The 57,671-nt window shown below is 49.3% G+C and carries 49 protein-coding genes (1 of these 49 running past the window's edge); 35 read left to right on the top strand and 14 right to left on the bottom strand.

Annotation, left to right across the window (positions count from 1 at the left end):
* The 14 genes from PCH02S_RS24225 to PCH02S_RS24160 all read left to right on the top strand — a co-directional run.
* Positions 1–512, top strand: partial view of an SDR family oxidoreductase gene (locus PCH02S_RS24225; RefSeq protein WP_127456676.1) — the 3' portion only. It extends 229 nt beyond the left edge of the window; 512 of the gene's 741 nt are visible here — the last part of the coding sequence; the start codon falls outside the window, past its left edge; the stop codon is at positions 510–512.
* Positions 513–621: 109 nt separating this feature from the next.
* The gene (locus PCH02S_RS24220; RefSeq protein WP_127456675.1) at positions 622–1,140 is read left to right on the top strand and encodes a TetR/AcrR family transcriptional regulator; all 519 of its coding nucleotides are present in this window, start codon (positions 622–624) and stop codon (positions 1,138–1,140) included.
* Between the two features lie 215 nt (positions 1,141–1,355).
* The gene (locus PCH02S_RS24215; protein ID WP_164819720.1) at positions 1,356–2,501 is read left to right on the top strand and encodes a mandelate racemase/muconate lactonizing enzyme family protein; all 1,146 of its coding nucleotides are present in this window, start codon (positions 1,356–1,358) and stop codon (positions 2,499–2,501) included.
* A gap of 40 nt (positions 2,502–2,541) precedes the next feature.
* Positions 2,542–3,564 (top strand): zinc-dependent alcohol dehydrogenase, encoded by a 1,023-nt coding sequence (locus tag PCH02S_RS24210; protein ID WP_127456673.1) that lies wholly within the window; start codon positions 2,542–2,544, stop codon positions 3,562–3,564.
* Positions 3,561–4,328 (top strand): SDR family NAD(P)-dependent oxidoreductase, encoded by a 768-nt coding sequence (locus PCH02S_RS24205; protein ID WP_127456672.1) that lies wholly within the window; start codon positions 3,561–3,563, stop codon positions 4,326–4,328. The genes PCH02S_RS24210 and PCH02S_RS24205 overlap by 4 nt, the downstream gene beginning before the upstream one ends.
* A 19-nt stretch (positions 4,329–4,347) precedes the next feature.
* Entirely contained in the window at positions 4,348–5,337 is a 990-nt protein-coding gene (locus tag PCH02S_RS24200) for a sugar phosphate isomerase/epimerase family protein (protein ID WP_127456671.1), read from the top strand.
* Positions 5,338–5,357: 20 nt separating this feature from the next.
* The gene (locus PCH02S_RS24195; protein WP_127456670.1) at positions 5,358–6,167 is read left to right on the top strand and encodes an SDR family NAD(P)-dependent oxidoreductase; all 810 of its coding nucleotides are present in this window, start codon (positions 5,358–5,360) and stop codon (positions 6,165–6,167) included.
* Positions 6,168–6,203: 36 nt separating this feature from the next.
* Positions 6,204–6,977: an SDR family NAD(P)-dependent oxidoreductase gene (locus tag PCH02S_RS24190; protein ID WP_127456669.1), complete on the top strand. Its 774-nt coding sequence runs from the start codon at positions 6,204–6,206 to the stop codon at positions 6,975–6,977.
* Between the two features lie 33 nt (positions 6,978–7,010).
* Positions 7,011–8,333 carry an alpha-galactosidase gene (gene melA, locus PCH02S_RS24185; RefSeq protein ID WP_127456668.1) on the top strand — a complete coding sequence of 441 codons (1,323 nt, stop codon included), beginning with the start codon at positions 7,011–7,013 and terminating at the stop codon, positions 8,331–8,333.
* A 167-nt stretch (positions 8,334–8,500) separates the two neighbouring features.
* Complete coding sequence (locus PCH02S_RS24180) at positions 8,501–9,838, top strand: ABC transporter substrate-binding protein (protein ID WP_127456667.1); 1,338 nt, start codon at positions 8,501–8,503, stop codon at positions 9,836–9,838.
* Positions 9,839–9,906: 68 nt separating this feature from the next.
* On the top strand, positions 9,907–10,845 hold the full coding sequence (locus PCH02S_RS24175; protein WP_127456666.1) for a carbohydrate ABC transporter permease: 939 nt from the start codon (positions 9,907–9,909) through the stop codon (positions 10,843–10,845).
* Entirely contained in the window at positions 10,842–11,660 is an 819-nt protein-coding gene (locus PCH02S_RS24170; protein WP_127456665.1) for a carbohydrate ABC transporter permease, read from the top strand. Before PCH02S_RS24175 ends, PCH02S_RS24170 begins: the two co-directional genes overlap by 4 nt.
* Entirely contained in the window at positions 11,623–13,416 is a 1,794-nt protein-coding gene (locus PCH02S_RS24165) for a cache domain-containing sensor histidine kinase (RefSeq protein ID WP_164819719.1), read from the top strand. Before PCH02S_RS24170 ends, PCH02S_RS24165 begins: the two co-directional genes overlap by 38 nt.
* Complete coding sequence (locus tag PCH02S_RS24160; protein ID WP_127456663.1) at positions 13,413–14,915, top strand: response regulator; 1,503 nt, start codon at positions 13,413–13,415, stop codon at positions 14,913–14,915. The genes PCH02S_RS24165 and PCH02S_RS24160 overlap by 4 nt, the downstream gene beginning before the upstream one ends.
* Here the strand turns inward: PCH02S_RS24160 and PCH02S_RS24155 are convergent, their stop codons facing one another.
* The gene (locus tag PCH02S_RS24155; protein ID WP_164819718.1) at positions 14,916–15,806 is read right to left on the bottom strand and encodes a helix-turn-helix transcriptional regulator; all 891 of its coding nucleotides are present in this window, start codon (positions 15,804–15,806) and stop codon (positions 14,916–14,918) included.
* 162 nt (positions 15,807–15,968) lie between these two features.
* On the opposite strand from PCH02S_RS24155, the gene PCH02S_RS24150 reads away from it, so the two are divergent.
* Positions 15,969–17,795 (top strand): APC family permease, encoded by a 1,827-nt coding sequence (locus PCH02S_RS24150; protein ID WP_127456661.1) that lies wholly within the window; start codon positions 15,969–15,971, stop codon positions 17,793–17,795.
* Positions 17,796–18,220: 425 nt separating this feature from the next.
* Here PCH02S_RS24150 and PCH02S_RS24145 read toward each other — a convergent pair whose 3' ends face one another.
* Entirely contained in the window at positions 18,221–18,742 is a 522-nt protein-coding gene (locus PCH02S_RS24145; protein ID WP_127456660.1) for a hypothetical protein, read from the bottom strand.
* Positions 18,743–19,038: 296 nt separating this feature from the next.
* Between PCH02S_RS24145 and PCH02S_RS24140 the strand changes: the two genes are divergently transcribed.
* From PCH02S_RS24140 to PCH02S_RS24095, 10 genes are all read left to right on the top strand, one after another.
* On the top strand, positions 19,039–19,455 hold the full coding sequence (locus PCH02S_RS24140; protein WP_127456659.1) for a hypothetical protein: 417 nt from the start codon (positions 19,039–19,041) through the stop codon (positions 19,453–19,455).
* A 96-nt stretch (positions 19,456–19,551) separates the two neighbouring features.
* The gene (locus tag PCH02S_RS24135) at positions 19,552–19,986 is read left to right on the top strand and encodes a hypothetical protein (RefSeq protein ID WP_127456658.1); all 435 of its coding nucleotides are present in this window, start codon (positions 19,552–19,554) and stop codon (positions 19,984–19,986) included.
* Positions 19,987–20,143: 157 nt separating this feature from the next.
* Complete coding sequence (locus PCH02S_RS37055; RefSeq protein WP_127456703.1) at positions 20,144–20,221, top strand: potassium-transporting ATPase subunit F; 78 nt, start codon at positions 20,144–20,146, stop codon at positions 20,219–20,221.
* 48 nt (positions 20,222–20,269) lie between these two features.
* Positions 20,270–21,940 carry a potassium-transporting ATPase subunit KdpA gene (gene kdpA, locus PCH02S_RS24125; protein WP_127456702.1) on the top strand — a complete coding sequence of 557 codons (1,671 nt, stop codon included), beginning with the start codon at positions 20,270–20,272 and terminating at the stop codon, positions 21,938–21,940.
* Between the two features lie 30 nt (positions 21,941–21,970).
* Entirely contained in the window at positions 21,971–24,013 is a 2,043-nt protein-coding gene (kdpB, locus tag PCH02S_RS24120) for a potassium-transporting ATPase subunit KdpB (RefSeq protein WP_127456657.1), read from the top strand.
* Between the two features lie 28 nt (positions 24,014–24,041).
* A complete protein-coding gene (gene kdpC / locus PCH02S_RS24115) occupies positions 24,042–24,605 on the top strand; it encodes a potassium-transporting ATPase subunit KdpC (protein WP_127456656.1) in 564 nt (187 codons plus the stop codon).
* Between the two features lie 74 nt (positions 24,606–24,679).
* On the top strand, positions 24,680–26,980 hold the full coding sequence (locus PCH02S_RS24110; protein ID WP_127456655.1) for a histidine kinase: 2,301 nt from the start codon (positions 24,680–24,682) through the stop codon (positions 26,978–26,980).
* 4 nt (positions 26,981–26,984) lie between these two features.
* Complete coding sequence (locus PCH02S_RS24105) at positions 26,985–28,547, top strand: ATP-binding protein (RefSeq protein ID WP_127456654.1); 1,563 nt, start codon at positions 26,985–26,987, stop codon at positions 28,545–28,547.
* Positions 28,513–29,208, top strand: a complete 696-nt coding sequence (locus tag PCH02S_RS24100) for a response regulator (RefSeq protein ID WP_127456653.1) — start codon at positions 28,513–28,515, stop codon at positions 29,206–29,208. The genes PCH02S_RS24105 and PCH02S_RS24100 overlap by 35 nt, the downstream gene beginning before the upstream one ends.
* Before the next feature lie 72 nt (positions 29,209–29,280).
* Positions 29,281–30,954 carry a ribonuclease J gene (locus tag PCH02S_RS24095; RefSeq protein WP_268597466.1) on the top strand — a complete coding sequence of 558 codons (1,674 nt, stop codon included), beginning with the start codon at positions 29,281–29,283 and terminating at the stop codon, positions 30,952–30,954.
* 347 nt (positions 30,955–31,301) lie between these two features.
* Here the strand turns inward: PCH02S_RS24095 and PCH02S_RS24090 are convergent, their stop codons facing one another.
* The 3 genes from PCH02S_RS24090 to PCH02S_RS24080 all read right to left on the bottom strand — a co-directional run bounded on the left by PCH02S_RS24090 (position 31,302) and on the right by PCH02S_RS24080 (position 34,255).
* Positions 31,302–32,294 (bottom strand): zinc-binding dehydrogenase, encoded by a 993-nt coding sequence (locus PCH02S_RS24090; protein ID WP_127456651.1) that lies wholly within the window; start codon positions 32,292–32,294, stop codon positions 31,302–31,304.
* 139 nt (positions 32,295–32,433) lie between these two features.
* Positions 32,434–33,264: a Ppx/GppA phosphatase family protein gene (locus PCH02S_RS24085; RefSeq protein WP_127456650.1), complete on the bottom strand. Its 831-nt coding sequence runs from the start codon at positions 33,262–33,264 to the stop codon at positions 32,434–32,436.
* A 301-nt stretch (positions 33,265–33,565) separates the two neighbouring features.
* Positions 33,566–34,255, bottom strand: coding sequence for a response regulator transcription factor (locus PCH02S_RS24080; RefSeq protein WP_307719948.1), 690 nt, complete (start codon positions 34,253–34,255; stop codon positions 33,566–33,568).
* 287 nt (positions 34,256–34,542) lie between these two features.
* Here PCH02S_RS24080 and PCH02S_RS24075 point away from each other — a divergent pair, with 287 nt between their 5' ends.
* Both PCH02S_RS24075 and PCH02S_RS24070 read left to right on the top strand, forming a co-directional pair.
* Complete coding sequence (locus PCH02S_RS24075; RefSeq protein ID WP_164819717.1) at positions 34,543–35,841, top strand: GGDEF/EAL domain-containing response regulator; 1,299 nt, start codon at positions 34,543–34,545, stop codon at positions 35,839–35,841.
* Positions 35,842–35,851: 10 nt separating this feature from the next.
* Positions 35,852–39,091 (top strand): response regulator, encoded by a 3,240-nt coding sequence (locus PCH02S_RS24070; protein WP_127456647.1) that lies wholly within the window; start codon positions 35,852–35,854, stop codon positions 39,089–39,091.
* 51 nt (positions 39,092–39,142) lie between these two features.
* Here the strand turns inward: PCH02S_RS24070 and PCH02S_RS37050 are convergent, their stop codons facing one another.
* A complete protein-coding gene (locus tag PCH02S_RS37050) occupies positions 39,143–39,475 on the bottom strand; it encodes a DUF5658 family protein (protein WP_407670122.1) in 333 nt (110 codons plus the stop codon).
* Positions 39,476–39,692: 217 nt separating this feature from the next.
* On the opposite strand from PCH02S_RS37050, the gene PCH02S_RS24065 reads away from it, so the two are divergent.
* Positions 39,693–39,914: a hypothetical protein gene (locus PCH02S_RS24065; RefSeq protein WP_127456646.1), complete on the top strand. Its 222-nt coding sequence runs from the start codon at positions 39,693–39,695 to the stop codon at positions 39,912–39,914.
* A gap of 32 nt (positions 39,915–39,946) precedes the next feature.
* On the opposite strand, the gene PCH02S_RS24060 is transcribed toward PCH02S_RS24065, so the two are convergent.
* A complete protein-coding gene (locus PCH02S_RS24060; RefSeq protein ID WP_127456645.1) occupies positions 39,947–41,503 on the bottom strand; it encodes an ABC-F family ATP-binding cassette domain-containing protein in 1,557 nt (518 codons plus the stop codon).
* Positions 41,504–41,665: 162 nt separating this feature from the next.
* Between PCH02S_RS24060 and PCH02S_RS24055 the strand changes: the two genes are divergently transcribed.
* Genes PCH02S_RS24055 through PCH02S_RS24045 form a run of 3 tightly spaced genes read left to right on the top strand, consistent with a single transcriptional unit; the run spans position 41,666 to position 44,667 of the window.
* Positions 41,666–43,186 carry a spore germination protein gene (locus tag PCH02S_RS24055; RefSeq protein ID WP_127456644.1) on the top strand — a complete coding sequence of 507 codons (1,521 nt, stop codon included), beginning with the start codon at positions 41,666–41,668 and terminating at the stop codon, positions 43,184–43,186.
* 31 nt (positions 43,187–43,217) lie between these two features.
* Positions 43,218–44,426, top strand: coding sequence for a Ger(x)C family spore germination protein (locus tag PCH02S_RS24050; RefSeq protein ID WP_127456643.1), 1,209 nt, complete (start codon positions 43,218–43,220; stop codon positions 44,424–44,426).
* Between the two features lie 7 nt (positions 44,427–44,433).
* Positions 44,434–44,667, top strand: coding sequence for a hypothetical protein (locus PCH02S_RS24045; protein WP_127456642.1), 234 nt, complete (start codon positions 44,434–44,436; stop codon positions 44,665–44,667).
* A gap of 17 nt (positions 44,668–44,684) precedes the next feature.
* On the opposite strand, the gene PCH02S_RS24040 is transcribed toward PCH02S_RS24045, so the two are convergent.
* The 6 genes from PCH02S_RS24040 to PCH02S_RS24015 form a co-directional block, all read right to left on the bottom strand.
* A complete protein-coding gene (locus tag PCH02S_RS24040) occupies positions 44,685–45,788 on the bottom strand; it encodes a GerAB/ArcD/ProY family transporter (protein ID WP_164819716.1) in 1,104 nt (367 codons plus the stop codon).
* Positions 45,789–45,917: 129 nt separating this feature from the next.
* Positions 45,918–47,372, bottom strand: a complete 1,455-nt coding sequence (locus PCH02S_RS24035) for a stalk domain-containing protein (protein ID WP_127456640.1) — start codon at positions 47,370–47,372, stop codon at positions 45,918–45,920.
* Between the two features lie 213 nt (positions 47,373–47,585).
* Positions 47,586–48,092, bottom strand: coding sequence for an SRPBCC family protein (locus PCH02S_RS24030; protein ID WP_127456639.1), 507 nt, complete (start codon positions 48,090–48,092; stop codon positions 47,586–47,588).
* A gap of 75 nt (positions 48,093–48,167) precedes the next feature.
* Entirely contained in the window at positions 48,168–48,503 is a 336-nt protein-coding gene (locus tag PCH02S_RS24025) for an ArsR/SmtB family transcription factor (RefSeq protein ID WP_127456638.1), read from the bottom strand.
* Positions 48,504–48,889: 386 nt separating this feature from the next.
* On the bottom strand, positions 48,890–49,693 hold the full coding sequence (locus tag PCH02S_RS24020) for a DUF2935 domain-containing protein (protein WP_174806819.1): 804 nt from the start codon (positions 49,691–49,693) through the stop codon (positions 48,890–48,892).
* Positions 49,694–49,767: 74 nt separating this feature from the next.
* Positions 49,768–50,655: an AraC family transcriptional regulator gene (locus PCH02S_RS24015; RefSeq protein ID WP_127456637.1), complete on the bottom strand. Its 888-nt coding sequence runs from the start codon at positions 50,653–50,655 to the stop codon at positions 49,768–49,770.
* A 121-nt stretch (positions 50,656–50,776) separates the two neighbouring features.
* On the opposite strand from PCH02S_RS24015, the gene PCH02S_RS24010 reads away from it, so the two are divergent.
* The 3 genes from PCH02S_RS24010 to PCH02S_RS24000 all read left to right on the top strand — a co-directional run bounded on the left by PCH02S_RS24010 (position 50,777) and on the right by PCH02S_RS24000 (position 53,480).
* Entirely contained in the window at positions 50,777–51,850 is a 1,074-nt protein-coding gene (locus tag PCH02S_RS24010; protein ID WP_127456636.1) for a Gfo/Idh/MocA family protein, read from the top strand.
* Between the two features lie 17 nt (positions 51,851–51,867).
* A complete protein-coding gene (locus tag PCH02S_RS24005) occupies positions 51,868–52,704 on the top strand; it encodes a sugar phosphate isomerase/epimerase family protein (RefSeq protein WP_127456635.1) in 837 nt (278 codons plus the stop codon).
* Positions 52,705–53,195: 491 nt separating this feature from the next.
* Complete coding sequence (locus tag PCH02S_RS24000; protein WP_127456634.1) at positions 53,196–53,480, top strand: hypothetical protein; 285 nt, start codon at positions 53,196–53,198, stop codon at positions 53,478–53,480.
* Between the two features lie 113 nt (positions 53,481–53,593).
* Here the strand turns inward: PCH02S_RS24000 and PCH02S_RS23995 are convergent, their stop codons facing one another.
* Entirely contained in the window at positions 53,594–55,909 is a 2,316-nt protein-coding gene (locus tag PCH02S_RS23995; protein WP_127456633.1) for a helix-turn-helix domain-containing protein, read from the bottom strand.
* A 162-nt stretch (positions 55,910–56,071) separates the two neighbouring features.
* On the opposite strand from PCH02S_RS23995, the gene PCH02S_RS23990 reads away from it, so the two are divergent.
* Positions 56,072–57,589, top strand: a complete 1,518-nt coding sequence (locus tag PCH02S_RS23990; RefSeq protein WP_127456632.1) for an extracellular solute-binding protein — start codon at positions 56,072–56,074, stop codon at positions 57,587–57,589.
* The last annotated feature ends 82 nt before the right edge of the window (positions 57,590–57,671 follow it).

Raw genomic sequence — 57,671 nt, 5'->3', positions numbered from 1 at the left:
CAACATTAGCCGCGTATGGACAAATCGATATTCTTGTCAATAACGCAGGCATTATGATCACAAAGCCTTTAGCTGTTATGACGGAGGAAGACTTCGACAAGCAGTATGCCATCAATGTAAAAGGCACTTATTTTGCGATCCAGCAGGCGCTTAAGCATATGAATAAAGGCGGCCGCATTATTAATTTCTCAACATCCGTTGCCGGGATGATGTTTCCTACCTATAGTGCCTATGCAGGCACGAAGGGAGCCGTTGAGCAGATTACACGCCAGCTCACCAAAGAATTGGGACCGGCGGGCATCACGATTAACGCGGTGGCACCAGGGCCGGTAAATACCGAGCTCTTCACCGTCGGTAAGTCAGAAGAGCAGATTCAGGGGATCGCGAATTTAAACGCCTTTGGACGATTGGGAGAACCGGAAGATATCGCAGGCGCCGTGCTTTTCTTGGCCAGCGAAGAGTCGCGTTGGATCACCGGTCAAACCATTCGGATTAACGGCGGCATGGTGTAAAAGCGGCAAGTTAGAGTTGCAATCTCCAACTATGTGGGTTATACTAGGTCCGATTAGTGATTGACCAATCACTAATCGGACTTTTTAACAGATGAGGAGGTCGCGGCAAATGGTGAAGGGTGTAACGTCTACCGATCGACGCAATGATATTATTCATTCCGCTGTCGAAGTATTTGCCGAATTCGGTTATTATCGTGCGACAACTGCGCAAGTGGCAGAACGTGCTTCCATTTCACAGCCTTATGTGTATCGGTTTTTCACTAAGGAGTCCCTCCTGGAAGCTGCCCTGGAGCTCTCATGGCAGCGCATCCTTCAAGCTTTCCAGCGCGTGAAGGAAACGACATCCCCAGAGCTGCTGGAACTTGGCTTCATCCGCGCCTACGAAGAGATTACGCAATCGCACAGAAATGAGATTTTGCTGCAGATGCAGGCGCAGACGATCCAGGAAGCCCCTATCCGTGCTGTTATGAAGCGGGGGATGAATGAGGTAAGGCAGTTCGTGATGCAGGCTTTTGAGGAGGCAGGACTTCAAGAGGCTGAAGAGATGACGACGATGTTTTTGGCGCGGGGGATGCTGTGCAACGTTTCCTTGGCACTGGATATGCCCGATTTGATGATAAAGAAATAATTAAGATTTTTTTCAACACTATAAATTGATTGAACAATCATAACGCAAGAGGGCTAGCGCATCCAGCTGCCCTCTTCTTTGTCGTTTATCGGAAAAGTCCAACATGTTTTCTCCTTTAGGCAAATATCAGGGCAAATGGATTTGTTACAATGCATATGAAAGCTTGTAATGGCGCTTATTTCTCTAATATGGAAAGTGAAAGGACAGGTTGCGGAATGATCATTACCAATGTGGAGACATTCATCGTCGGGAACTCATGGAAAAATTGGCTTTTCGTCAAACTGCATACGAAGGAAGGCATTTATGGCATTGGTGAAGGCACGCTGAACGGGTTCGCAAAAACGGTGGAAGCGGCGATTCATGAGCTGAAGCATCTGTATATCGGGATGGACGTTCATGATGTGGAAACCATCGCACTCAAGATGACGCGCGACGTGTATTCGGATGGCGGTCAAATCCAGGGCTCGGCGCTGGCAGCTATTGAAACCGCTTGCTGGGATATTATTGGCAAAGAGGCTGAACTCCCGCTGTATAAGCTATTGGGTGGCAAATGTCACGAAAAGCTGCGCTGCTATGCGAACGGGTGGTACCGGGGACCGCGTGATCCGCAAAGCTTTCACGAAAAGGCCAAGGACGTTGTCGCTAGAGGTTACACGGCGCTAAAATTTGATCCTTTTGGTAACGCGTGGCGCACCGTGGAAAGGAAGGATTTTCGCACGGGAATTGAAATTATCGCGGCGGTTCGTGAAGCGGTAGGTCCAGATGTTGACCTTCTCATTGAAGGACATAACCGCTTCAGTGTACATACGGCTCTTCAATTCGCAGAAGCAATGCTGCCATATGAGCCTACGTGGTTCGAGGCGCCGGTGCCTCCGCAGCGAATCTCCACCATGGTCGAGGTAGCGAAGCGCAGTCCCGTGCCAATTGCCTGCGGCGAGGACTATTACAATCGCGAACAATTCGCCGAGCTGCTGCAGCATGACGCGGTGCATATCGTTCAACTGGAGCCGCAATACCTCGGCATCTCCGCTTCCAAGCAAATATGCGGGATGGTTCATGCGCATGGCGGGGTTACGGCTCCACATAGTGCGCAGGGGCCAATCTGCTCGGTGGCCTGTGCGCATTTGAATATGGCGACGCCGAATTTCTTCATTCATGAAATTTTTGACGAATTTAATGAGCCGTGGGAAGAGCAGCTGCTCACGCCTCCGCTGAAAGTGGATCGCGGTTATCTGCTCCCGCCTGAGGGGCCGGGTTTGGGCATTGACCTTAATCTGGAGGAGATTGCGAAACATCCGTATGATCCCGGTCACTGGCTCCCCCTATTCAAGCAGGGCTGGGAAAAGCGCGAGAAGCATTGACTAAGCGTGGCGAAGCTTGTAGCCATAAGGAGGATAGCGCATGAAAGCGTTGGTATATGAAGGGCCCAGCACCATGAACATAAGGGAAGTGGCGAAGCCGGTCCCTGGACCGAATGAGGTGCTGATTCGTGTGGAGCGGGTGGGCATTTGCGGCTCCGAATTGAGCGGTTTTTTGGGGCATAATTCGCTTCGCAAGCCGCCGCTCATCATGGGTCACGAGTTCTCCGGCGTCGTGGAGCAAGTTGGAAGTGGCGGGGACGGGGAAGCTAGATTCCGCCGAGGGGATCGGGTGACGGCCAACCCGCTCGTGTCCTGCGGTCGCTGCCGCGCCTGTACGACAGGGGCAGCGCAGCTGTGCCCGGAGCGCCAATTAATCGGCGCGCACCGCCCTGGAGCATTCGCGGAGTATGTCGCGATTGCAGAGAAGAACGTGTACCGGCTGGACGATCACGTTTCTTTTGATGAAGGCGCTTTCGCAGAGCCGTTCGCCTGCGCTGTGCATATCTGCAAGCTGCTCAGACCGCTGCCAACCGATCGCCTCCTGATTATGGGAGCTGGGCCAATCGGTCTTCTGGCTCTACAGGCAGCGAAGGTGTACGGCTTGCAGCAGGTCGTAGTCGTTGATATCAATGAACAGCGACTCGAAATTGCCAAGGATCTTGGAGCTGTAACCGTAACTCGCGTAAGCAGCCTTGTGGAGGGGCAAACCTTCGATGCGGCCATTGATGCCGTCGGCATGGAGCTGACCCGCCAAACTTGCGTGGAGTCGGTGCGTCCGGGGGGCCGGGTCATTTTCACGGGTCTGCATGAGGAAACAAGCCGCCTGCCGATTAATAAAATGATCCGCAGCGAGATTCAGATGACGGGAGCTTTCGCGTACCATTCGGATGATTTCGAGACGGCGCTGCAGTGGATTAGCGAGGGACGTGTCAGCTTATCGCCGTGGACAAAACTTGCTCCGCTTGAAAGCGGAAGCGCTTGTTTTGACATGCTCATCAAAAATCCGGGGAAGATCGCGAAAATACTTATGACGCTGGATGAGAAAGGGGAATTTGTCCAATGAGTTTGGAGCTCTTCAAACTAGATGGCCGTGTTGCTTTAATTACAGGGGGGACACGGGGGCTGGGCTATGTGATGGCTCAGGCGTTGGCAGAGGCTGGGGCTGATGTGATCGTGACGAGCCGCGAGAAGGAGAAGGCGGAAGCGGCAGCACGCGCCATTGCCGAGTCAACCGGCAGACGGGCGCTCGGCTTAGCGGTGGATGTTACGGTAGCCGAGCAGGTTGAGGCGATGGTTGCGGATTCCGTCCAGGCGTTCGGACGGATTGATATTTTGATCAACAATGCAGGGATTAATGTGCGGAAGCCGATCGAAGATTTTGATGAAGCAAGCTGGGATCTCGTTCAGAATACGAACTTAAAAGCGCCGTATCTATGCGCCCGCGCAGTCGCCAAAACGATGAAAAGCCAGCGCTACGGCAGGGTTATCAACCTGTCCTCTATGCTGGGGAGCATCGCGCTGCCGGAAAGAGGCGCTTATTGTTCCAGCAAAGGCGGCCTGATTCAGCTAACGAAGGTGCTTGCTTTGGAATGGGCGCCATATAACATTACGGTGAACGCGCTTTGCCCGGGACCGATTGCGACGGAGCTGAACACGGTAGTGATGAATAATCCGGAAGCGAATCGCTTTTTTATCGAAAATATTGCTTTGGGGCGTTGGGGCAGGCCTGAAGAAATCATCGGGGCTATTATTTACATGGCATCGGAAGCGTCCAGCTTCATGACAGGGGCTTCCATGGTTGTGGATGGCGGTTGGACGGCGAGATAGAAGGGAAAGGTGAATTCGGATGAAACTCGGACTTGCTGTGTACGGCACTACGTTTATGATGGGCATCCATCCCCGCTCGACGCGTCCGCGTATCACGGCATCTCAATTGCTTGAGCAGGCGACCGGGTATGGGCTTCAAGGCATTGAGCTTCCTTTGTCGCTGCTTGAGGGCGAAGATGCAGCTGCGTTAACTCGCCAAGCTAAGACTAGAGGGCAATATCTCGTAGTAGCCTCAGGTGGCTACGATCCGAAACCGCTTAAGGAAGCTATTGAAGCGGCTGCGAGGCTAGGCGCGCCAACCGTTCGCACGGTCGTAGGCGGTGCGGATTTTGGCGGTGATCGGCGCAGAATGGCCGGGCGGTGGCCGTCATTTTTGCAGGAAGTGTTATCCGGGTTGGGAGAGGCGGCGAGGGCTGCGGAGCAGGCAGGCGTCGTACTGGCGGTGGAGAATCATCAAGATCTGGCTTCCGAGGAACTGTTATGGCTCTGTCAGGAGATCGGTTCGCCCTATTTCGGTATTACGCTGGATACCGGCAACCCGCTGGCGACGGCGGAAGAGCCGGTAGATTTTGCCCGGAGGATAGGACCACATCTTAAGCATGTGCACATGAAGGATTATTGGATCTACATGAGCGATGACGGCTATCGCCTCGTACGTTCTCCTTTAGGCCAAGGCGTCGTGGATTTCGCTGCGCTGTTTCAGGTGTTTGAAGAGTATTGTCCGAAGGTCAATATGTCGATGGAGCTCGGAGCGCTTGAAGCGCGCCATACGAGAGTACTCTGTGAGGATTACTGGCAGGATTACCCGCAGCGGTCAGCAGCGCAGCTTGCCAACCTGTTGCGTTTTGCACAGGCCAATGCCAGACCCACTGGAGATTGGCGAACCCCTTTTGAAAAGGGGGCATCGGAAGAAAACATTATCGCCTATGAACAGAGGCAGTTTCTGACGAGCTTGTCCTATTTGCAAAATTTGCTGCAAACGCATAACACCGCTTCGCAGACGATGTAACGGGAAGGAGAGAGACCTGGATGCATATTGACCTATCTGGAAAAGTGGCAATTGTTACCGGTGCCGGCCGGGGGATCGGGAAAGTGATTGCTCTGGCGCTTGCCAAGGAAGGCGTGACGACCGTTGTCACTGATATCAATGAGTCGAATTTGGGGGACGTGCAGAAGGAGTTTGATCGCAGCGGTTGCAAAGGGGGTACGTACCAATGCGATGTGCGCAACTATGCGCAGATTCAAGAAGTCGTGCAGCATGTCGTGGATCAGTATGGCCGTATTGATATTTTAGTGAATAATGCCGGGGTCGCCGGAGGAGCACCTGTGGATATCCTTTCCGAAGAGGTTTGGGACTTAAACCTTGATATTAATTTGAAAGGGACTTTTCTGATGTGCAAGGCGGTTGCGCCGGTCATGAAAAAGCAAGGAGCGGGCCGGATCATGAACGCGGCCTCGTTCGCCGCCATCGTGCCGAGCTATGGCAGTGCAGCCTATGCCTCCTCCAAAGCCGGTGTGGAGCAATTCACCCGTGTGTTGGCCGGCGAGCTGGGCCCCTGGAACATTACGGTGAACTGCTACGCTCCCGGGATGATTCCGACGGACATGAACCATTTCGCTGAGCTTCAGGAGCCCCAGCAGCAGCGCTTGCTCGACACCTTGACGCTGCGCCGCTGGGGAGAGAAGGCGGATGTTGCTAACCTGATTTGCTTCCTCGCTTCTGACTATGCCGGTTATATCACTGGCACGATGATTGATATCAGCGGAGGGAAGCTGGCCACACAAATCCCGCGGATGGCTTATGAGAAAGCGGCCGCCGAGGGTGCTTACGAGTTCTAGAGGGCGTTCAGGTTCTAGCGACGAAGGAGGAGTACGATGAAAGGTACAGCTAGCTTTCAATATGATGGCAAAACCGTGCTCGTCACTGGAGCAGCCAAAGGGATCGGTGCTGCCATTGCCGAGCAGTTCCTGCTGTCAGGAGCGAACGTTGTGATCGCTGACGTAGATGAGCATGGGGAAGACGTTGCTGCTGCATGGCGGAAGGAAGGCCGCCCAGCGCAATTTTTCCGGTGCGATGTTTCCAAGGGCGCAGAGGTGGAGCAGATGGTGGCCTTTGCAGAGACATCGTTCGGGGGCTTGGACATCGTGGTGAACAATGCCGGCATCTTTCCCAGAGCCGACTTATTCCAGACGGATGAAGCGTTCTGGGATCTTGTGATGGGGGTTAACCTCAAGGGAGCTTACTTGACCTGCCAAGCGGCGGTGCCTGGCATGATTCGCAGAGGGGGAGGCAATATCATCACTATTGGCTCCCTCCACGCAAGAAAGGGATCACCGGATACATTGGCTTATTCGATTTCAAAAGGTGGTATCGTCACGTTGACGCTGAATTTGGCAGGAGCTTTAGCCAAACACCGAATTCGTGTGAACTGCATACATCCTGGCTGGGTCGCTTCCGAAGGGGAGATGGCTCGCCTTGCTTCGACAGGGGAAGACGAAAAGTCTTTGGAGAAAGCAACGCAACGCATGCCTATGGGGCGAATGCAAAATGGTCAAGATATTGCATCTGCTGTTCTTTTTATCACATCTGATCAGGCAGGACAAATTACGGGCCAGCAGCTTACGGTGGATGGTGGACTCGGTTTGTAATCCGGATAAAATGAGCGAGGAGTGATCGTGACGATGACGAAGATTGCTTTTATCGGCGCAGGCAGTTTGGTGTTTACGAAAAATCTGGTTCGAGATTTATTGACCTTTCCCGCCTTTGAGGCGTGTACTATCGCGTTGATGGATATCTCGGAGGAGCGGCTGGCTTATGCCAAGACAGCGGTTGATAACATCATCGCCGCAGGCGGATACAAGGCGAAGGTAGAGGCAACGACGGACCGGGCGCAAGCGCTAACCGGGGCGGATGGTGTGGTCTGCACGATCCTGGTCGGCGACTTGGAGATCTGGCGTACGGATATCGAGATTCCCAAAGCTTACGGCGTCGATATCAATATAGGCGATACCCGAGGTCCATCGGGTATTTTCCGCTTTTTGCGCACGATTCCCGTGATGCTGGAGATCTGCAGGGATATTGAGCGTTATTGTCCCGACGCGATTTTCCTGAACTATTCGAATCCGATGGCGATGCTGATCAGAGCGATGCAAGGCCAAAGCAGCGTGCAAGTCACGGGCTTGTGCCATAGCGTGCAAGGGACGGCTTCGATGCTGGCCGGTTGGATCGGCGCGCCGATGGAGGAGATTACTTACCGGTGTGCGGGGATCAATCATCAAGCCTTCTATTTGGATTACAAATGGAATGGCAAGGACGCTTACCCGCTCATTCGCGAAGCCGTGATGAAGCGGCCTGAAATCTACAATGAGGAGCAGGTCCGCAACGAAATGTTTCTCCATCTGGATTACTATGTAACGGAATCGAGTGGCCATAATTCGGAATATAATGCCTGGTTCCGCAAGCGACCGGATTTGATCGAGAAATACTGCACCCATGGCACAGGTTGGAATCCCGGGCATTATGGAGAGATCATCAACTATGCGGAGAAGCTGCGCGGGGGCTGGCATAAGCAGATGGAAGAGTGGCGGGACAGCCCTATCGATTTGAAGCGCGGCGAGGAGTATGCATCTTATATCTTCAACGCGACAATCGGTGACGGAACTCTCTTTGAATTTAACGGCAATGTACGGAACCTGGGATACATCGATAATTTGCCGCAGGGCTGCTGCGTTGAGGTCCCTGTTCTGGCCTCCAAAGGACGGCTAAGCCCAATCCACGTCGGGGCTCTGCCGGATCACTTGGCTATTCTGGTCAATACAAGCGCGCGCTGTGAGGAATTAGCGGTGCAAGGGGCGCTCACAGGGGACCCGCGAATGATTTATCACGCCATTTGCTTTGATCCGTTAACGTCGGCCGTTCTCAGTCTGGCTGAGATTCAGGAGATGGTTGATCGCATGTTCGCAGCGAATAAAGAGTGGCTGCCTCAATTTAAGCATCTCACTTAAGGCAAGCGAACACCATTTGAATTTCTCCCATGGAAAATAGCGCTTCCACTGTAGATTTAGCACACTTGTAAGCGCAACCAAAATTGATATGATTAAGGTGTGAAACATTTTCGTATTCACAGAGGGCAAGTCATCACTTCAATCATGCAAAGGGAGGATTCGTAAAAATGAAAAAAACATTTTTAAGCGTTGCTGCCATGATGCTAACGGTTTCCGTAGTTTTCATGGGGTGTTCCAGCCGACCAAGCTCGGGAACATCTACGACGGAAAGTCCGGCGGCGGCGACTACGAAACCGACAACGACGACGGCGGCAAGTACCCCGGATGCCAAACCTAGTGGGGATAAGATCAAACTTACGGTGTACAGTACGATCTCCGAACTGCCGAATCAAGAAATGATGAAGGGCATTGCGGCTGATTTTACCAAGGAAAATCCGAACGTGGCCGTTGAATTCCAATTCCCCGGCGCAGAATACGAGAACATTCTGAAGGTTAAAATGGCGGCAAACGATTTGCCGGACGTCTTCGATACGCATGGTTGGGCGATAATCCGTTATGGCAAGTATCTAGCCGATCTACGCAATGAGCCATGGGCAAAAGATATGACGGACACAATCAAACCTGTCGTTACGGATAAAGACGGCAAAGTAGAAGCGCTTGTTATGAGCGAAGCCAAAGACGGGATCTCCTATAACGCTGAAATTCTTGAAAAATACAGCATCACCCCGCCAAAAACGTTTGATGAGCTGATGGCGGCAGCCGAGAAAATCAAATCATCCAGCAACGGAGCGGTGACACCGTTCTTCATGTCCGGTGTGGATAACGGGATGATCGGCGGGTTCTCCGATCTGTACGCCACATCGATGTTCATCTCCCCGGCGACGAACGATGCCAAGACGCTGCTCGATGGGACATTTGACTGGAACAAATGGACACCGCTTGCGCAAAAGCTGCAGGACATGAGCAAGAAGGGGTACATCAACAAAGATGTGCTGACGGCCAAATACAGTGACATGCCGCAACTGTTTGCACAGGGCAAAGTAGCTTTCGTATTCGGTGCACCTTCCTTCGCGGACGAAGTGTACAAATACAATAAAGCTGCCAAAATCGGTATTGCCCCGCTGACCTCGATGGTCGCTGGAGACAGCCAATCCTTCTCGGGCGGCGAGCGGTACACGATGGGCGCCTGGAAAGACGGCAAGCACTTGGCAGAGTCCAAGAAGCTGATCGCTTTCTTTGCCAAAGCAGATAATATGTCCAAAATCGCCAATGCGACTAAGCTGCCTGCAGGTCTGAAAAACATCGAATCCAAACATGAATTCTCCGAATACTACAAGCAATTTGAAAATATCCGTGTGTTCCCTTATTTCGACCGTGTGTATCTGCCAAACGGCATGTGGGACGTGATGTGTAAAACAGGCGTTGCCTTGCTTGCGGGAACGGTTTCTCCTCAACAATTCTCTGACAAAATGAAATCCGAATATTTACGTCTGCGCAATCAGTAGTCGTGGAAAGGGAGGGTGACAGCCACCCTCCCTTTTTGTCTATGATCATGAAGGAGGAAGGTGAATTTATGGCTGAATCAAGGACAGTGCTTGCGCAGACCCGTTCCGGTAAAAAAACGGAAACAACCTTTGGCCGCCTCGTGCGCAGCGGGGCTTTGCTGAATTTGCTCTATATTCCGGCGCTTCTTTTGTTTTTCATTTTTATTTTTTATCCGTTTTTTAAAGGGATCAAAATTTCATTTACGAATTGGGACGGCTACAATCAGGACTACAAATGGATCGGTTTCACCAACTATAGCCGGATGTTCACGGATCCTGAGATCCTCAAGGTTATCCGCAATACGGCGATCTATGGTATCGGCAGCGCTGTTTTTCAAAATGTGATCGGCTTGTTATACGCCTTATTCTTAAATCTGAATATCCGAACCCGAGGACTTGTCCGTACGGTCATTTATTTGCCGGTCATTATCTCCTCCTTGATTATGGGGTATATCTGGTATTTCTTCTTCCAGTATCAAGGCGGCGCCATCAATGACATTATTTTGTTGTTCCATGATCAGCCTTCCAATTTGCTGGGAGATCCGAATTTGAATGTGTGGATTATTACCTTCGTAAACACGTATCAATACTTGGGGATCGCAATGGTGCTCTATTTGGCCGGATTGCAATCCATTCCAAGGGATTATTACGAGGCGGCGACGATTGACGGAGCGGGTCCCTTGCAGCGTTTCGCTCATGTGACATGGCCGCTGATTGCACCGGCCTTTACGGTCAGCATGGTGCTCAATCTGATTGGTGGTCTGAAATTGTTCGACGTCATCGTCGCATTGACCAACAGCGGTCCAGGTTATGCCTCCGCGTCGTTGTCCTCGATTATGTACTTGCTCTATTTTGGACGGGAAGATGCCGGATATGCCGCTACGATCGGTATTCTGATGTTCATCATGATCTCCATCGTGAGTATTACAGCCTTGCTGTTTCTTAGAAAGAGGGAGGTTAATGCATGAAGAACAAACGAAAAAGCCTGTTAACGCTGCTCTCCCTCGTCATTTGCTTGGCTCATATTTTGCCCTTCTATATTTTGATAACGACTTCACTCAAAGCTTTCGACGATCTAAGCTCCAAATGGATGTTCCCAGGTTATCTGTACTTCGATAACTTCCGAGACGCTTGGAAGGAAGCGCATCTGACGGATGCGTTCCGGAGCAACTTCATCGTGACCGTCATTTCGGTCGTCCTGATTGTCGTGATCGGTTCCCTTGCCGCTTATCCGCTTGCCCGGCGCCAAACGAGCTGGAATAAGTTCATTTATGCGCTTTTCGTATCCGCTTTGATCGTTCCCCCATTGACTATTCTGGTTCCGTTGTATAAATTTATGGTAGATATTGGCGGGATGAATCAGTACTGGGGTATTATTTTATTGTTCATTACCTTCAATCTGCCAATGACGATTTTCTTGTACACCGGGTTTATCTCCACGATTCCGCGGGATTTGGATGAAGCGGCGATGATTGATGGCGCGGGCCGGTTCCAGCTGTTTTTCACGGTGATCTTGCCGCTGCTGAAGCCTGTAACGGCGACCGTCATTATTTTGTCCGGTGTTGCCGTATGGAACGACTATCAATTCTCGATCTTTTTCTTGCAAAAACCAGAGATGCGAACCATAACGGTAGCGCTTTCATCATTCTTTGGCCAGTACACGAGCAATGTAGGTTGGGTGGCTGCCGGGTCCTTCATGGGCGCGATTCCGATGACGATTGTGTATTTATTTTTGCAGCGCTACTTTGTCTCGGGACTTGCTTCCGGCGCGATCAAAGGTTAATCGCCAGGAGGTTGATACAATCAGACAATCGATTCGATTCCGGTTATCACTGCTATTTTTCATTACCATTGTCATCCCGATTGTCGGTATTGTTGTGAAATTACCTTCCTATTACCTCGATTTAATAAAAGAACAAGAGTCCTCTCTGCTAGAGGGGACTTTAACTGCTCTCACATTCGATATTCAAACGTATTTGGACGATTTGGAACGCATGACCGTCACCCCTTATTTGAACAATGAAGTAATGCTTGCTTTGAAATTGAAATCGACTTCACAGTGGAAACTCCTTACCCCGTATGAGCAATACGAGGCTGAGGAAGTCCTGAATAAGACCCTCCCCAGCTATTTGAAAAATATGCGAAAAGACATACTCGGAACCATTCTTCTGCCGATGGATGGTTCTGTTTACATTACGCCGCCCCTTAGTTTCTCGGATCAAGCGGTGAAAGGTTTCCCTTTTAAAGAGCAGGATTGGTATATCAAGGCGGTGAAGGCGGACGGGAACGTAGCGTTCACCGGTGTGCATAAGCAGGATTATCTGAATAACGCCGATAGTGAGGTTTTCTCCGTAACACGTCTGATCAAGGACCCGGATTCAGGTCGGCCGCTGGGTATTATTATGGCGGATGCCGACACGGTGCTTTTGGATCAAATGATGAAAGGCATTCGGCTCAGCAAGGGGGCTAAGGTGGTCATCCTTGATGATAATCAGCAATTGATCTATTCGAATCAGCCCATTTCGGGCGACATGCAGCGCCAAATTGCCTCCGGAAGCCGGACGGTCATGGACGTGCGGGATTCCTACACGGTCGTTCGGGAAACGATCTCCCGTTCGAATTGGGTGATTGCGATCCTGTCGCCGGAGGCTTTTATCCAAGCCCATTTGAAGCGGGTCTATTGGATTGGCACGGCTTTTGCGGCTAGCGGCTTGCTGATCGCTTTGATTTTGTACTTCACAGTATCGCACTGGATTGTTACGCCTTTCAAGCAGATGATTCAAGTGATGAAGCGCGTTCAGCGCGGGGATATGAATACGTTGTATCGGGTGAAGGGCAACGATGAAATTTCCCAATTGGGCAGCAATTTGAATACGATGATCTACAAGCTCGATGAGCTGATTGATCGGGAATACAAGGCCGTGCTCGGGAAGCGGAACGCAGAGTATCGGGCTTTGCAATCGCAAATCCAGCCGCATTTTTTGTACAACACGTTAAATGGCTTCATTGGCCTCAATCGAACGGGCCAGAGCATGCAGCTGGAGCGGGCAATTTTATCGTTAAGCGGGATGCTGCGCTACACCCTGGAGCATAACGATTGGGCGCAGCTGCAGGAGGAAATTGATTTTATCAACAAGTATTGCGGGCTTCAACTGGTCCGTTTCGCCGAGAAAATTCAGGTGCACATTAGCTGTGATCCGGATGCTCTGTCGCTCTTAATTCCGAAGCTGCTGCTGCAGCCGATTATTGAGAATGCCATCATTCATGGCATTGAGCCATGCGATCATAGCTGCGAGCTGAGGATGGACATCCAGATGCAGTCGGTCCCTGGCGAGAAGGAAGATATATTAGCGATACATATCAGCGATAACGGGGTGGGATTTGAGTCCAGCAAGGTGCAGGAGGGCTTAGGCATTCGGAATGTTAGGGAACGGTTGCAGCTGTCTTTCGAAGGAGCATCCATGAGTATTCATAGTACTAAGGATCAGGGAACCAGTGTTCAAATCCTAATACCTTTAAAGGATGTGAGGCGAGGATGAAGTTGATCATTGCTGATGACGAGAATCTGATTCGGGCGAGCATTCGCAGTATGGTTCAGGATGTAGAATCCTCTTGGCACATTGTTGGCGAGGGAGCCAATGGCGAGGAACTCCTTGAGCTGGTCAGCGAACATAAGCCGAATGTTGCGATTATTGATATCCGGATGCCTCGTATGAATGGGCTTGAGGCGATGCGTCTGGGCAAAGCGATCTCGCCTCGCACCAAATGGATCATCTTGAGCGGATTTTCAGATTTTGCTTATGTGCAGGAGGCTCTGCAGCTCGGGGCGTCTGACTATTTGCTGAAGCCGGTGAATCCGCTGGATTTGGAGAGGGCGCTGACGAATACCGCCAAGCACAACAAAGAATTCATCCAAATGCTTAACCAGCAATTCGAAAATAGTTTATTTGCTCTTTGCAATGGGCTTACGACCTTGAAGTTTGAGGAGCTGGACAGTGTCTATGTGCAAGGCTGGTTCATCGGTGCCGTTTGTATTTTTGACACGACCAAAACCGGGAAAGCTTTATCTGACATGACCTGCGCCTTCTATGATGACTTGCGTGAGCGTATGACAAGTTTGCTCGTATATGGCATGAATTTCGCCATGGTGTCGCTGCCTGATGGTGAGTGTGCGGTGATCGGTTCCTGGGATCCGGCGAAAGGGTTCGATTGCAGGGAGCAGGTGCAGCAATTTTTTGACGGGCTGGCAGGTGTTGCTGAGCCATATCGCCAAGACGGCTTGGCGATAACGATTCTTCAGACCGGAGAATGCCGCGGCTTCGATCAATTGAATGCCCAGCTCGCTCAGCTTGGGGAATGGAGCCATCTGCGTGTGGTCCGCGGCATCGGCCAGCGCATCAGGTACATGGAGCTTGAGGCAGAGGTTCAGGTGCCTGAAAGCTCGAAAATCAGTCAACTCTTTTGCGCTATTAAGCAGCATATGTATTTCAGGGCGTATTTGAATTACCAAACGGCGGTGAGTGAGCTGGAGGGTTTGCTGCTAGCGGGCAAGCGAAGTTCAAACGAGCAAACGATGCGAGCTATTCACCTGTATATGGTGCAGGCTTTGGGTGCTGCAGATACAGATGATGCCCCGCGCTCTGAGGTTGAAGCGATCAAGGAGCTTCGGAAGATCGGGGAGTGCAAGCTGCGGGAGATCAAGCCCCGGGAGCCGGTCACGGCGGATCTGATTGAGCAGGTCGTTCAATATCTCGAACAGCATTACATGGACGATATCGGGATAGGCTCAATTGCCCAGCAGCTCAATGTGTCTGCCAACTATTTAAGCATGCTGTTTAATAAAAAAACCGGAACGCCCTTCGTTAAATACTTAACGAATATTCGCATGCTGAAGGCCAAAGAGCTGCTGCTGAATACGAACTTGCAAGTGAAACAAATCGCGGAGAAGGTCGGCTACTACAGCACGCGGCATTTTACTAAACTGTTTGTGGAGAACTGCTCCAGCTATCCATCGGATTATCGGAAAAGTCACGCCTAGTCAAATGAATTGCGAGAACTTGCGATACTGCTGTGCCGACATGCCTTCCCATTTTTTAAATATACGGCTGAAATAATGAAAGTCATCATAGCCGACTTCAAGCGAGATTCGCTCGATTTTATCATCCGTTTCGCGCAATAGCCGTTTAGCTTGCTGATGCCGGACGGATTGCAGGTATTTATTAGGGCTCATGCCCAGCATATCTTTAAAAAGCTTACTCATATAGTCTTCATGAACGTTGATGAAAGCGGCCATTTCGACATTGGTCCACTTTTTTCGGTAACTCGTTTTGAGTTCATGAGCTAAATGCAGTAAGCTTTCTTGATATTTCGGATGAAGGGTGCGGTTCGTCTCAGCTTGATGACGGATCAACAGCGTGAGCATTTGGAGCATCAGCCCCTTGGAGACCATTTCGAAACCTTGTTTCTGCTCGGTCATTTCATGGATGGTCGCTTCCATCAACGAAACGACAGCTGGAGGAAGCGAGATGGAGTAACCGGATGGAAACAGAGGTGACCCGTCGATATAAGGCATCGCGCAAAAACAATCCATAAGGGGATGGCTTTCATCCACGACAAGATCCCCTTGCTTCACGCGCAGGTCGCTGAAGAAATCAAAGTGAATCCCCAATAGATGAACATGCGGCGCTGTTAATACTTCGATCGTGTGATACACATTGGCTGGTATAAGCAGCAGCCTCCCTGCAGGAACCAACATCGACTTTCCTGATAAAGTGGCCTGCAGCTCGCCTTGAATGACATAGAGAAACTGAAAATCGTAAATACGCCGCGCCCATTTGAATTGAGGCGTTCTTTGGTGCAATTGAGCCCAATGGACGCTGGGCGCCAAATCACGATAGGTGGTATGCCGAATCGGGGAGATGCCTGTCAATGTCATCACCATCCAATGGATAGACTGGTAGTCACTCGGTACCATTTTATCATATAGCTTGTTCGACTTTTGTAGAAACTTGGCAGTAGGTTTTGTGGTTCTTATTCTATCTTAGGGGGTAATTTAAGGGAGGATGAACTCAAAACATTTGGCGGTGGTATGATGTTTTCTGCATTGAAAAGGTTACTTATCGGTCAGCCTTTGAAATCAGCCGAATTAGGGGAGCAAAAGCTGAATAAAACAAAGGCGCTAGCGATCCTGTCTTCTGACGCTCTATCATCAGTCGCATACGGACCTGAACAGATACTGATTGTGCTTATCACCATAAGCACTGCGGCTCTGTGGTATTCGGTACCGATCGGCGTGGGTGTGCTCATTCTATTACTGGCTCTCATTTTGTCTTATCGGCAAATTATTTTCGCCTATCCCCATGGGGGCGGGGCCTATGTCGTTTCGAAGGAAAACTTGGGTGTAAACGCCGGCCTTCTCGCAGGAGGCTCCTTGCTGGTGGATTACATCCTAACCGTAGCGGTCAGCATCTCAGCAGGGACAGACGCAATTACTTCTGCCTTCCCGTCGCTCCACCCCTACAATGTGAATATTGCTATTCTGCTCGTTGTCGCCATCACGATTCTGAATCTCAGAGGGATCACTGAATCTGCCTCCATCTTGGCCTATCCGGTCTATTTATTTATTTTGGCGCTGATTATATTAATTTGTGTAGGCTTGTATAAAGGGGTGACAGGCACAGTTACACCTGAAATGCATGCCCCTATAGGGACGCCGGTTGCAGGGATTACCTTGTTCATGTTATTGAAAGCTTTCGCATCGGGCAGCTCGGCCCTAACAGGCGTTGAAGCTATCTCCAATGCGATTCCGAACTTCAAAGATCCGGGACCGAAGAATGCCTCCAAAACCTTAGCGGCCATGGGATTGCTGCTTGCCATTTTGTTCTCGGGCATCGTGTATTTGGCATACGTCTACGGCATCGTTCCAAAAACTCAGGAAACTGTAGTCTCGCAGATTGCCTCCCAAACATTTGGCAGGAATTACATGTACTATATCATCCAAGGCACCACAGCGATGATACTTGTGCTTGCCGCGAATACCGGGTATTCGGCCTTTCCGTTGCTGGCTGTTAATTTGGCCAGGGACAAATATATCGCTAGAATGTTTACGATCCGTGGGGATCGATTAGGGTATTCGAACGGGATTATATTTTTGGCGATTATGTCGATCATTCTGATCATTGCGTTTAAAGGCAGAACGGAGCATCTCATTCCACTGTATGCCGTGGGTGTATTTATCCCCTTTACGCTCGCGCAAACGGGGATGCTGGTCAAATGGGTGCGCGAAAAGCCCAAGGGCTGGATCGTGAAACTGACGGTCAATTTGATTGGCGCGTTAATAAGCTTCACCGTCATGTTAATCTTTTTTATCACAAAACTGGGGCAGGTATGGCCTGTGTTTATCTTCCTCCCCTTGATTGTTTATACGTTTCATAAAATCAAAAAGCATTATGAGGCTGTCGGCGAGCAGCTCCGAATCACGACATGTGAGCCTTCCGTCGAGATTAAGGGGAATGTGATGATTGTGCCTGTCGCGGGAATTACCCATGTCGTGGAAAATTCCATGAATTACGCGAAATCGTTGGCGCCAGACCAGATTATTGCGGTTTATGTGGCCTTTGATCGGGAGGCCGAAAAGCAGTTCCAAGAGAAATGGGAGTGTTGGCAGCCGGATGTGCGGTTAGTCACCCTGCATTCCCATTATCGAAGCATTATTCAACCGTTGACGAAATTCATCGATACCGTGGAGCATAAGGCGAACGAGTCGAATTTCCGGGTAACCGTCTTGATTCCGCAGTTTATTCCCAAACGAAACTGGCAGCACATTCTGCATAATCAGTCGAGTTTGCTGATCCGCGCCTTTCTGCTGTACAGGCGGGATCTGATCGTGACGACGGTCCCTTATCATTTGAAAAAGTAGTTGTTCATAAAGTACAGGATACGGCGGTAATGCGCTATTCCTGTGCTTTGTTAACATATAAGAATGAGCTTAGGGTCATCCTGTGGTGCCATGGGATGCTTCGTTGCACTTTGTGCAACAGGAGAGCGGTCTTTTGGTTGCAATCGCAGCCCTCGTTGCACAAAGTACACTCATTTTGGTGCTTTTGCCCGAAAAAAGCGGTTTGTAGTCCATTATGTTGTACTAAATACAATATAGGGGAGTGCGGAGGGCAAAATGCGGTTATAATATTGCACAAAGTACAACATAGGGATTGCAATCGAGATATCGGCAAGTGGAGATGGAGCTCGTTCGTCGTTGACGGAGGATGAGGTAGAGGTAGAGGTAGAGGTAGACATCGTCCATGTGGACGGTGTCTTTTTTAATTCTGGGATGGTGCGGTTGCCCTACATCGTAGGGCTCCCTGTTTTGATCGTTTTCCCAAGGTGATGCTCTCTTTGCACCCTCCGAATGAACGCTTGAAGCTCCTGCTCGGTTTCACACACCGCCGCGTGTTCTAACCAAAGGAAGAATCTTTTTTTACATATGGCGGAAGCATGCAGCGGAAAGGTATCTCTTGATTTGACAACATACAAACCAGAGGGAACATTCTTCCAAGGTGCTGTGAAATTCATGCGAATGGACAGTCTGGAGCGCTTCTCCCAATCTTGCTCCTTTTGTTTATTTCGTATGGACCTGTACATGTTCATGATCACGTAGTGCTCCGACATTTCGGTCCAATTGGCATAACCGGCTCGCTCTGCTTTTTGAATAATGTCTGACTTCTCCTTAGAGAACCAGTACCCGACAATAACAGGGAACCGGTTAGCCTCTTCTAACCATAAGACACCGAACCACTCGTAAGTTAAGGGGATCGGATTTAGCATTTCGGGGATTAACCCTAAATAATAACGGGGAGCGGAAGACATCGTCATTTCTCCTTTGCACGTAAGACCTGCAGCAATAATGTGTGTGTTTTGCTCCTCAATTGTAAGGCTGAGAGGAATAAAAATGGGGTAAAGAAACGTGGGGAAACCCATAAAAAAACGATAAAAATGGCGTAAATGGAAGTAAACCGAAGATTGAATATCGAAAATTCATGCACGAATTATTTGAAAACGTATCCATTCGTCTATACGGCAAAAAGAAGGTCGCGGCACGTTTTACAAGGCGGATCTCCAAGGCGTAAGATTCAGAGCATCAAATGAGGAGAGTGAATCTACACATGGTTCCTGAATGCAAGATTACCCGAATTGAATGCTATCGCTTTGATGATGAGTTATCCGACAAGCTGCTACCTGGACATGGCCGCGACTGTCATTGCGGCATGCTTTCCATCTCAACAAGCCTGGGAGCAAGCGGTTTAGGAGATTATGAAATTCCGTGCGGCAATCTGAAGGGAGACTTCGTTCAATGGGCTGTTGTCTTTCAGAAGCTCAAAGGGCTATCCCTTGAGGATGGTTTGCACTATGTCCGTCAGAAAAAAGAGGCATGGGGAGAAGTAAGGACTCATGTGATCGAGTCGGCATTAACAGACCTGTCAGAGAAGCTTCAACATAAATCTATTGGCAACAAAGAATTGGATGTTCTATCGAATCGTTCTTATATTTTTGACCATTCAGAGGCCTATGTTTCTTTCTAAGCATGCGCATTTTTATGTTTTTTTTATATGCATGCCAAGGATTCTTTACCTCATTTTTATACCGTTCAGCGTTACAATGAGTCAGGAAAGGAAGCGATGAAGGCCATGCAAAGCGATTTGCTGCTAATAGCGGCGCCAACCAAGGCAGGCGAGAACTTTATGAAACAGATCAGGTTGGCTGGGTTTCCTTATGTTGCTTTAACGAATAACAAGATGGAAAAACGCAAGCTAGAAGGGCAGGGAGTAAAAAAGATCATCCAGGTGGATACGTCATTACCGGGTTCACCTCATATTCCCGATTATCCAATTGGGAGCATTATTCTATTCGAAGAAAGCTTGACGTTATGCTGTCGCTATATTCAGATATGCCGCAGTTGGACGTCAGGGCCGATGTATGTGATTACCCAAAGTGTAAATCCCAGATTGATTTATAAAGGGCTAGGCGCTGACTATGTTATTTATTCCAAAAACGGTGATGTGAAGTTCCTTCTATCATCTCTATTACAAACCAATAAATTAGGATCTGTCTGACTTGGAGGAGGTGCGCGATGTACAACGATGTAACGATGGTCTTATTAATGGCATTAACCTTTCTGGGGTTTTGGGGCTTTATGAAATTTTGCGAAAAAGCGTAAGCTGATGCTTTCGATGGGAGTTTTTGAATGAAAACTTATTAGGAGGCAACCAAATGATTGTGATTGGATTAATTGCATTAGCACTCATGGTGTATCTTGGCTTTGTTTTGGTGAAGCCGGAGAAATTTTAATGGATAAATTAGAACTTATGTAAAGCAGGGGGAGAACCTACTATGGGTATGGGATTGTTGCAAGTAGTCATCACACTGGTGATTATCATGATTTTGGTGAAGCCGGTGGGCAGCTACTTGGTGAAAGTGTTTGGTTATGAAAAGAGTGGTCTGGATCGTGTGTTCGGCCCCTTCGAGCGCGTGTCCTATCGCCTAATGGGTGTTAAAGAAGACGAAGCGATGGGATGGAAGAAGTACTTAGGAGCTGTATTAATCGTCAACTTTGTCATGATGATCCTCATGTACGCCGTATTTCGGCTTCAAAAGTATCTGCCGCTTAATCCAGATGGAATAGATAATGTATCACCAACAATCGCTTTTAATACAGCTATTTCTTTTATTACGAATACGAACTGGCAAGCTTACAGTGGTGAAAACACGATGTCCTATCTATCGCAAATGGTAGCCATTACGTTCCCGATGTTTACATCGGCGGCAACCGGATTCGCCGTAGCGGTAGCTTTTATCCGCGGATTAGTGGGCCGTCAAGATAACCTCGGAAACTTCTACGTGGATATGACCAGGTCGATTACTCGCGTGTTTCTGCCGCTTAGTTTTATTGTCGCTTTAATCTTAGTTTTTCAAGGTGTTCCACAAACCTTGTTGGGAGCTGTTCAAGCGACAACGATTGAAGGGGCCGAACAAACGATTACCCGCGGTTTAGTAGCTTCGTTGGAATCGATCAAGCATATCGGCACCAACGGTGGCGGGTGGTTTGGGACGAATGCTGCGCACCCGTTTGAGAACCCAACGCCATTTACTAATATGATCCATATCATTTGTATGATGCTTTTGCCTACGTCGCTCGTCTATGCATTCGGACTAATGATTAAGAACAAGAAGCAAGGCTGGACCGTATTCGCTGCTATGGGAATTATCTTCTTGGTCATGTTGGCCACGGTGTTCTACGCGGAGTATAAAGGTATTGCTGCTGTAGATGCGTTAGGCGTTCATGGCAATATGGAAGGCAAGGAAGTTCGATTCGGACTATCCGAAACGGCCCTTTTCACAACCGTTACTACAGCAGCTACTACAGGCTCTGTTAATGCGATGCATGAATCGCTTACACCGCTAGGAAGTATTGTTCCTTTTGCGGAAATGATGTTAAATAACGTGTTTGGCGGCAAAGGGGTCGGCTTATTAAACGGACTGCTTTATCTCATCTTGTCCGTATTCATTTGTGGGCTAATGGTTGGACGTACACCAGAATTTATGGGCAAAAAAATTGAAGGCAAAGAAGTCAAGCTGGCTGCGATCGCGATTTTGACGCATCCGCTCATTATTTTGGCACCGACGGCTTGGGCGTTGATTCGTCCTGAATCGGTCACGTCCATAGCGAATCAAGGGATGCATGGTCTGTCTGAAGTTCTGTATGCCTTCACCTCCGGTGCAGCCAATAACGGATCTGCCTTTGGCGGTTTGAGCGCCGGAACGAACTTTTATGCCATGAGCATTGGTCTTGTCATGCTGGTTGGACGCTATATTTCCATTATCGCCATGCTCGCAATAGCAGGCTCACTTGCTACTAAGCGTGTTGTGCCCGTTACAACAGGTACGCTTCGGACGAATACACCTTTATTTATGGGGATTTTAATCATGATTATTTTAGTTATCGGTGCTCTAACGTTCTTCCCGGCGCTGGCATTGGGACCGATTGCTGAACATTTGGCAGCGCGTTGAGGATAGACGTACTAGAGAGGGAGGATTTACATGGCAGTGGAACGTAAAAAAACATTAACAAAAGAAATTGTCAATCAAGCTATCGCGGATTCATTTAAAAAATTAAATCCATGGGTAATGATTAAAAATCCGGTCATGTTCGTCGTAGAAGTAGGAACCGTCATTACCTTTCTGTTATCACTTGCACCAGACCTATTTGGCTCGACGGAAGTAGGCAGGGCTTATAATATCGCGGTCTTTCTGATTCTGCTCTTTACCCTGCTTTTCGCGAACTTTGCGGAAGCTCTGGCGGAAGGGCGCGGCAAGGCACAGGCTGACTCTTTACGGAAAACGAAGTCCGATACGAAAGCTCGTCTGGTTCAAAAGGACGGCTCCTACAAGGAAGTGTCTTCTACTACACTCCGTAAGGGGGATATCGTTCGCATCGAAATCGGTGAGATCATCCCTTCCGACGGGGAAATCATTGAAGGCTTGGCTTCCATTGACGAATCCGCCATTACAGGTGAATCCGCTCCTGTTATTAAGGAAGCGGGAGGCGACTTCTCTTCCGTAACCGGCGGTACACGGGTAGCGTCCGACTATATCGTTGTCAAAGTGACGACCGATCCAGGCGAATCTTTCTTGGACCGTATGATTGCACTCGTTGAAGGCGCCAAACGGCAGAAAACGCCGAACGAAATTGCTTTAACGACACTGCTTGCTGTATTAACGCTGATTTTCTTGATCGTCATTATGACCATGGTGCCAATGGCCCAGTATTTGAATGTGAAACTGGAGATTTCCACGCTGATCGCGCTGTTGGTCTGTCTGATTCCGACAACCATCGGCGGTCTCTTATCCGCCATCGGCATCGCCGGGATGGACCGTGTCACACAGTTTAACGTGCTTGCGATGTCCGGTAAAGCGGTGGAAGCCGCAGGCGACATCGACACGATGATTTTAGACAAAACAGGAACCATTACATTCGGGAATCGGATGGCGTCTGAATTCGTTCCTGTAGCTGGCGTGATTGCCAAAGATATTACGTTTGCTGCACTCCAAGCTTCTGTCAAAGATGAAACGCCGGAAGGTCGCTCCATTGTTGAGCTTGCCAATAAACTTGGCGAATCCTGGCAAACCAGTGCTTACGAAGGTGCGGAAGTTGTCGAGTTCACAGCTGAGACACGCATGTCGGGGCTTAATCTCGTAGGAGGCTCCAAAGTACGTAAGGGCGCAGTTGACGCGATTAAAAAATATGTATCAGCTTTAGGCGGCAAAATTCCTAATGATCTGGAGACGATTACGAACCGAATTGCTAAGGCTGGAGGCACTCCGCTTGCTGTAGCGATTAATGAGCGAATTTACGGTGTTATTTACCTCAAAGATACCGTAAAACCGGGCTTGAAGGAGCGGTTTGCCGAGCTGCGCTCGATGGGGATCAAAACCGTCATGTGTACGGGGGATAACCCGCTGACAGCTGCAACGATTGCGCTTGAAGCAGGCGTAGATGAGTTTATTGCAGAGGCGAAACCGGAAGATAAAATCGCTGCGATTAAAAAGGAACAGCAAGAAGGCAAGCTTGTTGCGATGACAGGCGACGGAACGAATGATGCTCCTGCATTGGCACAAGCGGACGTAGGATTGGCGATGAATTCAGGTACTATGGCGGCGAAGGAAGCCGCTAACATGATCGACTTGGACTCGGATCCAACCAAGCTGCTTTCCGTTATTTCCATTGGGAAGCAGCTGCTGATCACGCGCGGAGCTTTAACGACCTTCTCTATTGCCAATGATATCGCCAAGTATTTTGCGATCATTCCTGCGATGTTTATCCTGGCTATGCCGCAGCTGCAGGCCTTGAATATTATGAATCTGGCATCGCCGGAATCGGCTATTTTATCCGCTTTAATTTTCAATGCCATCATCATTCCGCTGCTGATTCCGATTGCGATGAAAGGCGTTAAGTATCGCGCAATGTCAGCGGATCGCTTATTGTCGCGCAATGTGCTGCTGTATGGGATTGGCGGGGTCATCGTACCGTTCATCGGGATTAAAGTGATCGATATGATACTTCACGGATTAAATATCGTTTAAAGAGAAAGAGAAACGAGGAGATAGCGTCATGAAATCGGTTTTTATAGCAATTCGTGTATCTATATTGTTCATGATCGTTTGCGGACTCATTTATCCGCTGGTTACGACGGGCGTGGCTCAAGTCTTATTCCCCAAGCAAGCGGATGGAAGTCTGATTGAATCCGGCGGAACGGTAATCGGCTCGGAATTGCTGGCACAGAGCTTCGAGTCCCCTAAGCTGTTCCACCCAAGGGAATCTACAGCCAAATATGATCCCAAAGCTTCTTCCGGCTCCAACATGGCGGTAGCTTCAAGTGATTATGCAGCGTCATTGGCAGAAAAGATCGATGCTTTGAAGAAGGAGAATCCGAGCCTAACCGACATTCCAGCTGATCTAGTCACGATGTCTGGCTCCGGCTTTGATCCGGATTTGTCACCGGAGGGGGCCAAAGCCCAAGTGCCTAGAATTAGTAAAGAAACAGGAATCGCAGAGAACGTGCTTAACGGACTTGTCGATCAGTTTACAAAAACTAGACAGCTCGGTTTCCTTGGTGAGCCAAGGGTGAATGTAACAGAACTGAATATAGAGCTGCTAAAACAAGTGAAGTTGTAAGTGGCAGGCAACCACTCTCGATAGGTCGGGAGTGGTTTCTGCGTCATTTTTAGGAGAAAGGGGAGGATGTTGGATTGGATGGTTTCAAGAGGAAAACGCCGGAAGAAATTTTATTATCGATCTCCAAATTGCATCGCGGCAGTCTGAAAATCTATATCGGTGCGGTCAGCGGCTCAGGGAAGACGTACCATATGCTGCGGGAAGGGCATAATCTTAGGCAGCAGGGGATTGATGTGGTTATCTGCGCGGTATCTACCCTGCAAAGGCCGGAAACCGTGGAACAATTAGGAGATTTGGAAAGAGTACCGAGCATCCATTGGATGAAAGACGGCACGGAGCAAAAGGATTTAAATCTGGATGCTTTAATGGAGAGAAATCCGGAGGTTGTGCTTGTAGACGGGTTAGCCCATCTGAATCGACCGGATGCCCGTTTTCCTACGCGTCTGGATGATATCAAGTATCTGCTTGCTAACAATATTAGTGTGATAACCACTGTGAATGTGTATGAGCTGGCAGCCGCGATGGAAGTTGCGCATAAGTTGACGGGGATTGAAGTGGGGCATTGTGTGCCCGCAGATACACTGGAGCTGGCCGATGAGGTTCGCTTAATCGATGCTACGCCCGAAATGATTCTGAATCGACTGGAAGAAGGGCATCTCAAGGGAAATAAAGACACTGCTGTATTCAAAAGAGGCAACTTAGGCGTATTAAGAGAATTAGCCTTGCGTCTCGTTGCAGAGGATGTTAACGATTCGCTGGAAGCGCATCGCGAACAGATGGGGATTCTAGGGCCTTCAGGCGCCACAGAGCGCATCCTGGTAACCGCCCAATATCATTGGAATGGCTCCATTTATGTGCGGAGGGGCCAACAAATCGCGAAGCGGTTGAACGGTGATCTTCATGTTGTGACGCTGCGTAAGGTCAATAAACCGCTTTCGAAGGAAGCCTCTGCTTTTCGCAGATCGATTATGAAGCTTGTCGAGAAAGTCGGCGGCAAGTTCGAGGAGCTTCCGCTAAGATTCCGCCGTTGTATTCCTAAAGCCTTGGTTGATTATGCCATCCATCATAAAGTAACCCGTATTGTCTTGGGGCATTCCAAACAAACCAAGTGGCAAACCTTTTGGCAAGGATCTGTGATCAATGGCATTTTGAAAAGAGTCAAGAATGTCGATGTGTTTCTGGTTGCCGATCGTGCTGCACGGGATGGGGAGCGCATTCTTCCTGCCCACATGCAGGTATCGAAGGAGCCGTACAAATATAAGCGTCTGAGCAGGCAAGAGGTTCAAGCAAAGATCGAGAAAATCAAACGAGGCAGGTTCAAAGTGTATATTGGCGCCGCCCCAGGGGTAGGAAAAACATATACCATGCTGCGGGAAGGCAATGACTTGCTCAAAAAGGGCATCGATGTGAAGATCGGGCTGCTCGAAACGCATGGGAGAAAGGGAACCATCGAACAGATTGGCGAGCTGGCCATTATGCCTCGGGCAGAAATCGCCTATCAAGGCGTAAGGCTTGAGGAGATGGATACGGAAGCCATTATGAAGGCGCGGCCTGAAGTCATTTTAGTGGATGAATTAGCCCATTCGAATGTCCCCGGCAGTAAACACAAAAAAAGATACGAAGATGTGCTGGAAATTTTGGAGGCAGGCATATCCGTCATTGCAACGGTCAACGTTCAGCACTTGGAAAGCTTAAACGATGCCGTTGAGCAAATTACCGGAATTCGGGTTCGCGAAACGGTTCCTGACAGCATTCTTCGGGCAGCCGATGAAGTGCAATTAATTGACGTGGCTCCTGAAGCTTTGCAGCTTCGCATGAGAGAAGGCAAGATTTATGCGATGATCAAAGTGGATCAGGCGTTGAACAACTTTTTTAAAACGGGTAATCTGATTGCCCTTCGGGAACTGGCTTTACGTGAAATTGCTGATGATGTAGATGAACGTCTGGAATCTATGGAGCGCAAGAACTCTCTTCGAGGCCCATGGCGGAGAAAAGAGGTTATTTATGTCTGCATCACGGAGATCTCACAAGCGGACCGCCTGATTCGCCGGGGGTTTCGAATCGCACACCGGCTTAAAGCGGCTTGGTACGTAAGCTTTATTGCAGTGGGGAATGGCGAGCATTGGAAACCTAAACTGGAAACGTTGGAGAAGCTGACGGTTAGGCTTGGGGGCGAGTTTGTGTATCAAGAAGTGATGAGCCGTAAAGCCATCCCGGCTATGTTTGCTTCTCAAGCAAGTACAGCGGGGGCCACGCAAATGATCGTATGGAAAGACGCTACGGTTAAAAAACTGCTGCCGCTTGCTTCCCAAATGGATGTGCTCATTGTCGCCGATTACGATCTATGGCAATCCGCAGAAAATAAGGTAAAATGAGAGCATGATGAATAAAACAAATAGTTGGATCAGATGGAAATCCTACGTGATGACAGCTCTTTTTATTGCTGTGGTCACTTTATTTTTAAAAGCTTTCAGCGACTTCTTAGGCTTGGTGAATGTCTCTCTTTTCTATCTGCTTCCAGTTCTTTTTAGTGCTGTACGCTGGGGAAGGGGGCCTTCCTTTTTTGCAGCGGCAATCGGCGTATTATCTTTAGATTTCTTATTTGTCCCTCCTGTATTTAGCCTCACAGTTGCGGATTTGCGTTATTTGATTTCATTTATTGTCTTTATATCGGTTGCCGCTCTCACGGCGAGCTTGGCTTCGAAGCTTCGCAGTCAGATTCATCAAGCACAGCAGAGTGAAGCCAGTACGGCTGCCCTGTATGCGTTGAGCCGTAAAATTACGGCCATTTCCGATTTAGAAGGACTTCTTAATCAGATTGTACAGCATGTTTCCGAAGCATTAAGCGCAAAAGCTGCTATTCTAATGCCAAACCCATTGGGTGAACAGCAAGTAGGAGCCTATTCCAAGGATGGTAGCGAGTGGGCGGAAGATGAATCCCATTTGTCTATCGCGGCGTGGGTTTACAATCATCATGCGAGCGCGGGGCGCGGCACACCCTCGTTGAGGGAGTCCTCAACGCTCTATGTCCCGCTTGAAACAGATCATCAAGTACACGGCGTATTAGCTGTCTATGTCGGTGAGCGGCCGTTAACGGAGATGCCGGAGCTAATCCGCTTCATCGAAGCGCTCTCGGATCTGGTGGCTGTTGCGATTTCCCGCGTCAAGCTGGCGAATGAAGCGAAGGTGGCGCAATTGACTGCCGAGTCTGAGAAGCTGCGAACGGCGCTGCTGGACTCGCTTTCTCATGAGCTGCGAACACCATTAGCTACAATTATAGGCTCTGTGACGGGGCTGCTGGAAAGCGAAGCTGTATTTAGCCCTGAAGACCGGCGTGAGCTGCTGCTAACGATTCGTGAAGGTTCCACAAGGATGAATAGGCTAGTAGGGAATTTGCTTGGCATGGTTCGGATTGAAAGCGGCATGCTGCGGTTAAATAAGCAATGGTGCGGGATCGAGGATATCGTCGGTGTGGCCCTTGCCCAGCTGAAGGATGCTTTGCAGCATAGGAAGGTGAGCATTCGGCTTGCTCCGGAGCTCCCTTCCGTCCCGCTGGATGATGTGCTGATTGAGCAGGTGCTGATTAATGTGATCAGCAATGCCATCAAGTATTCGCCGGAGGGCAGTGAAATTGTAATCGAAGCGCAGCAGCGCCGGGAAATGCTTGAATTGACCATCAGAGATGAAGGAGCGGGCATTGCGGCAGAGGACTTGGATCGGATTTTTGAAAAGTTTTATCGGGGACAATTAACCAAACATATCCCCGGTACAGGACTCGGGCTTGCGATCTGTAAAAGCATCGTAGAAGCCCATGGCGGGCAAATCGTAGCCCAAAGAAATGAGCCCAAAGGAACGGCTATTCATATCAGTTTGCCGTTACAATTCGCTGAGAAACAGGGGGATGAGCATGACAGCAACCGGGGCGAAAATATTAGTTATTGATGATGAGGCGCAAATTCGCAAGCTGTTGCGAGTAACGTTAAACGCGCATGGCTTCGATGTAACGGAAGCCGCAACGGGCCAAGAGGGTTTATTGCAGGCCACGATGGTTCGGCCGGATCTCATCGTGTTGGACCTCGGATTACCGGATATGACAGGGATGGACGTGCTGCAGCATATTCGTGAATGGTCGCAGGTTCCGATCATTATTCTTACCGCCCAAGACCAGGAGCAGGATAAAGTGGCTGCCTTAGACCAGGGGGCTGACGATTATGTGACTAAGCCCTTTGGCATGGGCGAGTTTATGGCACGTATGCGGGTTGCGCTGCGCCATATCGCTAAGACGCAAGATGAACCTGTGTTGAAATTAGGGGATCTGGTCATTGATTTATCCCAACGGGTCGTTGAACTCCATGGAGAGAAGCTCAAATTGACGCCTACGGAGTATGATTTGCTCAAAGTGCTTGCCCTCAACAACGGTCGCGTAATGACGCATCGCCAATTGCTCAAGCAAGTATGGGGCGGTTCCCAGTATGAATCCGACAGCCAATATCTTCGGGTATATGTCGGCCATTTGAGGAAGAAAATCGAAGAAGATTCTACAAGACCCCGCTATATTTTGACGGAGCCGGGAATTGGTTACCGTTTTGCTTGGCAGGAATAGCTCCATCTTGTATAGCCTTACACCTCTTGTGGGAAATTAACGCAAATGAAAGTGACACAGGGGGTAAGTAAGGTGACCAATCTGGATCAGCAATTATCGGTCTTCTCCTTAGGCGGTATTAATGAAATCGGTAAAAACATGTATGTCGTTCAATATGCGGATGACATTGTCGTGATCGACTGCGGCTCTAAATTCCCGGATGAAACTTTGCTGGGCGTTGATCTCATCGTTCCTGATATTACTTATTTACTTGAAAATAGCGATAAGGTCCGTGCTCTGGTTATTACGCATGGGCATGAGGACCACATCGGGGGCATTCCCTACATCCGCAAACAAATCAATGTGCCGATCTATGCAACGCGCTTAACGATTGGGCTCATTGAAGTGAAGCTGAGAGAGGCCGGCTTGCTGGCGGGTACCAAGCTGATTGAGATCAACTCCGATTCAACGGTTGACCTTGGCAGCATCACGTCCACTTTCTTCAAAACCAATCACAGCATCCCGGATTGTCTTGGGGTTGTTTTTCATACGCCCGAGGGAGCGGTTGTCCATACGGGAGATTTCAAATTTGACCTTACACCGGTCAATAATCAATATCCGGATATTCATAAAATGGCGGACATTGGCTCTAAGGGGGTCATGCTGCTTTTATCCGAAAGCACGAATGCCGAGCGTCCGGGTTATACGCCTTCGGAAAGCCATGTCGGAAAGCATCTCGAGGAGGCTTTCCATAAAGCGAAGCAAAAAGTGTTCATCGCCACCTTTGCTTCCAATGTCCACCGGCTTCAGCAGGTAATCGACGCCGCACAAGCGACGAATCGTCAATTAGCCTTGCTGGGCCGCAGTATGGTCAACGTCGTAAAAATTGCTTCCGAGCTGGGCTATTTAACGGTTCCTGACGGGATGCTGGTGGAGGCGGCAGAGATCGGCAGCTTGGCTTCCGAGCGGATCGCCATTCTCTGCACGGGCAGCCAGGGAGAGCCGATGGCCGCGTTATCCCGGTTATCTCGCAATAATTACAGGAATGTAGAAATCCATCGGGGAGACACGGTTATCCTGTCCTCATCGCCGATTCCTGGGAATGAGCGCAATGTCTCCAAGACGGTCGACAATTTGTTTAGCCTTGGCGCGGAGGTCATCTACGGCTCAAGCTCAGTGACCGGCATGCATGTTTCCGGCCATGGCAGCCAGGAAGAGCTTAAATTAATGCTGACGCTCATGAAGCCGAAGTATTTTATTCCGATTCACGGCGAATATCGGATGCTCCATCAGCACCGCATTTTGGCGGAGTCTGTTGGCGTCGAGCCTGCTAACATTTTCATCCTGAACAATGGGGATGTTGTAGATATCAAGGATGAAGCGGCGACGCAAAGCCGCAAGGTCACGGCGGGCAACACCCTGGTCGATGGTTTGGGCGATGTGGGGAATATTGTTTTGCGTGACCGGAAACAGCTTTCGGAGGATGGAATCCTTATCGTGGTTCTTCTTCTCAGCAAAACGGATGGCAAAATTTTAGCCGGACCCGATATTATTTCGCGAGGGTTCGTCTATGTGCGCGAGTCTGAGGATCTCATAGATCGTGCCAGCATTCTCGCCGCGGATACGGTGAACAGGCTGCAAACAGGGCAGGAGCCATTGAACCAATGGAATGTGCTGAAAATTAATGTGAAAGAAGTGCTCGGGCGCTTCTTTTATGAGAAAACCGGCCGCAGACCTGTGATTCTCACGATCATTACGGAGTTCTAGGGGGAGGAGGAGTAGCTGGTGGCGGCTACTAACCCCCTGAATGGGAACTACAGGACGCTATTTCTACGAAATGCGCGATTTTGGCCGCGGAGTGGGAACTAGGGTCCGTTATTTCCAAGCATTTGGCTGAAACCCAGCCCAATGTTGAGAAATAACGCTCTGTAGTTCCCCAACAGGCCCCAAACCCCCGCTATTCGCAGAAATAGCGGATCGTAGTTCCTCTAAGCTGGCCCAGCAGCAGCCTCTGAAGTTCTTTAGGCTACGCGAATAGGCACGCGGCACCTCACTCAACGAAAAAGACTGTCCATCAAGTAGATCACTCTACTCAACGGACAGTCTTTTCAATTCTATACAGGCCGCAGCAGCACTTTGCCTGAGGTCATGTTAGCCGCGTACTGTTGGATGGCATCTACCGTCTGGCAGAGCGAGAATGTCTGGCTAATCTCGGTCTGGATCTGCGATCCGACCGACTTCTTCATAGAGCCCTGCAGCGAGAGCAGTTCAAAAATGGATTGGGTCTTCACCCAGTCGGACGCCCAGAAGCCTGTGATCCGCTTGCGGCGGAAAACCAGATCATCTGCGTTGATCGTTGTTGTGCTGCCTCCCAGGAGGCCGTATTGAAACAACGTGGAGCCGTCCGGCAACGCCGAGAGTACGGTCCCTGTCAGGTCTCCGCCAATGGCATCGAAGCATACGGTAGCTCCAAGGTCATGAGACTTCCGTCTGAGTTCGTCCTCGAAGGCTGGGGAGCTGCTGTTCACGATATGCTGTCCGCCTATCTCTCTAAGGAGCTGCGCATGCTCATCCTTGCGGACAACACTGATGACGGCAAGGCCGTTATCTCTGCCGAGCTTCACCAGGATTCTGCCGAGTGCGCTGGCTCCGGCCGTTTGCACGATGGCTTTGGACTTGTGCTGCTTGGCAATCTTCACCATAGCCATGGCGCTTGCCGGATTAACGAAGAAGACAGCGCCCTGCTCGTCCGATACGTGGTCGGGCAGAACCATGCAGGTCATGACGCTTGTTTTCGTATACTCCGACCAGGAACCATAGACTTCGGATACGAAGGCTACGCGTTTTCCTTTCAGCATGCGGGCTACGAGGCTATTACCTGTTGCGATGACCGTTCCGCACCCTTCCATTCCGCCAACCGACGGCAATGCGCGTTTGATGCCATAATTGCCGGAAAGAAATAATAAGTCAGCGGGGTTAATAGATGCCGCATGCACCTTGATGAGTACTTCGTTACTGTCTATTTGGGGAATTAACGTTTCGCCGAATTCAATGCCTGAAACCCCGCTGTATGTCTTAATCAGCGCTGCTTTCATCATTTGTGCCATATGGAAGTACCCGCCTATCAGTAGATGTAATTATAACTAGTTAATGTACACTGTATTATATAATACGCAGTGAACGGGTAGGTTTTGATAACATCAAATTTACACAAAGATTTGGTCAAAAAGGGACCATGCAGCGCGATTATAATTGATTCATGAAGCCGTGGGCGATATTCAGATCGGAGGGCATAAATTTGCCGGCGCCAGATTTAATTAGCCCGGCAAGGACGACACAATTCGAGGCGATGGCGCCGCGCATCCATTTCGGATCGAAAGGGGAATTGTTTTCTAAAGCTGAAAGCTCGAGAAGAGCCAGTTGCCTGGTAAGTTGAGTAAAGTCGCTCCTTGAGCAGTAGAGATCCTGTTCAAGCTCGATGTCGAAATGGCGCAGATACGTTTTCTCGCCGCCGGTGTAAGCGAACGGCCCCAGTGATGCGGGTAAGCGAGAGGAAAGCCATTTGATACAGGTCGTTATCTGCCTTTGATGCGGAGCTCCAAGTAACTGGAATTCTTGATTAAGATCCGAAATGCCGAAAGGAATGAGATAAGGCGCTTCGCACTCCTTGGTAATAATCTGGATGCTGCCGCCTCCGACATTGATGACGTCAAGATGGCTGGGGATATCTGATTCGCTTATCGCTTTGCGCAGCAGCTCCGCTTCTTCTTTCTGACTGATCGTCCGATAGGCAATTCGCAGATTTCTGCAAATCTCCTCCATATGTTCAGAGAGGTGCGGCGACCTTCGCATCGCTTCCGTCCCGAAGGCCTCAATGTTTCCGAGGGGGGCGCCTTCCAAAAAGGAGCCTTGTGTGGACAGCAAAGACTTAAGCTTATCTTCAATGGATGGAAGGCAAATCTCGCTCTCCAACAGCTCCCATGTAAGAACATCCACTTGTTCGATACCTATATCCGATTTCTTGAATACTTTGGCGCTATGGCTGCCCAAATCCAAAATTAATTTATCACTATTCATAAGAGTTCACCTGTTACTCCCTTTAGTAATGGTTATCGCACTGTGAATCCCTGTTTAGTTAGTTGCCATCTGATGTATATCTGACTATTCCTAGCAAATAAAGGTCTCAGAAATCCAATAATAAATGATTAATGATTTCTATGTCAACCAATTTATGTTAAAAATATGGAAAAAGTTTCATGACATTCATATTTCAACAGATTGCATGGTTATCCGACAAATTGGGCTCTCCGGAAATTTGAAGGAAATCAAATAAGAGGCTATCCCCGGGTCATTTTGGACCTTGGAGACAGCCTCTTGCTTATAAAACAAATTTGTAGCCTACACCCCAGACTGTTTTGATGTATTTCGGTTCTTTGGGGTTGACTTCAATTTTCCTGCGCAAATTTGTAATATGTACATCGATAGCACGATCGTTGACATAGGAGTCGAAACCACGCAAAGCGTTAATCAAATCCTCCCGGCGGTACACGCGTTCAGGGTGCTCGTACAGCAGCCGAATAAGCTCGAATTCGGAGAAGGTCATGTCGATGGGTTCCCCTCGCACATAAAGCGTTCTTTTTTCCAAATTAATGTTCATATCAACAGACGGTACGGGAACAACTTGCTGGACAAGCTGCTCTTCGGGTGGATGAGCTTGTTTGAATCGACGCAGCAGGGCTTGTATGCGAGCCTTCATCTCATGCATGCTGAAGGGCTTGCATAAGTAGTCATCAGCTCCTACTGTAAACGCTTCAACTTTCTCGCTGACTTTGGAATTGGAAGAGATGATGATGATGGGAACGGGCGTTAAGCTTCGCAAGGAGTTGCATAAGTCCGTGCCTTCAAAGTCAGGAAGCATGAGGTCCAATAGAATAAGATCCGGCTCGAATTCGCGAAGGGCGGCAAGGCCTTCCTGACCATTATGGGCTCTAAGCACTAAGAAGTTCTCTTCTGTCAGATACATACAGACCATTTCACCTATAATATCATCGTCCTCAATTAAAAGCACTCTGTCCAAGCATAAACTCCCCCAAACTAAGTTTATTTTCTAATTTCTTTCCTGAATGAACAGAGGGATCAAAAGTCCTAACAATTTACTTGCTCAACCTATTATAAGGTGTCAAAAATTAAGTGTAAATTGCTCTTATACACTTTTTATCGGGAATTTGTTAGCAAATTGTTAGCGAATAGGGGTGAGAAAACGTACCATTTAGGTAAGTTACCTAATAAGTGGAAAGTACAATAGGAGATAAATACGGTTTATTGTGGAAATTGCTTGTAGGAGGTGTAAATGAAGTGGGTCTTTTAAATAGGTATGGAGTCCTGATTGTAAGTGATTCTAATGAGTTGAGCGAGAGCTTGCTGCCCATCTTTCAGAAAGATGAACAGTTCATCATGACAGGTTCGGCGAAACACGGGAATGCCGCATTGGATTGTATGCTTGCTGGAAGGCCGGATTTGGTGGTCATCGATTTAGCAATGGCAGACATGGCAGGGATTCATGCGCTTCAACTCATTATGAATCATCGTCCAATTCCTATTGTTGTGCTTAGTACACATACATCCGAAGGTGCCATGCAGACCATTCAGGCTATGAGGATAGGCGCTGCGGATTATTTTCATATAGAAATGCTTACTGGGCCTATGTCCCATGAAACGATGATCATCTATTTCCTGGAACGCTGTAAAATGGCCATACGAAACGGCATTCAGAGCGTGCATGAGTTTCCAGTCAAATCCTTAGGAATCGTAGAAGCTGCGCTCTCCGGCTCACTGCAGGCGAAGCACGACCAGTTTCAAAGACGAATGGATATCGAATTTCATTTGCGTAAGGCGATTACGAATGAGGAATTTCATCTCGTATATCAACCCGTTGTTGATGTATATACGAACCGGATCGTTGGTTTAGAGAGCCTAATTCGCTGGCACAGTGCGTCTTTGGGGCAAGTGCCGCCTTGCGATTTTATCCCAGTAGCGGAGGAAAGCGGCCTGATTCATGAGATCGGAGAATGGGTGCTGAGAGAGGCTTGCACACAGAGCGTGAAATGGCAGCAAGATGGCCTCCCCCGTTTGTTCATGGCCGTCAACCTATCCAGACGACAGTTCAATGATAGCGGGCTCAGCGCGATGATTCAAAAGATTTTAGAGGAAACAGGCTTACAACCGAAGTACCTGGAACTCGAGATCACAGAGAGCATGAGCATGGATGTTAATTTGGCGGCGGATGCGCTCGGTCAGCTGAAAAGGCTTGGTGTGCGCGTCGCGATGGATGATTTTGGCACCGGCTATAGTTCGCTTGGTTATTTAAAGGATTTTCCGATCGATAAGTTGAAGATAGATCAGTCGTTTATTAAGGGATTGAAACATCGGGAAGTGAATGCGGCTATCGTGAACACCGTCATTACAATGGCCAAAAACTTAAATCTGCTCGTAGTGGCCGAGGGGCTGGAGACCGAAGAAGAGCTTCAAGTGCTGAGGGACTGCGGGTGCCGTTTCGTGCAGGGTTACTATTTCAGTAAACCGGTACTAGCGGAGAGCATTGAGCACATGCTGAACACAGATACGCGAAACAAACCAAACAAGATCGTTATTTAAATATAGGCTGGTGATTGTTCTGCTGCGCGATTTGATTACCAATTTTGCAATTATTACCGTGTTTGTCTTATTCGTAGAGCAGTTTTTCATTTTAACAAAATTGGATCAGAGGCCGACGTGGTATTACAAAGTTTATGTGGGGCTGACACATGGCATTCTTGTTGTGATTCTGGTTAGTTTTGGTATTACGGTTGATGGCCATATAGGTCTTAATTTTCGCGGTGTAGGTTTCCTGCTTGCCGCCTATTTGGGAGGATATCCTTCAATCCTCATTACCTTTTTCATCCTATCGATCTGGCGCTTTGCGATAGAGCACTCTATCCAGCTGCCGATTTTCCTTATTGGACTGGCGGCCGTTATAGGCACTAACTTTACTTTTTCAAAAATGCGTACTTATTGGTCCAAATGGTTATTTGGAGGAGCTTTTCTATATGTGTTCTACTATGGCATGATGTGGGTCGTGTACCGTACATCCCTTCAAGTCATAGGGACATACCTCACCTACCAAATGGTGTGTGTAGTGGTCGTGGCCTGTTTTCTCGGCTATCTGATTCGTGCCCGGGAGTACAAGCTGCAGATCCGGCAGGTGGAGCAGGAACTCATTGATATGCTGCGCTTACAGCCGGGGTTTACGTTTAAATTTCATAAGCACCGGGGCCATTTTGTCTATATATTGATTGAGGGTCAATTACTTTATCAGCTGGGTTTGCGACCAAGTCAGTTTATTGGGAAAAGGGCTCAGGAAATCAGCATATTAGGGACTAAGTATCTGGAGTTTCTGCAGCCCTATTATGAGCAGGCTTGGGCGGGCGAAAGAGTCAGCTATGAATATGATTGCCAAGGCTTCACGATCCTTGTTACGCTGCAACCTATCTTCAAGTTTGGCGCGGTCAGCGAGGTCATTGGGTCTGCGGTAGATGTGTCGGAGCATCGTGCAGCTCAGATGAAAGCTAGGGTTAGAGACGAGCAATTCCGAACCTTAGTGGAAAATTCAGAGGACTTTATTCTTAGATTTCGACTGGATGGAAGCGTTGCCTCTGCCAACTCTAAAATGTATCAAACTTATCAACTTACGCCTGATCAGGTAAAAGGGAAGCAATTGACCGATGTCATTCATATGGACAATCCTTCGAAATGGGAGCGATCCTTCAATCAATCGATCATCAACGGCAAGACGCAGCAATTCGCCATTAATTTTCTGCAGCCGGACGGTGCTGAGCATACCTATAATGTCACGTTATCCCCCCTTTTCAATGAAACAAGAACGGAAATTATTGCGGTCACCGGAACCGTTCACGATATTACGGATCTCAAGAAGCGCGAAGAGGCGGATGAGTCCAACCGGGCCAAAAGCCAGTTCCTGGCGAGGATGAGCCACGAAATTCGTACGCCGCTTAACGGTATTCTGGGGCTGTCCCTTCTGCTGCAGCGTACCGAGTTAACACCTCTACAGAAAGATTATTTGAGTAAAATGGACGCCTCTTCGAGTGTTCTGCTGGCGACGATTAACGATATTCTGGATTTTTCGAAAATTGAAGCGGGGAAATTAATTTTGGAGAAAGTTGACTTCTCCTTGGAAGAGTCACTTCAGAAGGTCGCCGACCTGGTGAGTGTTTCCCTCGGCAACAAGCGAATCGAGATCTTGCTGGATACGTCGGAGGATTTGCCGGATATCGTCAGCGGGGACTCTTTTCGATTAGAGCAAGTCCTTATCAATTTATCGAATAATGCCATTAAATTTACGGAACAAGGACATATTCGGCTTCAAGTGCAGCTTGAGGAATATGCGGAGGAAGGTATTATTATATCTTTTGCCGTAGAGGACACGGGGATAGGGATCTCTAAGGAGCAGCTGTCACAGTTATTTTTACCTTTCTCGCAAGCGGATACATCGACCAGCCGGAGATACGGAGGCACAGGGCTTGGGCTTGTGATTTGCCAGCATTTGGTGCAGTCCATGGGAGGTGTGCTAAGGGTTGAGACGACGTTAGGGGCAGGCAGCCGCTTCTACTTCAGTCTGTTGTTCGGACGAAATCAGCAGACGGAGGGTGACATGTACTTTGCTTACAGGCAGCATCTTCTGCCTCAAGAAAACAAGCAGGTGCTCGTTGCCGAGGATCATCCCATTGCTGCTCGTCATGTATCCGAGTTGCTGGGCTCCTTTCAGCTGGAGGCGAAGACAGTTCTGTCGGTATCCGACTTATTAGCGGCGTTGGAACAAGGAGAAGGAGTAGCTGGCCAAGCTGCGTTCCGCTATATTTTCCTGGATATGCAAATGGATCCCATGCAGCATCAAGCGATTTGGCAGCGTGTGCTGAATGCGGTAGACCGCTCGCGAACCCATGTGATTGCGCTCACGACACTGGAAGGCAGAGAAGAAATGTGCGAGCTGCCTGAAGCGTTGAAGGCGGATGCAGTGCTGGTAAAACCGGTCAGCAGGTTGTCGCTGCGCAAAGTTTTGCAGGTTCTTAGCGGGCAGAAGCCATCTCCTAAGAGGTATGATCGCGATAAGGAGCAGGCTATGGCAGAAGGGGCGTTTTTCCAGTCCAAGGGGCACATCTTGGTGGCGGAGGACAATGAAATTAATCAACTGGTCATTACGCAGCTGCTTCAGCAACTGGGGTATGAGGCGGTCATTGCGCAGAATGGCTATGAGGTTCTGGAACGGGTGGGTCAGCAAGACTGGAAGCTTATCCTTATGGATATTCATATGCCGGAAATGGATGGCTATGAGGCTACGCAAAAGCTGAGACAGCTGAAGGCAATGCAGCGGATTCCGATCATTGCGCTTACAGCAAACGGATTCGTGAAAGACTCGATTCAAATGCTGAAGCTTGGGCTCAATGGCATTTTGGTTAAACCCGTCAATGAGAAGCAGCTTGCCGATATGCTCGAAAAGTGGCAGGATTTGCAGTGGTTACTGCACATTAAGGGGATGGATCCGGAGCGCGTGCTGCGGAATATCGATCAGAAAGTCCATATTTTTCAATACATGATTGAGAAGTTTAAACAAGATTATGCTTGTTTCACGGAGAAGCTGCTGCCCCCTATCATCCATCAAGAAGATGCTGTTGCTCGCCGCATGGTGCATACGCTGAAAGGAGTGGCTGCGAATTTCTATGCCGAGTCCTTGTTAGCGGCTGTCTTGGTGCTAGAGAAAGAGATGGAGCAAGAAATTAACTTGGAGACATGTAAAGAAGGGATTGTGCGCGTGCAGCTGGAGATCGATCGAATTGTAGCAACGATATAAGGCAACGAAAAGAATCCGCAGAAAGTTACTGCTGGGTTCTTTTCGCTGCCGCTAGTTGGTAGCAAGGTATGTGAGTCCATAGGATAACCAGACGAAGTGATACACATTAACGGCTCCGTAGATGATCACCGTGAGGGATAGGCAGGGCTTGACCCAGGAGCGTTTCCGGATATAAGGGTAGAAGGCCATGAGCAGCAAAGGAAGTATGAGCTTAAGGAAATAATATCCGGCGACATGCCATTCATATACACTTCGTATCAGAGGGTTCAGTTCTTCAATGAAAGACAGATGTAAGCCAATGTCTGTGAATATAGCATCACTTAAGCATAAGAATAGCAGCCAAAGGAGTAGTTTGCTCTGGAAGAAATGGCGGATGACAGGCATAGACTGGATGTCCTCGCTTTCGTCGCATGATTGTGTAAGCTTACATTAATGATACACTTTGTATCGCGCGAAAGCAACCTACGACTTGACCGGGATGTTAGCGCAAAATCAAGCGGAAAGCGGAGACGGAATTCCGCCTGTGGACTGATTATCCAGCGGCTGATCTCTTTTACAATGAATGCGAGATGTGGTGAGCGGTAACGGAGAGAGGGTGAGGATGCTGCGAAATGGGTTGAACAGGCGGGGGCACTTGATCTTCTTGCGTTGGACTTATTCGATACATCGTGCGCTGATCCTTGGGGTGAGCCGTTTCCTTCGCAGCGTACTTATTTGTCTGAGCTATATGCAATTAAGGATGATGAGCGGAGCTTGGCGGGTTCGGAAGCCATGGTGGCAGAAACGGAAGCGAAAGGATAAAAAAGAGGCCATCCTCAAGTAGAACAAGCTACTCGAAGACGGCCTTTTCGTCGATTAGAACACTTTCGTTGTCCAAGACTCGCAATTCCAAGTATCCGTCACCACATCACGGTAAAATTCCGGTTCGTGGGAAATCAGAAGAATACTGCCCTTGTAGGCTTGCAGCGCACGTTTGAGCTCATCCTTGGCATCTACGTCCAAATGGTTGGTCGGCTCATCGAGCACCAGTAAGTTCGTTTCGCGGTTGATCAGCTTGCAGAGACGGACTTTCGCCTTCTCGCCGCCGCTCAGAACAACAACTTTACTCTCAATGTGCTTCGTGGTGAGACCGCATTTAGCCAGCGCAGCACGCACCTCAAATTGCGTGAAAGAAGGGAACTCGTTCCATACTTCCTCGATACAAGTATTGTTGTTGGAGTCTTTGATTTCCTGCTGGAAGTAACCGATTTGCTGGTTATCGCCTTTTTGAACGGAGCCGGATACCGGCTGGATTTCGCCCAAAATACTCCGCAGCAACGTCGTTTTTCCGATCCCGTTGGCACCGACCAGGGCAATCTTCTGACCGCGTTCCATGCGCAGGTTAAGCGGTCTGGATAGCGGTTGATCGTAACCGATCACGAGATCCGTCGTTTCAAAAATAAGCTTGCCTGATGTGCGGCCCTCTTTGAAATTAAACTGCGGCTTCGGTTTCTCCTTTGCAATTTCAATAACTTCCATCTTGTCGAGTTTCTTTTGTCTGGACATCGCCATATTCCGCGTCGCCACGCTCGCTTTGTTACGTGCAACGAAATCCTTCAACTCGGAAATTTCTTGCTGTTGGCGTTTGTAAGCCGACTCAAGCTGCTGTTTCTTCATTTCGTGTACTTGCTGGAAATGCGTGTAATCTCCCACATAGCGATTTAAAGCTTGATTTTCCATGTGGTAGATCAAGTTGATTACGCTGTTCAGGAACGGGATATCGTGAGAAATCAGAATGAAGGCATTCTCATATTCTTGCAAATAACGTTTCAACCATTCGATATGCTGCTCATCCAAATAGTTGGTAGGCTCATCGAGGAGCAAAATGTCCGGTTTTTCCAGCAAAAGCTTCGCCAGAAGCACCTTCGTCCGTTGACCACCGCTCAAATCGTTCACATCTTTGTCTAGGCCAATATCAGTGAGGCCCAATCCGCGAGCGGTTTCTTCGATTTTGGCATCGATCATGTAAAAGTCTTGGTTCGTCAATGTATCCTGAATCGTACCGACATCCTCGAGCATCTGTTCAAGCTCTTCCGGCGTCACATCGCCCATCCGGCCGTACATGTCATTCATTTCTTGTTCCATGTCGAACAGATATTGGAAGGCTCCCTTCAGGACATCGCGGATGCTCATGCCTTTGCTCAGAACAGCATGTTGATCCAGGTAGCCAACGCGCATGCGCTTGGACCATTCCACCTTGCCATCATCCGGCTGAAGCTTGCCTGTAATGATGTTCATGAAAGTAGATTTACCTTCTCCGTTAGCGCCGATGAGTCCGATGTGCTCCCCTTTGAGCAGGCGGAACGAGACGTCGTTGAAGATGGCGCGGTCTCCAAAGCCGTGACTTAATCTTTCTACATTTAATATGCTCATGAAATGACACCTTTTCTTTTAAACTTTTTCTCGTTTTATTATAAGCGTTATAGGATGGAAAACTCAATGAATCAGCGAGCAAAAATGTGACTTGATGGGATACATAATGCATCCAAAATAAGGGAACGGTACAAATAGCTAAACCAAAAACAGGGTGATCCTATGTCTACGACTGCCGCTCCATCGCTAACCCCTCATCTGTCTGAAAATATAGCGCAGCTTGTCGAGATTCTGGGAGAGAGCAGCGATATTATAATTAGAGAGCTCGGCATCGGACGATCGGGCGAGCTGCCGATTGCCATTGTTTTCACGGATGGATTGGCTGACCATACTTTGATACATGATTTATTAGAATCTCTTATGCTGTTCACAGGGGACTTTCGGAACGCGGATGGAAGCCTGATAACGGATCTCCCAGGCGCTCTGGAACGATATATTATTTCGTTAGGCGGCGTGAGGAAAACCGAGCTGATGGAGGACCTGTACGATGCGATCCTATCCGGCGATGCCGCTATCATGCTGGATAACTGCCGCCTAGGGCTCATCGTCAGCACAAGAGGATGGGAGTCACGCGGAATTACAGAATCCAATGTGGAGGCTGTCGTCCGGGGGCCTCGCGAAAGCTTCACAGAAACGTTGCGTACCAATACGTCACTTATCCGGCGAAGAATCAAGCATCCTTCCCTTCGGATGGAGAGTCTCCGCGTCGGTCGGATATCCAAAACAGATGTTGCCTTCATGTATATCAAAGGGATTGCGGATGACAAAGTCGTGGACGAAGTCAGGAACCGCATTCAGCGGATTGACATAGATGCCATTATGGATACAGGTCAAATTGAAGAACTGATACAGGACGACACGTTTAGTCCCTTTCCAACGATCTATAACTCTGAACGGCCGGACACGATTGCTGCAGGCATTTTAGAGGGCCGTGTTTCTATTCTGGTGGACGGCTCACCGTTTGTTCTGCTAGTCCCCGTTATTTTTACTCAATTTCTGCAGTCCGCAGAAGATTACTACCAACGATCGGACTTTGGCGTCATTCGAATGCTGCGTTATGTGGCGATGCTGATCTCACTTTTGACACCATCCGTTTATATTGCCGTGACCACCTATCATCAAGAGATGCTTCCGACAACGCTGCTGCTCAGTCTGGCAACGCAGCGGGAAGGGGTTCCGTTCCCGGCGTTTATTGAAGCGCTGTTGATGGAAACAGCGTTTGAGATTTTGCGTGAGGCCGGCATTCGAATGCCAAGGATGGTCGGTTCCGCCATTTCCATTGTCGGGGCCTTGGTGCTTGGAGAAGCCGCTGTTCAAGCGGGCCTGGTATCTGCGGCGATGGTCATCGTTGTTTCGATCACGGCCATTGCAAGCTTCGTCATGCCCGCTTACTCCATCAGCATTCCGCTTCGCCTGCTGCGGTATCTGTTGATGTTTATTGCGGCTTCCTTTGGCATCTATGGCATCTTTCTGGGATGTATGTGCATCTTGTTTCATTTGTGCAGCCTTCGCTCATTCGGAGTTCCTTACATGTCCCCATTTGGCCCCTTTCATACAACAGACCAGAAGGATGCGATCTTTCGCTTGCCGCTCTGGGCTATGCAGCGCCGGCCATCATTAATCGGTAAAGGAACTAATCAGACTCGCATTAAAGATAGCAAGCCTAGGAAGCCAATCGATTAGCACGAATCAGAAGAAGGGGAGGGTTTTCCTGATGCGCAAGATGATACGGGTTACTCTCCTGCTCATCCTTCTATTAAGCATAACGACGGGGTGTTGGAACCGACAGGAATTAAATCAGCTCTCCTTTGTGATGGCGCTTGGCATAGATAAACATGATAACCAAATTGAATTAAGCGCCCAAGTGGCGAATGTCGGTGAAATCGGGATGGGCTCATCTTCAGAACGAGGGACGTCCGTTACGAACTTCCATGTCGTGTCGCCCACCTTATACGAGGCTCTTCGCAAGATGACGAGCCATGCCCCAAGGGAGCTATACCTTTCTCATTTGCGAATGTTAGTGATTAGTGAGGAGCTGGCAAGGGAAGGGGTAAGGGACGTGTTAGATTTCTTTATGCGTAATGAGCAAATGCGTCCTGATTATTTCGTTGCGATTGCCAAAGACGTACAGGCTAAAGAGATATTAAGCACATTGACTCCAACGGAGAAAATCCCGGCGAATAAGCTGTATTCCTCCTTAAAAACTTCCCAGAACCTTTGGGCGCCTACGATTGCCGTGCATATAGATGAATTTGTGGCCAATCTGGTTGCTCTCGGCAAAGAGCCTGTCTTGACAGGGCTTAAATCCAATGGGGAGTTAGCCGTCCTCAACAAAGATAATAAACTGAAGATGTCGGATGCTCCTGTCGGCCTGGTCTTTACCCAATTAGGTGTTTTTCGTGGGGACCGGTTAGTAGGCTGGCTGAATGAGCAAGAGAGCAAAGGCTACAATTACATAAGCGGAAATGTGAAAAGCACCGTTGGAGATGTGCTGTTGCCTGATGGCGGAGAAGCTTCCATCCATATTTTAAGAACAAAATCCAAAGTTACGGCAGCTATGAAAGAGGGAAAACCCGTATTCACCGTCAAGTTGCAAGTGGAAGGGGATATTGGTGAGGTCGAGGGAAGCATTGATTTAACGAAATCAGAATCGATTTATCTGTTGGAACAGGTTATGGAGAAAAAGCTGAAGGAAGGTTTGCAGGTTGCGGTTTCCAAAGCGCAAAAGCTTGAAGCAGACATTTTCGGCTTCGGTGAAATTTTACATAGATCAGACCCTGGTTCTTGGAAACGGATGAAAGCGGACTGGCCGAGTTATTTTGTAAAATCAGAGGTGATCGTACAAGTGGATGCCAAACTGCGTCGCACAGGGAAAGTAAGCAGCTCTTTCATTGAAGAACTAAAGAAAAAGACAAAGGAGTAGTTGACCCATGGCACTTCTTCCTTTCATCCTCCTGGCGGTTGCTGCCATCGTGCTCATTGAAGTCCCCAGAATGAGGAGAAAACGTCTGAAGAAGGAATTGTGGTCGTTTTCTGTTCTCCTTGTGCTCGGCACGGCGCTTTGCGTATCGAAAGCTTTGGGTTCGCATCTGCGAAGCCCGTTAGCGTACATATCGTATGTGTTTAAGCCTATGGGCGAACTCCTACTGAAGATGATCAGTTAATGAAAGAGCCGGATGGACTATGTCTCCGGCTTTTTCGGCATGCGGCGCAGCTTGGCAATCAGCAGCATGAGCAGCGGAAGCAGAAGAGTAACGGTCAGGGCGTAGGCAGGCCAAACTTTGTTCGTGAAAGTAAAGGAATAAGGGATATTGGGAATTAAAACATTAGCTAAAGGGACTGAAATAACGCCAATAGGGAGCACAAGCGGGCGGGTTTCTTTTAAACCTAGCAGCTGAGCTAGAATGAGAGTCGTAATATAAAAGTTGATGACCGTATAAAAATATTGCGTGACAAACCAGATAATCGCAATAATGGCCTCGGCGCGCTGTAGAAAATCGCCAATATTGATTTTTTGCGCCATATCATAAGTCGGATAGATGCTTCCCAAAGCTAAAGATACCCCTAAAACGGCAATATTCGTCATCGTGACGATCCATATCACAGTCCCGCCGATAACGGTTCCTAGATAATAAGCATTCTTCGCTTTGCTGACATTATTGGCATAAGGCAGCAGCATGAGAAAGTTGAAAACAGCTGTGAGCGGAAAACTGAGAAACTGGACGCTGCCTCGAATGGTCGGCTTAATCCCTTCCTCAAGAATAGGGAGAAAATTGGTGGGCTTCATCTGTGGAATCAGCATCAAAATAACAAGAAATAAAAACAGCAAGGTCCAAGGAAACAGAATTTCACTAACACGGCTAATGGTTTCGAGCCCCAGAATGACACTGAAGGCTACCATGATGACCGTAATGGAGATGATGACTTCAATTGGCGTTTTGGACAGCATTCTGGTCGCGAGAAAATCGCTGATTCCCCACAACGGGTACAAGGTGCTGATATAGACAAAAGATAATGCAGCCAAGGCCGCCAATTTTCCGAAGAAACGGCCTAAAATCTGCTCGCTGTACTGAGCAAAATTCAGGTTTGGAAATTTTCCACCGAGCGTGTTATAGAGAACAATGAGGAGCATGCCAGCGAGTAAGCCAACGATAATGGATAGCCAAGCATCCTGTTTGGCCATGAAAATAAGTTGGGGTGGCGAGTAAATAATCGCGTTTCCAATTGTATAAAGGCATAAAAGTACCCCGAATTGTCTGCTTGATATTTGGCCTTTTTCCAACATTCGAAAGTTCCTCCGATATTGTAGCATCTCAGTGATCTTTCCTATTTTTGCCTGATTGGGAAGGGTTAAACGTGGTGGGGATGGAAAAGACCTGAGGGATGTTTGCCCTCAGGTCTTATGGTGTCTTCCTTATGGCAGGCGCACGGATGCCCTGTACAAGCTGCTGTTCCAGTCCACTTTGCTATTCAGCGACTCCGCGACGAGGCGGAGCGGGACGTACATGCGGCTGTCCCCCATAATCTGGAGCGGGACCGGCACGGAGACCGACTTGCCGTTCACCGTCGCTGTGGAGCTCCCATCCTTCAGCTTCATCGTCACGCCTCCGCTCGTAATGGTTGCCGTCCGGGTTGCGGCGTCCCACTGAAAACCGGCATTCATCGCGGTGATGAAGGGACGGATCGGAACAACGGTCGTCTCATTGACGATGAAGCCGCTGTAGTCATACTCAGCCTGCCCGTTGATATCGATTTGCACCTTCGGCTTATCCAGCTTACGCACGACGAGTGCATTGCTCAGCTCGCGGCCGGGATAGGTCAGCATGGTGCCGTTGGCGTACAGACCGGAGCTGGACCCGCCGTCCATATTCATGGCTTCCTTCAGCCCAAGCTGAAGGGTGATGGCGGCGAGCTGGGAAAGCGTTGCGCTCGGCACGGTGCCCATCACGAGACGATCAGACCTGTCGATGCCGATGAAGCTGCGTGCCGCGGCAGATTGGGTCACCTTCGGGTCGGAGAAGCCGTCCCGCGTGACGTCGAGATCGACAGCGCCGCCGGTGACCAGCTTCGGCCCGACCCCGATCGCCGCGAGCCACGACTTAGCGTTCAGAGAGCTGCCGCCTTCGCCTTTGGCCAGCAGCTCCTTCGTGACACGATCGCCGACGTCCAGATTCGGCAGGAGGTGCTGCCGGTTGTTGGCGCTGCCCCCGACAAACAGCACGTAACCGCCGGCAGGAACCTGCACGGAATCGTTCGTGATGCGAGTGATGAGCCCGTCCTCGATGACGACCTTGGTCCCGTTCGGGAAGTTGATCCAGCTGCCAAAGTCCGGAGTATACCAGATCACTTGGTCGGTGCTGCCTTCGCCGTAATACTTGTTAACCCCCCAAGGGTTAATGGTATAAGTCCCGTTCCCTTCACTGACCCGCACGGCGATGTCGAGGTCCACGAACTGAATATTCGGCACTTTATCCCGATTCAGAATAAAGGTCTGATTTTCCCCGGAGTGAAGAGCTTCACCGGCTTCTACCATCGTCCCGTTCGGGTAGCGGATATAAGGATTAGACTCATAGGCATTGAAAAATGTGCCGTTAATCGCGGCAACGGCGCCTTCGCGCTCGGCGATCGCTTGTAATGGAGCGTCATGACCGATGCCTCCGTCAGCCAAGGCGGGAGCGAGCTCTAAAGTCGGGTCGGTCAAATCGACCGTAACGACACTTACGTTATAGGTCCTGCCCTGAGCGGTTATTTGCTTGGTCACGGCGTTCACCGAAGGGGAATATAGCGCGGACACCGGTGTTGCGCCGGCAAAAAGTGCAGCCGTCAGCAGAAGCGCCGCGCCGGGTTTCATGATTTTATGGCGAAACATGAGGTAGTCTCCTTTGGGTTCAGTCGAATGCTGCCGAAAAATATCCGGCTTCCTATATTATTCGGTTGAGATGGGCTTTTTTGTGACGCCTGGCGGACATTCCAGGAGGAGGGGATGGTTGGTAAAGCGGCAGGCGGAGGTGTGGGCAAAGGCGCCAACCAAAGGTGCAGGTAAAAGAAAAACACCGGCTCAGGTGAACCGGTGCATGGGGAATTAAGCAAGTTTCGCCAAGTACTCGTCGAGTTGATTGAAGGTACCTCCAAAGCCTTGTTCCATGTTCTCAATCATAGAAGTGTAGAAAGCAGCTTCTTCTTCGGTTGGGTTTACAGGGCCGCCGCTAATGGTGACAACCGTTTTACCATCTTGCTCTTCGAAGGTTACGATATTCAAAATTTCAAGCGGGAAAACCGGGCTGAACGGAGCACGGATCGTGTTCGCGTCCGCATCGGAGAACGAGTTCGTGTAAACAAGTTTATCTGAAGGGGAAACCTCGCTATATACAAATTTGCCCCACATTTGAAAGCCGTCCGGGGATTTCATGCTGAAATGGAACATGCCGCCGGGGCGAACATCACACGTGGATACTTCCAGTTGCATTCCTGTCGGTCCCCACCAGTGACTGAGATGTTCGGGCTTCGTCCAACATTGGAAGACGAGCTCACGAGGAGCGTTGAACGTGCGTGTAATAACTAGCGAGCGGGCGTTTGTAGTTTCGGACATGGGTGAGTACCTCCATAAATTTAAAATAGTATTGATCAGTAAGAGTAGCAGAAAAGCGGGACCCGCGGCGACAGTCTAAGGCTTGTCCTTAGAATTGCTTTCTTGGCTTTGCAGTTCTTGCAAATAGGCGTCCAAGCGGTCGAAGCTCTCATCCCATATACGGCGAAAAGACTTCACCCAGGCATCTAGCTCCTGGAGCGGCTGGGGCCGCAGCTTGTAGATCCGCCGGTTGGCGATCGGTTGAACCTCTACGATTCCGGCCTCGCTGAGGACGCGGAGATGTTTGGAAACCTGGGGTTGGTTAAGCCCAAGTCGATCGGCGATTTCCCCTACGGTGAGGGGGCCGTCACGCAAAAGTTCGACCATGTGTAAACGGTTGGGCTCGGCGAGAGCACTCATAGTCGAGTTCATACACTAAATATACTTGTAATGGAATATTCCTGTCAAGGAATATATAAAAACGTAGGAGACTGGAGTAGTATGGCCTGATGCGTGGCGGTTTATTTCGGCAAGGTCCGTGTGGGTGAAGGATGAGTAACGATCGAACGTGTGTGGGAACTACAGGGCCTTATTTAAGCCCGATGAGTCGGGGGTGGCAGTTTGGGGGAACTGGAGGGTCTTATTTCAGCTGATAAACAACAAAATGGCCTAATCATGGAGAAATAGAGGCCCATAGTTCCCTTTGATTGGAAAAATAGCTAGTTTGGCTGAAATAGAGGCCTGCAGTTCCCCTTCGCGGCAAATTTAAAAGGCCGCCAAGGTAAGGTATACCTACCTTCCATGGCGGCCGTATTATTTTAGGCACCTGGTTGTTTCCCCGTGAGCGCCACTTCAAAAGCATCAATGATAAACAAAAACCTCTCGGCCTCCCGAAACACGTGATCCGCGAGCAGCGGATGGATGATGCTTTTGATTTTGCAGGCCTCGATTAAATCCCTGGCCGTCTTCTTGAAGTCGCGGAGCGAGACGACGGAAACACGGTTCTGATCCAGGAATTGGTCCAGAAGCGGGTCTGTCTGCGATTGCGGCTTCATGCCGCTCAGGTCGATAGCTTGAAATAACAGCTGATCAAAATCGTGGCTGAAATTGCGGGCTTGCTCGACTAATTGACGCTCTGACGGGTCAAGCAGATGTCCGATGAACTTGGCATGATCCGCCATAATGCGCAGGAAGAAAACATTTTCATGAATAATCGCGTCAGGTAAAGGGTCCAGTCTTCCCGTGTTTAATTCCTCCAACCGATTCCTGAAATAGTTGGCTTCTCGGCTCGTATGATCAACAAGTAAGGGAAAGTTATTGCCCCCTGGCAGTTTGCATTGAATGATGAGTCCAAGAACTTTTCTTTTAAAAGCCCAAATGTGCGTTGCGGCTGAATGTGCTTCCAGGTTAAAACGCTGTATTTGCGAGGGATCCGTCGCTTCGGTATACGAATGGGCTCTAGCTTCAATTTGCTCAAAAATGCTGTAGAATTGATTCGCTTCCTGAATGAGCTGCGTATCTTCGCAGCGGAAACCCAGCTTCAGAAAAAGGGAATGTTCCTTCATAATTCGGGACCAGAACCGCACTTCTTCCAAAGAACGTGCTACAAACGCATTGGACAAGATCAGCACTCTCCTCGCACTCAAATATACTATGTTAAGTATAATCGCTCGGAGGTGAAGATAGACCACGTTGCTTACGTTACCCGGCGATGATGCTCCGCCTTGCGATAATCTTTGGGCACGATCCCTTTGCTTTCCCGGAAAATGCGGGAGAACGTCTTGTACGAGCCGTATCCAACCTCAAGCGCAATTTCCGTTACGCTCATCTCCGTGGACACAAGCAGACTGCAAGCATGACGCAAGCGCAGGTCGTGCAGGAAGTGGACGAACGTTTGGCCAGTCGTCTGTTTGATCACTTCAGAGATCCGCGAGGCGCTCATCGCGAACTTCGCAGCGAGGTCCGATAAGGCCAGCTCCTCCTGATAGTTGCGGTGAATATAATGAATGATAGGCCAAACGGAGTGATGCGTCTTCGTGCTGTGAAGCGGGATCGCCGCTGCCTCCGCAAGGGGAGCTTGCTTCCAACGATGGCGGTCGAAGCGGATGAGAATTTCTTTCAGCTTGCCTTTTAAAAGCGTCTGCCTGTATCGTTCAGTGCCGTTATATTCCTGATACATCTCCTCAAGGAGAGCGAGCATCTGTTGCTGATCTTGTCCATGCAGCTGGACATAGGCGGGCAAGGCCGTCATCTCACCCAAAAGCCCTGACAGACCGGGATCGCTCCCTGATTCCATCAACAAATCCATGCTGAACATGCAATTATACAGGACCAGATTTTGTCCGGGATCCGTAAAAATTTCATGCACCTGATAAGGCAGCACGAACGTGAACGTGCCCGCCCTCATCTCATGGTTGACATCATTAATGCTTTCCGACCCGGTACCCTCGATGACATAGGAGAACTCGAGGAAATCGTGGCGGTGTGCGCGAAAGCCGTGCCCCAGCGTATTTTTGCTGATATGAAAAGGGAAGGATGAGTGCATGTTTGGGTACGTTTTCAAATAGTCGGGAAAGTACGTCATACTCGGCTAATCTCCTTCGAAGAAATGGGACGTTTTCCGAAATATAGGTGCGTTTTTCTACTGCCTTTATTTTATCATAAAAGCAGGTCGTACAGGATGTACTTATGAGGAGGAACAGAACGTGGGAAGCAATAAAATTAGAATTGGTATTATTGGTGCCGGTAACATCGGCGGCGTGCATATACGCGAGTTTTCGAAATTGGCGGATTCCTGTGAAATTACAGAGATTACGGACGCTTATTTGCCTTTAGCGCAAGCAAAAGCTCAAGAATACGGCATTGCTCACGTAGCGGCTAGCCCTGAAGAGCTTATTCAAAGCAGTAATGTAGACGCTGTCATTATTGGTGTGCCTAACCAGCATCATGCTTCCCTTGCTGTGCAAGCTATTGAAGCCGGCAAACACGTGTTGATTGAAAAGCCGATGGGCATTAATGCAGCAGCAGCTAAACAGATTCTGAAAGCTAGCGAAGCTTCGGATAAAGTGGTCATGATCGGCCACCAAATGCGCTGGGAAGCTGTCCCGCAGTTGATCAAAGAGCAGGTTGAAGCAGGTGAGCTCGGGAAAATTTACACAGCCAAAACAGGCTGGTTCCGCCGCAAAGGGATTCCGGGCTGGGGCACATGGTTTACGAAAATGGACGAATCGGGCGGCGGCCCGTTGATTGATATTGGGGTTCACATGTTGGATCTTGCGCTCTACCTGATGGGTAATCCGAAGCCTGTCTCCGTCTTTGGTGCTACTTATGCCGAATTCGGCCCTCGCAAGAAGGGGATTGGTACATGGGGGACGCCTAACTGGAACGGCACGTATGATGTGGAAGATTTGGCTACAGCGCTCATCCGGATGGAAGACGGCAGCACCTTGACGTTGGAAGTTAGCTGGGCGGTTCATATGGACACGGATAACACGCCGTTCATTCATCTGATGGGCTCTGACGGCGGCGCAAGCTACAAGGGAGCATCCGGGAAACTGCTGACTGAGAAGTTCAATCGGGCTATCGAGACAGATTTGAAAAAGCCTGAGAATGACGAAGGAGAGCGCCTGCGTCTGAGCAGACATTTCCTTACGTGCATTCGGGAAGGCAAACAACCGATTACATCCGCTTTATCCGGCTACACAAACAATTTAATTCTTGATGCCATCTATGAATCTTCCCGGACAGGGAATGAAGTGAAACTAAACTGGGACATCTAAATCGGGAGGGAAACACGATGCTTAGAGGGTTAACGGGAGCAGGACTTGGCAAGCTGGAGAGCAATGAGCAGTTCATTGAGCTAGCGGCAAAATACGGCTTTGCAGCCGTCGATATCGACGCGCTTGCCCTAGTGGATAGCCATAGCGTAGACGGTGCGCGCGAGCTGCTGAACAAGCATGGCCTTGTTATTGGCTCCATCGGTCTACCGGTGGAATGGCGCGGATCCGAGGAGCGTTTCCGCGCTGACCTGCCGAAGCTGACTCAAGCAGCCGCAGCGGCGGCAGCGCTTGGCTGCACGAGCTGCTGCACGTACGTTCTGCCATCGACGGATCTGAATGCTGCGCATTTCATGGCGCTGGCTACGCGCAGATTGCGCACTTGCGCGCAAATCCTTGGCGCCTACGGCATCCGTCTTGGCCTAGAGTTCGTGGGGCCGCACCACCTGCGCACACGCTGGAAACATCCGTTCATCTGGACGCTCGAAGAGACGCTGGATTGGATTGATGCGATCGGCGAGAGCAACGTTGGTTTGCTGTTCGATGCGTACCACTGGTACACGAACGGGTTAACAGTAGCAGACATCGAGAAGCTGCGTCCTGAGCAGATCGTCCACGTCCACATCAACGACGCGCCGGACGTTCCGGTGGAGGAAGTGTTGGATAACGGACGTGTGTACCCAGGCGAAGGTGTGATCGACTTGGCAGGCTTCCTGCAAGGTCTAGCGAAAATCGGCTATAAAGGCGCTGTTTCGCAGGAGATTTTGATGGCTACGCCACCGACGGATTCCCCGGAGAGCTTGGCTCAGCGTTCCAAAGCGGGCTTTGATAAAGTTTATGCAGCGGCGGGGCTGTAAGCTTTTGCGTGGCGGCAAATAGCGGTAAGCGAGACGGCAGACTTTCGGCCCCGCAGCCTCTAGGCTCCAAGCCCTCAAGCCGGTCCGGCCGGTTTAACTGGAAAAACTACTGCTAATTGTACTAGAAATTACGGTTTGATTGAATAACGGGAAATTGTCCATCTAATTCCGGCGGAAATGCCTTCATATGCCTCGAACGGGGCATAATAACAGGAGAATTTCCAGATAAATGAAGATGGAATGGAAATAACTAGGAAATAGCTGGAGGAATTCTAGTTATTCTTCTTGCAGAGTGAGCCGGAGGACGTCATGTCCTCGGCTTTTTTCGCTTTTATAAGCCTGACAGTCTCACGAAATGCCAGAAAGATTGCCATTCGACAAAGGTTCCCATGAACGATCCACACAGTCCGACAACATTTTCAGGCATTCTCGTTTACTATGTTCCTGTTCTACTAAATATGCCTAAATCATAATGAAAAGGAGATAAGATCATGCAAATTAAAAAGAAGGATGACATTGGCTTGATTTTGGACAACTTTTCGTCGTATGCGAAGTGGGATCCTTCGGGCCAGAAACTATACCTTGTGTTCGCTGATAACAAGCGTGGGGGGCAGTGGACGCTGATGAACTACAACGATGATCGTTTCAGCGTACATGGTCGCGGTAAAGACTACTTGGATGAAAAAGAGGCGTTCTTTGAGGAACGCAACAGCGTTGTGTCGTTCTTATGGAACAACCGTGCGGCACTTAAGGCAGCTGTAGATCCAAGCGAGTAGAAAGCTGGACAGCCAGCTAGCTCACCTAGTTTAACGAAGAGGCAAAAGCCTCCGAAACCACCAACAACGGCTTGGTGGCTCCGGAGGCTTTTGGCGTTGGGTGCTGCTCGGGATTATAGAGCAGCGCCTTCTTTTTGCTTATCGCGGTATTGCCCCGGGGTAATCCCCTCTTGCTTGCGGAAGGACCGGATGAAGTTCTGCGAGTTGTTATAACGCAGCTTGGACGAGATATCCTTGATGGGCATATCCGTCTCCGACAGCCATTTCTTCGCCATGTTGAACCGGTAGGCGGACAAATAGTCGCTGAAGGAGCAATTCGTTTCTTTGCGGAAAATGCTGCTTAAATAATTCGCATTGTAATGCAGTCTGGATGCGCAGTCCTCCAGCGTGAGGTCGGTATCGTAATATTTTTGCACAAGATCGATAATTTTCTCTGAAATATTGTGATACTGCGCATCCTGGCGGTCGCGGTAGATGCGGATCAGCGGGTGGATGACCTCTGTCCAGAACCAATCTTCGATTTCCGCCGTCATATGCAAATTCAACAGCTCTTCGAAAAGCGAGCCCTTGTTCGGATGAATTTGATTCAAGGAAATGCCGGATTCCTGCATCACCATCAGCAGGTTGTTAAGCAGCCGAGCCAGCGGGATCTGATATTCCTGCGGCGAAAGCGGAGCGGCGAATACGGCTTGCAGGAGCTGTCGCAGCAGCTCTTTGGACTTATCCTTTTCGGCAACTTTGATGGCGTCCATCAATTCATTTTCGAGCGGCTTCGGATAGTTCAAATTCAAGAAATGTTTGCCCGAGTTAATATTCTCGTACTGAATAATGATCCCTTCGCCGAGCTTGATCCGATGCTTCAGAGCTTCCAGCCCTTCTTTGTAGGCGATCGACATTTGCGAAAAAGCATGGATGGGAAGGCTCATCCCGATGCTGACATGCAGATTCAAGTAGCTGAAGATGTGCTGCTGCATCTGCTCCGTCAGGGCGTAGACCTTATTGCGGAATGCGTCGGCTTCGCTGTCTGGGCTTCCAATCAAGGTCACCACCGTCTGATCGATAATGACCGGAGCGAGCCGCTGGTCGGAAGGGATGAGCTCCTCAATCATATTGTGCGCGGCGAAAAGCAGCAACTCCATGTCCCTTTTTTCATATCGGGTATTGTCGATAGAGTCGATTTGCAGGGTAATAACGGACATCGTTTTCCATTCGTCCATATGCTTCGTATAGCCGAATTGGGCTAATTTATCGGGCAGCTCGCTCGTTTTGATATGACCCTGGAACGCTTTGATCAAGAAGAAGGTCCGCACCTGGCCGATATGCTGATGAACCTCCCGTTCCAGCTGGGACTTGGATTGGAATAACGTATGGACGTGCTCGCTGATCATCTGGAACTCGTTAGCCTTCCGCTTCTGGTTCACGGTAACGAGGCCCCCGATTTGATTGAGCAGGAGCTGGATGGGCGAGTACATTTTGCGCGAACCGAGCCAAGCGAGCAGCATGGACAGAAGCAGCATCAGGATGCAAACATAGATCGTGTAGACTCTGATTTTGCGCGATTCCGTGGTCAAGCTGTCGATGGAGGTTAGGGACAAATAAGTCCAATTATTCAAGTTCGAGTGCAGGTAGCTCACAGAATAGCGCTTATCGCTGATATCCGCTGTGAATTGACCCGTAGGCGCCGTTAGATGGCTTAAGTCCTTCAGGCCGGCCTCCGCAATAGGTTTGCCAATCAGGCTGGCATCCGGATGCATGAGAATCTGGTTATGCTCGTCCATAATCAGTATATCTTCCAGATGTTTCGTATCGCTTTGAATCAGATCCTGCAGGGAACAAGCTGGAATGTTGGCCATCGCCAGGCCGTATTTCTCCAGTCCGGTGGTTGGCAGCTTTTTGACCAGTGAGATGCTGTAATCGCAAGTTACGCTCCGAGCATTCTCCTCCGTGAAAAACCATTTCGACGGGTTCAAAATCCAGGTGCTGTTCTCCTGCGTGTTCATCAGGTTCAGCAATTTATCGTAAAAGGGGTAGCCGTCAAAACGGTACAACCCCGAGTTCTTAATCATCCAGTTCTCGCGGGCATTGATCAAGATGACATCTTCGAGCTTCGTGTCAAAAGATTGCATATACCGGATTTCGCTGCGCAGATCGTCATACATCATGAAATCGTTTACAGTTAGCGGCATATCCATCGCCTTTTTGAGCACGGTGGAGTTGATGACCTGATTAAGTGTATGGTTGACAGTCGTTAATTTCTGCTCTACATTGGAGTTGATTTGGGTGATTAACTGCATTTTTCCTTCGTTGACATTTTTTTGGATCTCATTCGACGAGGTCATGAAGGCAAAAGCGCCGATAAAAATAACAGGGAGCGTGCTGAGCAAGAACCCGAATATGGTCATTTTGCTGAGAAAACTTAAATTGGGCATCGCAGCCAACACCTTATCTTAGGATGATCACTTCTGTATCTAAGTTCTGTATCTATGTATTGTAGTCAAGTCTGTCGTTAAGAGCAATAATCATCTGTCTGGCGGATAATCATTTTCTCTGATTATGACCGGAAAATGCTGCTGCACCAAGGGGGAAGGGTCATGAACACACAGGTAAACAGGAAAGTTTATAAGCGCGGTCGTCTCTTTATCTATGGCCTGCTGATGGTTGTTTTGATCAGTGGTTGCACGAAAGGAAGCACTACGGGAGCCAACGAGGCGAGCAGTGATCGCCCTGTTATTTCGATTATGGCACCGCTTCATTTTCCGCATCCGCCTATCCCCGAGCTCGTTCAGGAGATCGAAAAGCTTACGAATACGAAGCTGGAATTGAATTGGGTTCCGGATGGCATATACACCGATAAAATGAACACAGCCCTCACCACGAACTCGCTGAAAAAAGCAACCTACGTGAAATATACAGACTACATGTTGATGAAAAATTCGATCCGCTCCGGCGCCTTTTGGGATATCGGACCGTATTTGTCAGCTTATCCGAATTTGAAGCAGTTGAATAAGGAGATTTTGGGACAGGCGGCTGTCGATGGCAAAATCTATGGCTTGTATACCGAGCGGCCGTCTTCCCGGCAAGGGATTATCATTCGCGAGGACTGGCTGAACAATGTGAAGCTGGCCAAGCCGACGACGGTTGATGAGCTGTATCAAGTGTTAAAAGCTTTCACGTATGGCGATCCCGATCGCAACGGCAAGGATGATACCATCGGGCTAACGGACCGAAATGACTTGGTTTTCGGCGCTTTCAAAACGCTGAGCTCCTACTTCGGCACTCCGAATAACTGGGGCGTTGCGAATGGGAAGCTGGTGCCGGAGTTCGAAACGCAGGCTTATGTGGATACAATGAATTTCATGAGAAAGCTGTACGACGAAAAGCTTATTAACTCGGATTTTGCCGTTACCAGCAAAGAAGTTCAGCGCGATAAGCTGATTCGCGGCATCGCGGGCGTCTATATTGGCAGCATGCAGGATGTGCAGCGCCTTTCGGACGAGGTGCAGCTTGTGAACCCTTCGGCTAAATTCACCCTCGTGAATCATATCGAAGGACCAATGGGTTTTAAGATCTGGTCGATTCCGAACTACAGCGCGCTGTACCTGTTCTCCAAAAAAGCGATTCGCACGGAGGCGGAACTGAAGCAGGTGCTGCAATTTTTTGACCGGTCGATGGATAAAGATGTCGCCAACCTGATGAAGTATGGCTTGGAGGGACGTCATTACACCACCATTGGGGACAAAGTCCAGCTGCTGGAAGAGACATCCAAGATTCGCGTGAACGAAGTGAATGCGCTGTATGCGCTCATGATCGCGGACTTGAACAACCCGCAGGTGAAGCAGGTCGCGGAGAGCGAGTCCCTGTCACAGCTGGCGGATAAGCTCAGCTTGGACAACGAGAAATATATCGTTAAGGACCCGACACTGGGGTTAGAGTCGAAAACCTACGACGAGCGTGGCGTTGAACTGTACAAAGTCATCTCTGATGCGACGTACAACTATATGCTGGGGAAACTCGATAAAGCAGCCTTTGCGCAGGAGATTGAGCGCTGGAAGCGTAACGGCGGCGACCAGATTATTGGGGAGTACAATGAGGCATATTTGAAGAAGTGATAAATATCCCCCCGAGCCTCCCGCGAGCGAGCGTTCAAGGCCGTCTCAGGTCCGGGAAACCCGCCGAGTCATGCTGAGTGAG

It is taken from the genome of Paenibacillus chondroitinus NBRC 15376, from assembly GCF_004000765.1.
Taxonomy (GTDB): Bacteria; Bacillota; Bacilli; order Paenibacillales; family NBRC-103111; genus Paenibacillus_E; species Paenibacillus_E chondroitinus.
The sequence above is the reverse complement of the archived record's forward strand: the minus strand, read 5'-3'. Positions and strand labels throughout refer to the sequence as shown.

Coding starts and splice junctions, on each gene's coding strand:
- PCH02S_RS24015 (WP_127456637.1), bottom strand. CDS start 50,655: ATGACGTACTTTCCCGACTATTTGAAAACGTACCCAAACATGCACTCA.
- PCH02S_RS24065 (WP_127456646.1), top strand. CDS start 39,693: ATGCTGCGAAATGGGTTGAACAGGCGGGGGCACTTGATCTTCTTGCGT.
- PCH02S_RS24150 (WP_127456661.1), top strand. CDS start 15,969: ATGTTTTCTGCATTGAAAAGGTTACTTATCGGTCAGCCTTTGAAATCA.
- PCH02S_RS24055 (WP_127456644.1), top strand. CDS start 41,666: ATGTCTACGACTGCCGCTCCATCGCTAACCCCTCATCTGTCTGAAAAT.
- kdpC (WP_127456656.1), top strand. CDS start 24,042: ATGAAATCGGTTTTTATAGCAATTCGTGTATCTATATTGTTCATGATC.
- PCH02S_RS24200 (WP_127456671.1), top strand. CDS start 4,348: ATGAAACTCGGACTTGCTGTGTACGGCACTACGTTTATGATGGGCATC.
- PCH02S_RS24000 (WP_127456634.1), top strand. CDS start 53,196: ATGCAAATTAAAAAGAAGGATGACATTGGCTTGATTTTGGACAACTTT.
- PCH02S_RS24190 (WP_127456669.1), top strand. CDS start 6,204: ATGAAAGGTACAGCTAGCTTTCAATATGATGGCAAAACCGTGCTCGTC.
- PCH02S_RS24105 (WP_127456654.1), top strand. CDS start 26,985: ATGATGAATAAAACAAATAGTTGGATCAGATGGAAATCCTACGTGATG.
- PCH02S_RS23990 (WP_127456632.1), top strand. CDS start 56,072: ATGAACACACAGGTAAACAGGAAAGTTTATAAGCGCGGTCGTCTCTTT.
- PCH02S_RS24160 (WP_127456663.1), top strand. CDS start 13,413: ATGAAGTTGATCATTGCTGATGACGAGAATCTGATTCGGGCGAGCATT.
- PCH02S_RS24210 (WP_127456673.1), top strand. CDS start 2,542: ATGAAAGCGTTGGTATATGAAGGGCCCAGCACCATGAACATAAGGGAA.
- PCH02S_RS24180 (WP_127456667.1), top strand. CDS start 8,501: ATGAAAAAAACATTTTTAAGCGTTGCTGCCATGATGCTAACGGTTTCC.
- PCH02S_RS24205 (WP_127456672.1), top strand. CDS start 3,561: ATGAGTTTGGAGCTCTTCAAACTAGATGGCCGTGTTGCTTTAATTACA.
- PCH02S_RS24045 (WP_127456642.1), top strand. CDS start 44,434: ATGGCACTTCTTCCTTTCATCCTCCTGGCGGTTGCTGCCATCGTGCTC.
- PCH02S_RS24085 (WP_127456650.1), bottom strand. CDS start 33,264: ATGAATAGTGATAAATTAATTTTGGATTTGGGCAGCCATAGCGCCAAA.
- PCH02S_RS24100 (WP_127456653.1), top strand. CDS start 28,513: ATGACAGCAACCGGGGCGAAAATATTAGTTATTGATGATGAGGCGCAA.
- kdpB (WP_127456657.1), top strand. CDS start 21,971: ATGGCAGTGGAACGTAAAAAAACATTAACAAAAGAAATTGTCAATCAA.
- PCH02S_RS24090 (WP_127456651.1), bottom strand. CDS start 32,294: ATGGCACAAATGATGAAAGCAGCGCTGATTAAGACATACAGCGGGGTT.
- PCH02S_RS24030 (WP_127456639.1), bottom strand. CDS start 48,092: ATGTCCGAAACTACAAACGCCCGCTCGCTAGTTATTACACGCACGTTC.
- PCH02S_RS24035 (WP_127456640.1), bottom strand. CDS start 47,372: ATGTTTCGCCATAAAATCATGAAACCCGGCGCGGCGCTTCTGCTGACG.
- PCH02S_RS24005 (WP_127456635.1), top strand. CDS start 51,868: ATGCTTAGAGGGTTAACGGGAGCAGGACTTGGCAAGCTGGAGAGCAAT.
- kdpA (WP_127456702.1), top strand. CDS start 20,270: ATGGGATTGTTGCAAGTAGTCATCACACTGGTGATTATCATGATTTTG.
- PCH02S_RS24175 (WP_127456666.1), top strand. CDS start 9,907: ATGGCTGAATCAAGGACAGTGCTTGCGCAGACCCGTTCCGGTAAAAAA.
- PCH02S_RS24170 (WP_127456665.1), top strand. CDS start 10,842: ATGAAGAACAAACGAAAAAGCCTGTTAACGCTGCTCTCCCTCGTCATT.
- PCH02S_RS24195 (WP_127456670.1), top strand. CDS start 5,358: ATGCATATTGACCTATCTGGAAAAGTGGCAATTGTTACCGGTGCCGGC.
- PCH02S_RS24060 (WP_127456645.1), bottom strand. CDS start 41,503: ATGAGCATATTAAATGTAGAAAGATTAAGTCACGGCTTTGGAGACCGC.
- PCH02S_RS23995 (WP_127456633.1), bottom strand. CDS start 55,909: ATGCCCAATTTAAGTTTTCTCAGCAAAATGACCATATTCGGGTTCTTG.
- melA (WP_127456668.1), top strand. CDS start 7,011: ATGACGAAGATTGCTTTTATCGGCGCAGGCAGTTTGGTGTTTACGAAA.
- PCH02S_RS37050 (WP_407670122.1), bottom strand. CDS start 39,475: ATGCCTGTCATCCGCCATTTCTTCCAGAGCAAACTACTCCTTTGGCTG.
- PCH02S_RS24040 (WP_164819716.1), bottom strand. CDS start 45,788: ATGTTGGAAAAAGGCCAAATATCAAGCAGACAATTCGGGGTACTTTTA.
- PCH02S_RS24145 (WP_127456660.1), bottom strand. CDS start 18,742: ATGTCTTCCGCTCCCCGTTATTATTTAGGGTTAATCCCCGAAATGCTA.
- PCH02S_RS24215 (WP_164819720.1), top strand. CDS start 1,356: ATGATCATTACCAATGTGGAGACATTCATCGTCGGGAACTCATGGAAA.
- PCH02S_RS24050 (WP_127456643.1), top strand. CDS start 43,218: ATGCGCAAGATGATACGGGTTACTCTCCTGCTCATCCTTCTATTAAGC.
- PCH02S_RS37055 (WP_127456703.1), top strand. CDS start 20,144: ATGATTGTGATTGGATTAATTGCATTAGCACTCATGGTGTATCTTGGC.
- PCH02S_RS24025 (WP_127456638.1), bottom strand. CDS start 48,503: ATGAACTCGACTATGAGTGCTCTCGCCGAGCCCAACCGTTTACACATG.
- PCH02S_RS24135 (WP_127456658.1), top strand. CDS start 19,552: ATGAAGGCCATGCAAAGCGATTTGCTGCTAATAGCGGCGCCAACCAAG.
- PCH02S_RS24220 (WP_127456675.1), top strand. CDS start 622: ATGGTGAAGGGTGTAACGTCTACCGATCGACGCAATGATATTATTCAT.
- PCH02S_RS24140 (WP_127456659.1), top strand. CDS start 19,039: ATGGTTCCTGAATGCAAGATTACCCGAATTGAATGCTATCGCTTTGAT.